Raw genomic sequence first — 57,671 nt, 5'->3', positions numbered from 1 at the left:
TGAGCAGAATTATTCCTCTACTAGATAGATACGCAGGTAGACATATTCTGGTGCATACGGGACAGAACTTTACTTCAAGTCTCAGCGGCATTTTCTTTCAGGAGCTGGGACTTCGGCAACCAGATTATATTCTTCAGGATCGGCAGACTACGCTTGGAGGACAGCTGGCTGCGATGTTCTCCCAAATGGAACAGATATTAGAGAAGGAACAGCCAGATCGTGTGCTCCTCTTGGGTGACACGAATAGTGCCTTATGTGCAATCCTGATAGAACGGATGGGAATTCCCGTTGTGCATATGGAGGCAGGTAACCGCTGTTTCGATCTGGAGGTTCCAGAAGAGAAGAATCGTAAAGTTATCGATGCAATTTCTTCTATTAATATGTCATATACGATACAGAGCAAGCATCATTTAATCGCTGAAGGAGTTCACAGTCATAGAATTGTACTGACCGGGAATCCCATTTATGAAGTGATGCAACATTATGAGCAAGAGATTTCAAACAGCGATATTCTGGAACGATTGGGGCTTCAGAAGGGAGATTATTTCTTAGTCACAGCACATCGTGCGGAAAATGTAGATCGACCAGAGCATCTTCATGAAATCATGGGTGGATTAAACAAAGTTGCAGAGACCTTCGGTCGTAGGCTTATTTGCAGCATTCATCCGCGCACGAAGTCCAAAATAGCGGATCATCTTCGTATTGAGATGCATCCTCTTGTTGAATTCTACAAACCTTTCGGGTTCTTCGATTTCGTTAAGATGGAACGTCACGCATGTTGTGCTTTAAGTGATAGTGGCACTGTTCAGGAAGAGTGCTGCATTATGCATGTACCAACGGTGACGTTGCGTCGTACGACTGAACGCCCCGAAACGGTAGATTGCGGTAGTAACATCGTATCCGGAGTGGATGCGAATAGCATAGTAGAATCGGTTGCGATTATGAGCGAAATGCGTCGTGATTGGGAGTGCCCAGAAGGATACTTGACTCAGGGTGTATCGGAGAAGGTTGTTAAATTTCTGCTTGGAGGGAACTGGAATGTTTGAGAATAAACGCATATTGGTGACCGGCGGTACCGGTTCATGGGGACACGAATTGATCGCACAGATGCTTCCCCAGCAACCTCAAGAAGTTATTATATATTCCCGTAACGAATCCTCCCAAGTAGCAATGAGTCGCCAATTTGAAGATGAACGACTCAGCTTCTGCATCGGAGATATCCGCGATAAGGAGGCGCTCACAAGAGCCTGCCGGGATGTGAATTATATATTTCATCTAGCCGCATTGAAACATGTTCCAGTCTGTGAAGATCAGCCTTATGAAGCATTAAAGACGAATGTCATTGGAACCCAAAATGTGATTGAGGCGGCTATTGAAAATGATGTGGAAAAAGTAATTTATATTTCTACAGACAAGGCAGCGAATCCGTCGAACTTCTACGGAATGACCAAAGCGATCGCTGAGAAGCTGATCGTCTATGCGAATCTGCTCCGCAGCGAGACTCGGTTTGTTACGGTCCGCGGAGGAAATGTACTTGGGACGAATGGAAGTGTAGTCCACTTATTTAAGGATCAAATTCGGCAGAAAGGCCAAGTATCGATTACGGACTTTAACATGACACGATTTTTCCTAACTCTACGTGATGCTGTTACTTTGTTGTTCAAGGCTTCGGAGGAAAGCGTGGGCGGAGAGATCTTCGTAATGACCATGCCAACCTGCCGTATCGTGGATCTGGCAGAGGTATTGATTGAAGATGCAGGTGTCCTGAATGTCAAGCTGGTGGAAAGGGGAATTCGTCCAGGGGAAAAAATTCATGAAATATTAATGAGCGACTATGAAAGTCTTACCACGGTTATATACGACGAGCAGTACCTGGTCATCCTGCCGACGCTTAATATACCTGGGCTCAAGGATCGTTATAGTACTTACCCTCCCGTTTCGTTCAGCAGCTTCAGTTCCACCGATCATCTAATGTCAAAAGAAGAGATTCGGCACATTTTGCGGCGTGGGGGGTTTATATCTTGAAACTGCTGATCCTAGGCGGGAACGGTATGGTCGGTCATATGCTAGTCGATTACTTCAAGCGAAAATCCCAGCACACTGTCTTCTATACCACTCGTGATATTCACGATCACGGTGCGCTGTTTCTTGACGCTTCGGACAGTTTGATGGTCGAGGAAGTGATTGAGACCGTTAGACCAAAGGTGATTATCAATGCTATTGGTGTACTAAATCAATTTGCAGAGGAAGATAAGAATAACGCTTATCTAATTAACGGATTTCTTCCTCATCGACTGCAGCGTGTGGCTAATTTAATAGGTGCAAGGCTTATTCATATTAGTTCGGATTGTGTCTTTGCAGGAACCCGTGGCGGATACAGAGAAGATGATGAGCCTGACGGAAGTAGTATATATTCGCTCACCAAGGCGCTCGGAGAGGTTCGGGCGCTGGGGCATGTCACGGTCCGCACCTCTATTATTGGCCCTGAGATTCGCACAAGTGGTATTGGCCTGATGCAATGGTTCTTGAGCAGTAAAGGACAGGTGAGCGGCTATCGGAATGTGTTGTGGAATGGTGTTACGACACTAGAGTTAGCCAAGGCAATCGATATTTTGTTGGATTCTCCTATTTCAGGCCTCATCCATCTCTGCCATCACATGGCGATCAGTAAGCATGACTTATTATCATTGTTTCAGAAAATATGGGGTCTATCGGAAATCACCATTGTTCCAAGTGATGAACCATTCCAGGACCGGACTCTCATTTCGTCCCGCAGCGATTGGAGATATAATGTTCCGCATTATCTTGAGATGCTGAAGGAGCTGGAGATATGGATGAAAGAAGATTCCTACAGAACCGTGTGATTCTGATTACGGGTGCCTCCGGTTTTACCGGAGGTCATGCATGCCGGTATTTCGCTACTGAAATGGGCATGCATGTGGCCGCACTCGTGCGTAAAGAGGTGAACTTGCCTGCGATAGACGGAGTTCACTATTATTCCTGCGATTTACATGATGGACAGCAGCTTCGCGCAGTAGTGAAGGAGATAGCTCCTGATTATGTACTTCATTTAGGGGGCAGAAATTCAGTCTCCGAATCATGGGAGATTCCACTAACGTATATGGAATCAAATGTAATGTCTACGTTGTACTTGCTTGACGCACTTCGGTCTTTTCCTTCCTGCCGGATCCTTATTGTTGGTTCGCGGTTATCCTTCCAACTATCCACATCTTCTTACCGTTCGCCTCATCCTTATAGCTTAAGTAAAAGTTTACAAAAGATAGTTTCCTGCTCGTGGAAGGAATTGTTTGGTCAATCTATTATTTTGGCTGAACCGTCAAATCTCATTGGTCCGGGTCCTTCAACCGGACTCTGTTCTCTTATGGGCAAGCGTATCGTTCAGGTAGAACAAGGAGGGACAAGAGAGCCATTCCTAATATCTTCTCGGAGTGATCGACGCGATTTTCTTGATGTACGTGATGCTGTCCAGGCATATGGAATACTGCTGAGCAATGGATTAAGCGGTGAAGTGTACCCGATATGTTCGGGGACGGAAAGAAGTTTGGAGGAAATGACTAAGATGATGTTGACGATCGCAGGAAGCGACCTCGCTGTCTTATGGGGTGAGGATGATCCGCACTTGTCAGAATCTAAGAGTACCCCTATTCGCGCGGAATTCATAGAACACCTGGGCTGGAAGGCGCGTATCTCGAGCCAAGTTTCATTAACCGATATCATTTACTATTTTCGTGCTATGAAAGGAGAGGTTTCATGAGGCCAATGGTTACGGTGGTCATTCCTTTTTACAATTGTCCGTATGTGGATCAGGCCGTTCGAAGCGCTCTTGAGCAGTCTTACAATCCTATTGAGATTATTGTGGTAGATGATGGTTCAACACAATTTGCCGATCGGCTTGCTCCATTTCATCCCTATATTCACTATCTAGGAAAAGCGAATGGTGGCACAGCTACTGCGCTTAATCATGGAATTAGACACGCTTCAGGGGAGTATATTGCATGGCTGAGCTCTGACGATATATTTTACCGGGATAAGATTCATAATCAAGTACATTTTATGCAGGAGCAGCAAGCCTTAATTTCTCATAGCAACTTCAATTACATTGATGCCCACAGTGAAGTAACCAAATACGCTGCAGCACCCCTATCGGTCCTTCAAAGTGTAGTTGATTTTTACCGTTGTTTTTTGAATGCAAACCCCGTCAATGGATGTACCGTTATGATCAAAAGGGATCTTTTTAATACGGTCGGTTTATTTGATGAGTCTCTGCCATACACTCATGATGTAGACTTCTGGTACAGAGTTATCCAGCGTGGGTTCAACTTTCCATTCTTAAATGAATCACTTGTCGGATATCGTTGGCATGAAGCTATGGGAACACTAATCCACAAAGAGAAAATAAATCACGAATATGCATGTACTCAGGCACGATATCGTGACCCACTTATGCAAATAATTTCACAATTGTACATTGGATAGAGACAACTCCAAGCGAATTAGAATAAACGCCAAGCCGATGAACATCGAGGGCTTAGCGTTTATTTATTTTCGTTAAGATGTCGGCGAAACGTCTTTCATAACAAAATCATATAATAAATCGTATAATTCCATAAGTCTTGGAAATAAATCTAGACTTCTGATTTCCTCCGCCTCCACTTTCGACTGCGCTGTTGGTATGCTGTTTCTATCAAGAATGTTGTCAGGTAACGGCATGAAGATATCTGCTTTTATTGAGAGCATATAACTGAGTCTTTCAAGTACAACGAGTATAAATTGATAGAACACGTCATATTTCTCAGTATAAATGGCTCTCAATCTTAAAATATCGCTCAAATACTCATTTACGAGGACTATTTCCCTTCGGTGTGGTATCATGTCGAGCACCATTAACCGAATTTCCGGACCCGGATGCAAGTGAACGAATTTCAAAAAATTTCTATGTGATTGCTTCAAGTTATCTCTCGGTCTTGGATGCTCCTGATGATAATTGACCACTTCATCATCATGGACAAAATATGCCCCTTTCTTATACAACCGAAAACCAAGTTCCCAATCCTCCCACCCATATCCCTCGAATTGCTCATTAAAATATCCGGACTTTTGTAATAATGATTTGGGTAAAGAGACATTACTTGTAATAAAATTCATCCAACTGTAGTGAAAATCGTTAAAATAAGGTCCGTGTTTAGCAAGAATTCCATCAAAATAATCGTAACCATAACTTATAGGATCGAGCTGCGTCCGGTCGCTCATTATTTCAATTGGAAGTAATTGAATTGCAGTTCGATCTACATGGATGAAATGGCTGACCATTGCTTCAGCAGACGGATGCTGTTGATATAAACTTTGCATTTGTGAAATCTGGCCTTCCGAGTAACCGGGATCTGCCACCGTATAGATCTGTCTGACTTTCATGCTTCCCGAAACAACCAAGGGTTTTCCTTCTTGATGATGGCGCATATGCTTCTCGATGAGGTCGGGGGGACAAAGCATCTCGGCATCAAGAAATAATAAAACGGATCCAGATGATAGGCTCATACCTATATTTCGGATTTTGGCCCTTCCTACCGGTTCTTCAAGTCGAACGAATTTAATTGGAAACTTGGGATTTAAATAGTTATGAAGCATATTGGGAGTTGAGTCTGTGGAACCGTCATCCAAAAAAACAACTTCCATTTGATCAGCAGGATATGTCTGCTGTTCTAAAACCCGCAAGGCGAAATGATTTAACGGAAAGCGATTATGGGAAGGCATAATCACGCTAACCTGGATATTCTTTTTCGAGGAGTTTGCTACCAACGTTCCAGAGCATGGATTCCAATGCCAATACAATCCCGGTTCATGTCCTTCAAGATCTACCGTCATGAAATCACGGATTTCAGCTGCAGTTCTAGCTGTGCCCCATAACCTTAAATGCGCTACGCTTCCTATAAAATGACCGTAGGGATGTCCTCCTACAGTTAAAGAAGGGTAAATATGGTTATATTGGCTGGGTAGACCTCTCTTTATAAAATCACCATTTATATAAAGACTTGGAGTTTTATTTTCATAAACGACTGCAACATGCTGCCAGTCTGAGAATGAATAGGGATATACCAGCTTGGAGGGCATATAGTCGACGGAATGTTCGTGGATGGAAATTCCGTTGGTTCCGACCGCGATTCCAAAACCGGCATTTCCAGGAAATCTGAAATCAGGATGAATCAAGTACCTCTTCCCTGTCACACCGTTTATCCCATTCTCTTGTTCAAAATCCAGCGTCTGTTCTGCTTCCGCTTTAACCCAAAACTCATATGTGAACGTATCGAACAATTCCCATATGGTTTTTTGAAACGTAATGGTTTCGTTTCCGCTAAAACGTAAGGCACCAAGTTCAATCATTGTGTCTCCCCCCGTGTCTGACTTCGAACCTATTATTATAAACAAAGATTGAATGGTGGATTGTTTCCTCTCTTAAATTCACGTTGTTACCAACAATGCTATTCTCAATAACGCAGTTATAGAGTTCTGAACCGTCTTGGATTGAAACATAGGGTCCAATTATCGTATTTGTCAGACGACATTTTTCTCCAATAATAACAGGGCCGATCAACGTACAGTTCTCTATCCATGTTCCATCACTCACATTGATTTTGGTTCCAAGCTCCATCTCCAGTAGTTTCAAGTTAGAAAGAAGCCATCGCTCCGGGGTACCAACATCCATAAACCACTCATCTGTAATGGTAAAAGCGACAGGGTATCCTTGGTTAATTAGCCATTGAATCGCATCCGTTATTTCATACTCTCCACGTGGTGATAATCCAATTACTTTTTGAGTTTCAAAAATAGTTGAATGAAATACATATACCCCTATAACGGCTAAATTACTTTTAGGGCTCTTAGGCTTCTCTTCCAAGCTTATGATTTGATTTTCTTTAACCTCAGCTATACCGTATTCTTGTGGATTTTTAACCTTGCTCAGATAAATGGCGCCTTGATTGCCGTGGAAGCTTTGAATCAGTGGTAACAGTGAACCGCTAAAGACGTTATCCCCAAGCAACATAACAAAATCGTCCTTACCTATAAAGGATTGGGCTTGAAACATCGCATGAAGAATGCCAAGTGCTTTTTCTTGATAAAGGATTGAAATGTTTTTTTGTGATGGGTGCTGTTGCAAATGCTCCACTATTTGATGTTGGGAAGGGTTTATAACAACGGCAATTTCATGAATTCCCACATCAAACAATTGATCTATACAACGGTCTAAAATAGTTTTATTAGCAATCGGCAAAAGTGTCTTTGGAATGGAGTCAGTAATTGGCTTAAGCCTAGTGCCTCTACCGGCACATAATATGATGCCTTTCATTCATTCACCTCCATGTTCATGTATATGCATTTTTATAGGTGATGTTTGGACTAATAACCCAAATGTGCTGATGTACGTTACCAAACCAGTTGAATAAGAATACGTTGTTTGAAAGAGTGATAAAAGAAGGTGAAGTGTTGAGAATTGTCCAAATTTCCCCCGATTATGTGACCACTCCTCCTGAAAAATATGGTGGTATCGAACGTATTGTTTATGAACTCACTGAACAGCTTATTAAAAAGGGACACGAGGTCTTCTTATATGCCCTGCCTGGAAGTAAAACAAACGGACGGCTTATCGAATATAAGCACTGGGGAGAACCATTGGAAATCGCCCGGTATGTGAAAAACACGTTACCCTCTTCCGTTGACATTATTCATGATCATACGCACGGTTCAGTCGTCGGAAGAAGCGGACTCCCCGTACCTACTGTCAGTACCATTCATGTTCCTTGGTGTTTCGAGAGTAAGGACCCCGTTTTTATGAGTAACAATATGCGAATGAAACTGAACGGTGGGCGGGGGCATGTTGTACCCAATGGCATCAACAGGGAGGAGTATGTTTTTTCGGCCCAAAAAAGTAATTATCTATTATTTCTCGGAAGGTTGATCGAAAGTAAGGGGATATTAAAAGCTATTGAGATCGCCGAGAAAAGTAATCTGCGCCTTGTGATTGCTGGCCCCGAGACGGACATTGTCGACCCGGAAACGTCTGCCTTCTACATTCAGCATGTTTTGCCAAAAATTCGAGATAACCCAAATATTATCTATGTAGGAGAGGTAGGGGGAGCTTATAAACAACAGCTGTTGAACCGGGCGAAGTGCCTCTTGTTTATGTCTGAGGAGGAGGCATTTGGTCTCGTAATGATTGAAGCGATGGCCTGTGGGACTCCCGTTCTTGCACTTCAAAAAGGTTCAGTTTCCGAAATTCTCAGCGGATTTCCTGAGCTAATCTGTAGAGACGAAAGTGATGCAGTTCTGAAGCTGAGAACCATTGATTTCCCAACTCCGCATCGGTTAAGGAAATATTTCCTCCAGAACTTCACATCTGAGATCATGGTGGATAATTATTTGAAGTTGTATAAGAAGGTGCTAAATCAAAACTAGGAGGAGATGAGCATTGACCAGAATCTCCGTGGTGATGCCTGTTTACAACGGTGCGCCGTACTTAGACGAGGCAATAAAAAGTATATTGAATCAATCATTTTCTGATTTTGAATTCATTATAATTAATGACGGTTCGACAGATAACAGCAGAGAGATTATAGAAAGACACCACGATCCGCGAATCAAGAGGATCAACAACACGGAGAATCGTGGGGTTACTGAGAGCCTGAATAAAGGGCTTCAAGTCGCTGTTGGGGAGTTTATAGTACGAATGGATTCTGATGATTTCAGTTTACCAAATCGGTTCAGTAGGCAATTATCCTATATGGACAGTCACCCGAAGATTGGAGTGTGCGGGAGTCATGTGCAAGTAATGGGCAGCCAAGAAGTTTGGTCTCAACCTGAACATCCAGAAGAGGTTAAGTGCAGGTTGTTACTTCATTGCTGTTTGGCCCATCCTTCTGTCATGTTCAGGAGAGAGATTCTTGTTAAGCATTCGCTTCAGTACCAAGCTTCCTACACCCACGCTGAAGATTATCAATTATGGACTCAACTTTCCCATGTTACGATGATTTCAAATGTACCCGAAGTTTTGCTGCATTACCGATTACATGAGAATCAGATCAGTAAAAGTTTTAATACATTGCAAGCTCAGCAGGCGGAACGAATCCAATATGAGCAGCTTATGAGACTGGGTATTAAACCAAGTGAAGAGGAGTTTTGCACACATCTAGACCTGTGTTTTCGGAATAGATTTTCGGATCCTGTTCTTAAAAAAAATTGGGTGCAAAAATTATTGAAGAAAAATTTAGAGACAAGAGTCTATAATCAAGTTGTTTTTATGAATGTACTATCGGACTATGCGAAATAAACGAAAAAATATCTAAGGAGAATCCAGGATAAAAAGGTCAACCAGATCCATCTGGTTGACCTTTTTAGACGCTTACTCCCAGCCTCGAATAGCCCTCCAATATATTTTCAGATACTCATCGGTCATTTTTTCTTTTGTATACCTGAGGGCTACATACTCGCGAAGCTTTTCAGGAGAGAAAGGTGAATCTCTTTTTATCAGACGTTTCATGTCATCCAAATCATTGCAAATAAACTGGGGAAGCCCCTGCAGCACTTCTGGAACTGCCCCTCTCCCGTAAGCGGCAACAGGTGTCCCGCAAGCTAAGGCTTCCACCAGTACCAATCCGAATTGTTCCTCGCATGCTGTTGGAAATAAGAGCCATTTTGCATGCATCAGCAAGTATTGCTTCTGCTCCCCATGGACTTCACCTACATATGATATGTTAGGCGCCTTCGCCATCCGTTGACAAATTTCGCGGTATAATTCCTTGTCCCAGACTGGCCCGGCAATGATGGTTCTCATTCCGGTCCGTTCGGCCAATCTTACAGCGTCTAACACCCCTTTTTCTCTTTCAATCCTTCCCAAAAACAATAAATAGTCATCTTTTTTCTTTTCTAAAGTATATCCGTCCAAATCAATTCCATTATGCACGTAAGATCCTGGAGAACCATTCTTAGATTGAAGTAATGACGTTTTACTTACATATACAGGACATTTAACTTTAATTTCAAAACCCCATTCCGTGTGAATTGTAGAGACAGTAGGTATATTTAATTTTTCGCGTCCGATGACCAAGCTATGCGTATGATCATGGATCACATCAACATTATCCGGCAGCGTATGAATTACAAAATCTTTTATATTATGTTTGCTAAATCCTCTATGTCCATATGGGATAATAATCGCGTTGCTCTGACTTCCTGCCAAGGCATAAACGTAAACCTCATGTCCCCTTCTAACAAGTTCATTCGATAAGAGATAAGCAATTCTCTCAATCCCACCGCTGCCGGGAATGGGTATAACATTTGGGACAACATGAACGATTCTCATCGATATTCACCTTCTTATTCAGATGATAAAGAGGTTGACTCATTAAACGGTACAATACGTTCGTATAATATATATGGCATCAACTCCTCAATAACGTACATCTGGCTTTGATAGACCGACAATAGAATTAATTTGTCTCGTAGCAAATGGAATGGCAGTACTTCGTCAGATTTTTCGAATACATACAAGTTATCTATACCTAAGCCATGTATAATTTTTGAAAGCGATTTGTGCTGACTGTGTCCATACTCCCCTTGTAGATTATGGGTGACAATACGACGAAATTGATGTTTGGCGATAACCTTCGCCAAATCCTTCCCTAATTGTTTGGAATCAAAGCTTCCTCCATATATATCGGGGTAGTCCCATATTTCACACGAAGCTCCTACCCTTCTCATTGCCTTGTGAAATTCGTCTGATCGGGTTTCATTATTAGCGTTGGTTAAGCAAATGACTGTCCAACCCTTTTCTCGTAACAAGGCCGCACCTCCGAAAAGAGACTCGTCGTCTGGATGAGCGACAATCATCAATTTATCAGACATCTTGCACCACCTTCTCTTCTCATTCCTTTTTTTTGGATTGTGTTCCTTCACCATATGCCCTCGCATCAGGCTGTGACAGGTACGGGAGCATATATTTGTACTAATTTCCTATCACTAGGACTACTAGTCTAATCCACTCCTTAAACTTCGCATATGATAAGGCATAATAAGATGATTAGGAGTGATCAAACTTGGGGAATACAACAAATCGTCCGGCAAAGATATGTTTTGCCTTGCTAGTTCATAACAAGCGAAACGTCATAATCGATCTGTTGGATAACATTAGATGCTTCTGCCCGAACAGCTCCGTCGTTTTATATAACGGAGGTAATAATTCAAGCCTATGCAGTAATCTGGGAGTTCCAATCTGTCCCACTAGCCGAAAATTGAATTATGGCGTAACAGCCATCTATATGCTAGAAACAATGAGATGGCTTGATGATATTGGTTATGATTATGACTATTTGATTAACCTCGACTCAGATGCTCTTTTTATCAGGGAAGGTTATGAGATGTTTATTACGGAGCAAATGAATAACAAAGATTACATGGGAGTAAACACCAAACGTTCGGATGAAGATTCTTATATAGGCAACCAGGTGCGCGAAGAATATGATTTATGGAAATCGTTATTCGGAGACTATTCTTTATATGAATCCTTTAATGTGGGTCAGGTATTTAGTAAAAAACTTGTAAAGCGTTTTTTGAAAAGCACACGTTATTCCGAGCTCAAGGCCAAACTTAAAAAGACGAAGGCGTTCGGAGTGGATGAAGTGGCCTACGTTACAATGACAGAGCGCTTTGGATACAAGCTAAATACTTATCCTAGATCAACTGGAGAATCAATTCGTTATAGACCATACTTCCCGTTGGACGAAACTCTAAATCTACTGCACTGGAATAAAAAGTGTTATCTTCTTCATCCCGTGCCAAGAGACATAGGAGATGAAACTCGCGTTTTTGTACAAAGCGCCCTTAAACAGCAAGTACAATATAATGCCGATTCACAAAATCGCTTTCTTGATACGTATTTGGGGGATATGCCTTTTTTCATCCGTAGGAAGGATAGCACTGGAAAGACAGTAGAATGGCTGACGGCTTCTCTGGAGAAAGGAATGTCTTACTGGAAATTCGTGAAAAGCAAAGGTAAAAGCTATATGTACGGCCCGTATACATTCGGCAATGAAAAAGTAGAAGCGTTCACTGCGATAGAGACCCAATACGGAAATATCGAAATAATATGCAGAATCAAAGATAAACTTATTCATTATTGGAGGGATGAAGAGAGTGGTGAGTGGTTCGAGTCACCTTCATTTGCAAATGGTGTAAAGGGAGTCCCTGCTTTTATTGAGAGCTCCTACGGAAACTTTGAGGTAGTGGCGCCCTTAAGGAACGGAGGTCTGGGACATTGGTGGAGAGATAATCATTCTTCTTGGGATTGGTCTGAACCTGACAAATTCGGTGATAGCACTTATAACGAGGTGATTCTTGTAGAAAACAACTCGAATCAGTTGACGGTAGTTGCCAAAACAGATGATAGATACCGATATTTTGTTAGAGATGATGGGCATAGCTGGGAGTGGCTTGGACCCTATATATAGAAAGCGGGATGATTATGGATGTTCTACATGCTTTGAGGCATGTTAAGCCGATGGGTGAAGGAGAGACACGTCCCCATCTATTCTATTGCGATGACGGTAACAAATATGTGGTCAAATTAATGAATAACAAGCAGGGAAAAGGAGTACTGATCAACGAGTATATTGCTTATAGACTGGCAAAATTAATGAATTTACCTGCAGCCGAATACAAAATTGTGCATATCTCAAGTGAACTTATAGACATGTTCCCAGCGCTCAAAAAACTCAATGTTCCAGAAGGTCCTCATATAGGTTGCCTGTTCGCCGAACAGGCAGTTACTTTAAAGAATGAAGTCAATTTATCAAGCTGTCAAAATATAGAGACAATAAGCGGAATGATCGTTTTTGATTATTGGATCATGAACTGGGACCGATATGTCACGGGGGCAAATCTTCTGTTTTTGCGGGACACGAAACGGCTACTTCTGATTGATCATGCTAACGCCTTTTGCGGACCGGAATGGGATCCCGATGAATTGGAAGAAAATAAGAATTTCGTCGAAGTGTACTGGGGACATTATTATGAGATATTCGTGCCGTATATTGATAGTTCCGACCCATTTTATTCTTACCTATCTACATTGGAGGCTCTCGAACGTTGGGAATTGAAAGAAGCGGTCAGTGGGATTCCTAAGGAATGGAAAATTTCCCGCTCCATGTTGGAATATCTTATTGAATTCTTACTTTGTAGAAAAAATCTGGTTCGCGACGCAATAATGCAGTTGCAAGATAAATTCCCAATCTGGAGTAAACATTAATCTGATCGGAGGGGGAGCATGTCTATTTTACGATTGGAAGCAGCTGAGTATAGCAAGATTGATTCACGATATATCGAATATATTGATTTGAAATTAATTAATTTAGGTATTGAAGGTTTCGATTTTCTTATACTTGCATATGCTCCTCAAGGTCCGATATTTCGGGGATTATACCATATGAGTCAAGGTTCGGTCGTATTCATTCCACAGATTATAACCTCGTACACTCCTTTTTATTTGCTTATTGTAACTAATATTGATACTTATGATTCCACAGGATTGACGATGAGAGCATGGAACTACAGAAGGAATGTGGCTGTATTCACTCAAGAGGATGCGGTAAGAAATAATTAATTGGCTAGGAGGTGAGACGATGAATGTGTTGTTCGTATTTTATGTGCCAAGCGGTGGGGTGGAAACTTTGAATCGTCAACGCTGTCAAGCCTTACGCCGATACGGAATTCAGGCGGAATGTTTATATTACGATTGGGGAGCAGGAATGCAAAACAAAATAGACTTTCCGATCTATGTAACGCGTGATGAAGCCGAAATCCGTCATATTCTAAACGCGAGGAACTATCATGCGATTATCGTCACTACCGATCATGCCAGTTTTGAATGGTTCAGGAGGCTTGGATACGATGGGAAGTTAGTGCTTGAGATTCAAGGATACGGTTCAAAGGATAATGCTCGGGAGAAGTTGACCGAAGCCTTGCCTGTAGTGAATGCTCATGTCTCTGGTTTGATAAATCCCAATACACCACATATAGCTTCATTATTTAAGGAATTATATCCTAACATTCCACAATTTCATTTCAATAACTGTTTTGATACAGAGCATTTCACTTATCAAGTGCAACCGACGCCGGAACACCCGATCATTGCCTGGATCGGAAGAATAGAGGACAATAAGAACTGGCGGGAAATTTTGTATATCACCGACTTACTGAGTTATTACATTCCGGATATTCAATTATGGATGTTTGAAGATAGCAATTTAGCCATTCCACATGAGAGAGAAGAGTTTATACAAATGTTGGACCACCTCAACTTAAGGCATCGTTTAACATTACGTTCAAATGTGCCAAATGGGGAGATGCCAGCGTACTTATCTATGGTCGGAGACTCAGGAGGGTTTCTGTGTTCCACTTCGAAAGTAGAGGGAGCTCCGCTTGTCATCCTAGAGGCGATGAGTTGCAGATGTCCGGTACTGGCAACGAATTCAGACGGAGTGACCACCTCCATCGTTCATAATGTCACAGGGAAAAGCTACGAACAGGGGAATTTAGCTCAGGCCGTCAATGAGGCTATCGAGTTAATGAGTTATCATGGGTTACGAGAAAATATTAAAAATGCAGCTCAGCTTCACCTACAAACAGCATTTAACTCTGAATTATACTGCCGTAACTTTATCGATATGCTGTATTCGATCTAAGCTTATAAATAGGATTAGAATTAAGAAGCCGACACCCCCAAGTGGAGTTGTCGGCTTCTTATGTTGGTATGCGTTATTCATTATAATACTAAGAAAATTCCCCCCACTGTAGGTAGGTTTCTTCCAACCCAAGCTCAATGGGGTATTGAGGTTGCCAATTTAACTTGTTACGGGTCTTTGCATTCGAGAGACAGCTGTGCTTGATGTCTCCGGCTTTAGTCGGACGATGGAACACTTGAAGGTCGGTACTCTTATGCTTGATATGAAGTGTACGAAGAGATTTCACTAAATTATTAATCGAGGTTTTTGTTTCGGTACTGACATGAAGAATATTTCCGGTACCTTGGGTCATGGCTGCTATAAGGGCTTGAACTACATCTTTTACATAGACGAAATCACGAGTTTGCTCCCCATCCCCGTTGATAGGTAACGATAAATTATCAGCAAGTTGTTTCATGAAAATGGCAATGACCCCACCTTCACCTTTGACGGTTTGTCCGGGACCATAGACGTTTGCAAAACGAAGAATGGTATAGGATAGCCCATAAAATCGCTCATACAGGGCAATATACTGCTCAGCAGTTATTTTAGATAACCCGTAGAACGAGATAGGCTGAACAGGATCTTGTTCAGTTAATACTTCCTTCTCTAAATTCCCATATACCCCAGACGTGGAAGCAAAAATAAACTTTTTTACATCAGCTTCCCTGGATGCCTGGAGGATATTCACAGTTCCATGCACATTGACATCCATGTCGTAATTAGGATCGGCTACGGAATGCTGAACATCGGCCTGGGCAGCTAGATGGAATAATGCATCAGGCTTTACATGGGTTATGATTTCTTTGGCCTCAGCACTTCGAATATCACTAATATGAAGGATCGCTCTTGGGTTAACACGTTCTGATCTTCCTGTACTTAGATTGTCAAGAACATGGACTTCTATGCCTAACTCAATAAGTCCATCTACAAGATGTGCTCCAATGAAGCCTGCCCCACCTGTAACAATGACACGTTTCAAATGATTAACCTCCATTCGATAACACATGATGCTTATCGTATGAGGAGGGCGTATCTTTTGCATTAGGCGTTTGATGATTTATTGATATTAAGGGATAAATAACTAGTTACTTCGGTTAAATATACCTGCATATCGCTTTGAGCTAAAGTGCAATCTAAGTCATGTTAATCATAAAAAATCGATAAGGGGATGACTACATTGCGTGGAGCTAAATTGGTTCGCTTAACGTTGTCAGCAGCATTAATCGCCGGTATGGTCAGTGTAACAGGCTGTGGAACAACAACGGATAACAATGCAATGCATACCAAGAGTTTGCGGAATCATACAACTCGAAATTATAACGTAAATTCATTGCAGCCAAGAACAAGTCTGCATAACGCTCAAAACAGAAAAATGAGTACGATGAAGCATGATGCTACATTAAGCAATAAGGTTGCTCAGCTTTCAGACGTTCAAAATGCTCATGTTATTGTAACTGATCGGGACGCCTATGTAGCGGTTACACTGCACAATCAAAAAGGCGGCAACACCAACATTTCCAAATTGGGTACACTCAGTAACGGATCGCGAAATGTAGGTACAAGCAATGTTGGTGGCCCATATGGAGCAAATTATGGAACACGGGGTGCCGGAGATGATGGTTTGGCTAGAATAACCGGAAGAGCAGGAACTAATGGAATCATGAATCCGGGCCGCAGTACAACATATGGTACTTATGGCGCAAATAATTATGGCACTGGCTATGGCACTTATGGTGCGAATAATTATGGTACAGGTGTTGGAACTTATAATAATTATGGCGCTGGTTATGGTGCTTATAACACGAATAATTATGGCACAATGTACCGTACGGATCGTAATACCAATTATGGTACTTATGGCACTTATGGTACGACCACAGGCACGGATAGAAATTTAAACAATGTAGGCCAGGTTGTAGATAATGTTCCTCAGAAAGTGAAGGATGAAATTTCTCGCATAGTTAAAAAGTCAGATCCTAAAATTCAAAACGTATACGTATCTAACCATCCTGAATTTGTAAATAACGTTGGAGGTTATGTTACGCAGTCGCGTGGCGGAACGATGCTTAATAATGCAGTAGGTGACTTCGAAAAATTAGTTGAACGAATCTTTCCATCCCGTACGGGAACAATGACTGGTCCCAATGGCTATACACCAACTCCCAATAACATGGATGGAGTTCGTGGAATAACTCGTTAATCCATCTGTAGCAATAAACAAACAAAGAACCCTCCAATGTGAAGGGTTCTTGTTTGTATTACAATGTGTATTAATTTTGGAATTGGCGTCCTTTAACCCAAACATCCTGCAAATTCAATTCTTGATCCACTAGCAATAAATCAGCTTGCTTACCTGTTTCAATTGAACCGGTAAAATGATCGATGCGGATCAGTTTGGCTGGATTGCCGCTGGCTGCTTCTGATGCTCTCTCCACAGAGAGACCGATTTCTTGGACCAGATGACGGAATCCACGAATCATAGTGAGCGTACTTCCAGCAAGCGTTGCTTCATTTTCTTTTAAAGTACACACATTATCTTTCACAACGACAGGCAGATCGCCAATCATGTAATCACCGTTACCAAGTCCTGCAGCCGACATAGCATCGGTGATTAGGACGAGATTGTGATCCGTCTTCACACTGGCAAGTAATTGGATCCCAGCCTTGTGAACGTGAATACCATCAGCGATGATCTCTGCACTCATTGCAGGGTTGCTCAGCAGCGCACCTGCCGTGCCCGGTTTACGATGATGTAGTGGCGTCATCGCGTTGAACATGTGAACGGCATGATGCAGTCCAACCTCGGCAGCGGCCATAATTTCTTCATACGTAGCATCTGTATGTCCTGCTGCGGCCACAATGCCTTTCTTGCGCAAATAGCGAATTAATTCATGAGCACCTTCGCGTTCTGGTGCGAAGGTAACTTGCTTGATGAGTCCAGGGTATTGCTCCTCCCAAGCCTCAACCCAGTCTTTATTAGGTGGAACAATATGAGTAGGATTTTGAGCTCCAGGCCATTTTGGACTAATAAACGGACCTTCAAGATGTACCCCAACCAATTGAGCATAGGGCATGTCTTTATGTGTGTAGGTATTAATTTCTTCTAAGATTTCATCAATTACTGCCTTAGGCATAGTCATGGTCGTTGCTAGCATGGAGGTCGTTCCTTGGCTGCAATGTAGCTTGGTTATTGCATCAAATCCCGCTTGGCTTGGTTTGGAGAAATCCTCCAGCATGCCTCCATGAACGTGAACATCAATAAATCCCGGAAGCACATAGCTTCCTTTAGCATCAATGATCTCAGAAGAAGCGGTAGAGACAGAAGGAACTCCATTTGTTGATCCTACATAAGTAATAACTCCTTTCTCTACTTGTACCGCCCCACCATGAATAATTCCCTTAGGGGTAACAACCTCAGCGTTAACAATAGTGAAAGTATGATTAGTACTCATCTTATAACAGCCTCCCAGCAGCTTGATCAACTAGTACAACTACATTGGCATGGGCTTGTAAGAAAGATGCAGGACATTTTGTTGTGATAGGTCCTTTAAGCGATGTAGCAAGTATTTCAGCTTTGTCAGCACCTTTGGCCATCAACAAAATTTGTTTAGCTTTGAGAATAGAGCCAATACCCATTGTAATCGCATGAGTTGGAACTTCATCAATGGAGTTGAAGAAACGAGCGTTAGCATTACGAGTTACTTCATCAAGAGTCACGATATGAGTTGGTCCTTGTAATTCTTCAGCTGGCTCATTAAATCCGATATGACCGTTATGGCCTAGACCCAGAAGCTGAAGGTCGATCGAGCCAGCATGATCCAAGAGACGGTTATAATCGTGTGCAGCTTGTTCTAAATTCTCAGCATTCCCAGAAGGAACATGCGTGTTTTGCAGCTTAATGTCGATGTGGTCGAACAATTTCTCATTCATAAAACGGCGGTAGCTCTCCGGATGATTGTCGGGTAGGCCGATATATTCATCCAAATTGTAGCTATGTGCGTCTTTGAAGCTGATCAAGCCTTCATTGTAAAGATCGATCAGTCTTTTGTAGACACCAACTGGTGTACTGCCGGTTGCCAGACCTAGATTTGCTTTCGGATTCGTTTGTAATAGACTAGCGATAATTGCTGCTCCGGTTTCATTAAATTGCTGCTCACTATTTACTTTAATAATATTTAACATGTCATGAACCTCCTAAGGTTTTTCGATAAATTTTCACGTTCTGATAAGAAGCTTCGAGCTTTGGAATGAAGTCCTCGAAATTCATACTGACCATTCCTGTAAATAAAATGTCGATGACATGAAGTTGGGCAATTCGTGATGTCATATCGCCTCGGCGCATACCTTCCTCCAAAGAAGACGAGAATAACGGTATATCAGCTAATGAAGCCAGTGTATTACTTCCGTACTTCGTCAAGGAAATTGTTATGGCTCCGCTGTCTTTAGCGCATCTCAGAGCATCAATGGTTTCCGGGGTTTCACCGGAATATGAGATGGCTAATGCAACATCACCGCCATTAAGTCCTGAGGCCGAAGTAATCTGCATATGAGAATCAGCGAAAGCAGTACAATTCTTACCAATACGGATGAGTTTTTGATAGAAATCCTGAGCAATTACGGATGAGGTGGCCACACCATATAGATCAATACGCTTGGCAAGACATAGTTTTTCCACAGCTAACTGAAGTTGGTTCATATCGAGCAGACGAGTTGTATCTGTTATAGAGGCCAAATGATTCGCTTCCATCGCTGCAACGATTTTATGAAGGTCATTGCCCGCAATAATATCTTGATATTGGTTGTTTAGCGGCTTTTGAGCAATTTCACTAGCTAACTTCATCTTGAAATCAGGGAATCCCTTAAAATGAAAACTTTTGCAAAAGCGTGTGACCGTAGATGGGCTTATACCACAAATAACAGCTAATTCCGTGATACCTTGATGAATAACAGAGGTTGGAGAATTTAATATGTGCTCTCCGAGCCTGCGTTCCTGGGGAGGTAGGGTATCCAGGGAGCTTGAGAGCGCGTGAAGTATGGGGGTAAGCATGAGATGAATCCACCCTCTTTCAGTGAAATGCCCAAGAAAATAATTTCAAATATATAACGCTTTTATGTGAAAATAATTTTTATACCCTCATGATAATTTATTCAACACATGAATGCAAGTGACAAATTTCTTGTTTTTCTGAGGGTCGCATACTAAACTGAGATTATGTATTACTACCGTAGAGGAGGAATAGTATGGATCCGAATCTCGATGAAAATGTAAACCGTCTTATATCGGCCTGGTCCAAGACATTTAAGAAGATGCATGCTGAGATTATGCAACATCCGGGACTAGGTATAACAGGTCCTCAGTACAATATGCTGTCCATAATATCTAAGGAAAAGTCATGTAATGTTACACATCTATCGGAAATGCTTGAAGTCAAACCGAGTGCGATTACGGTTATGATCGATCGGCTAGTTCAGAATGGGTATGTTGACCGTCGCCATGATGAACAGGATCGACGAGCTGTACTTCTGACTGTTACCGCAGATGGAGCGGAGAAGCTTAAAGAGGCGAGGAAGAGATCACATGAGGTTCTAAAGTATTATCTATCTCATATAGAACAACATGAACTTGAGATATTGGTCTCTACCTTAGAGAAGTTCGCCATGTTGGATAGAAATCGCGATATGATTTAAATGATCTGATTCTCTATTACTGAAATATCCCATGATTTAAAAGCAAAGGAGCTATTCCCAAGTAGATATATCTACTTGCGGAATAGCTCCTTTATTTAACCAACAGTTTTGATAATAATAATTAACTACGGGGGATTATTTTACTGTGCGGCATCGTTGTTTTTTCTTTATTTCTACCGCGATAAAGCTGAGAAAGAACAAATAGCACGATAATGAGCTGTGCAGTCATGGTTTCCCATGTTGGAAATACACCTAGCCAACTAATGGACGGGAGCCCAGAATGACTATGGGCAGGAAGTAATCCTGCAATCTGTAATGAATGTAAGCTTTCTCCCATAAATCGTATGACCAAGTAATAGATAAGCAGGGTAGCTGTTAACATAAATGGCCGAATCGGAAGTTTGACGCTAAATTTGATGATACAGAAGCCCAGAATAGTAAGTGCTACCAAGGCTCCAGAGATACCTATTATGAATTGCAGCGGCTCGATGGACGGCGCCATACCAATGTAGAATACAGTTGTCTCCGCCCCTTCACGTACAATTGCTAGCCCTGACAAAGCGAACAACGACCAGAGGCTACCACGTTGTAAGGCACCACCGATCTGGTTCTTAATGTAGTTATTCCAGGCCTGTGTACTAGATTTGCTATGAAGAAAGTGCCCAACCGTTAACATCATGAGTACCGCGAGCAGTCCGACGATTCCTTCAATCAGTTCGCGAGTGCTACCAGATATCGCTTGTGAAATGACATAGGTGAGTACGGCAGCTAATACAATGCTAATTAGCAATCCTACTCCTGCTCCAGCCCAAACATAGTTCCGAGCAGCGCGGTTGTTTGCTCGTTTTACAAATGCGAGTAATGCCGCGAGTACCAAGATAGCCTCTAGTCCTTCGCGAAGTAAAATAAACGCAGCGTCCCAAGCTGTATAAGCAGTCCGTTCAGCTAGAGGCTCTAAATTACTCAGCATCTTGCTGATTAAATCTTGTGCCTTGATCAAATCAGGTGGACTGGATAAGAGATAACTTTGCGCCGCAGTCATCTTATTCTCCGTGTCGGTATATATGGTCGATGAGGAGATGGATACTTCTCCTTCCACAGACGGCCAGAGAATAATAAACTCACTTAACTGATTACTAGCCTCGGTTGCATTCTGATCCTGGATAGCTTGATTTGCGTTTCGCAGCAGGATCAATGCATCAGTTAGTGATTTCCCATCAGACTCTGGTGAAGAAGAGGCCGCTGTATCATCAAGCTTGCCGTCGATATAATCCTGAAGTAAATTCAGCATGGTGTTCAATTCACTGATTGCTTGTTCCGCTTTGGGTGGTTGGGCCTGAAGTGCGATACGGATCAAGCTCATATGTCTCTCTACATCACTATATACAGCGAAATGCCCGCTACGCATAGGCCCCTCGATTTTCTTCCACTTCGTGAGTATTTCCTTGTAACGGTTTTGTGCCCCCTTAATATCATCTTGCTCAAGTGGAGCTAGTGTATTTTTCGCCATGCTCTGTAATAGTGCTGCAGCTTCTTTTCCTGATGGAGCTTCTGCTTTCTCTACATTGTCCTCGACATATTGATTTACCTTTTTAGCTAAGGCGGATAGTGAGGTGTTCGCCTCTTCTTGATTTTGTTGTTGCAGAGCCGTTTTAGCATTGTCTAGATTTTCTTTAATATCTTTGGCTGTATCTGCAGATACTGGGGTACTAACTCCATTCCATAATGCTTCGAATTGCAATAACTCCGTGGAGGCCTCTTCCCAATTCTGTGCTCCAGCTTCTACGAGGGCACCACCTACAAGGGGGAGCAGTTTTTTTAATGAAGTCTCGTCCTCCTGAGCAGCCGCTAGCTTAGGAAACTGGAACATCATGACAGTGAGGAAGAAGACAAGTAGGCAAATCATTATTTTAGACGAAGAATTTGTCTTTGCTCGAACAGTAGAATATGTAAACAAGATACAGCACTTCCTTCCTTAGAAAAGTGTCTCCCCGATATATCCACCCTTGTGTGTCCCTGGGAAACAAGCGAAAACGGCACTACCAACGTGAACGATATACTCGTTTAACTTGTCGCTAGCCGCTAAAATTTGCTGCATCGCAATAAATTGTTTCTCAATATTCCTCTGATAACTAATAAAGAATAGTCCAGCATCTAATTGTCCTGTTTTATTGTCAATCCCACTGCTGTAGGAATAAGCTCTACGTAGTATTTTGGTGCCACCATCCATATGGGCTAGACGTGAATGAGAGTTCATGGGAAGTGTTGGCTGGCCAGATGAATCTTTTGCCTCTAAATCCAATGGATCAAATTCATTTTTGGAGCCTAGTGGGGCTCCCGAATCCCGATGCCGGCCAAAGGTTATCTCTTGATCGCTTAGCGATGAACGATCCCATATTTCTACACGCATACGGATACGCCGGGCGACCATATAACTGCCATCTTTCATCCAATCCTTCTCGTCACCGGCGTGAGCCCAGACGATATCGTTCATTGCTGTGGCATCGTTCGTATCAGGATTTCCAGTCCCATCTTTAAATCCCATTAGATTACGAGGGGTTCCGCTAGATGGATCCGCTGTACCTGTACGTTGGAAGCCCTCTTGAGTCCATTTGAGTACGGCGATTCCGCGTGAGATGCGGGCTAGATTTCGGATCGCATGGAAAGCAACCTGTAGATCGTCGGCACATACTTGTATGCCGATGTCACCACCGCACCACTTCGATTGTAGAGCATCTCCACGAAAGCGAGGGAGATCTTTAAAGGTGGCAGGACGTTTACCCGCCAGTCCAAATCGCTCATCGAAGAAAGATGGACCTACCCCGAAAGTAATGGTCATCTTAGAAGGAGAAAGACCCGCCGCCTCTCCGGTATCGGAAGGGGGCAGGTTAAGACTGCTGTTGCTATTGCCGATGAGGTCTCCAGTGGTCATGACAGCTGCTGCTTCAGTCCAGGCTTGGAATAGTTTCCGCACTTCAGCGAGCGAGGTTGTCTTTAGATCAAATGAAGCGAAGCAGAGAAAGTTCTGGGCAGGGGTGATGATCCCTGCCTGGTGCTGACCATAGAATGGGACTATGCCCTCAGTCGAGAATTGATTCGCTGTGGTCTTACCTGTCCCCTTCGCCAACGTATCCTTGGCGGCAAGAATACCGCCAATTCCACCAGCTCCTAGTAATAAGCCAAGGCTACCAGCGCCGGCAAGCTTCAATATATCCCTACGACTTATTGTCTTGTCTAGCAAGGAGTTACGAGAAGACTTGGTTGCTCCATTATTAAGCTCAAGATTATCGTCTAATGATTCTGATGGTTTCATTTTTATACCCCTAGCAACTTGCCCATATTGGACAGTGGTTCCGCTAGTGCATCCAAGTTCTGACTAAGCGTACGCACGTCTTCTTCGGTTAGTTTGTCATAAGTGACATAACCTTCGCCTTCTTTAAAGGGAGCAAGCTCCTTATCAAGTGCGGCAAAGCGTTCACCAATTTGTTTATCTAATTCAGCATCGTTTGCTGCAAGCTGTGGCTTAAGTAATTCATATATTTTGGCTGCGCCTTCTACATTGGCAGCGAAATCGTACAAATCCGTGCGAGAATATCGTTCCTCTTCACCCGTAACCTTGGAAGTGGAAACCTCGTTAAGCAATTCTACGGCCCCAGTCACAAGCAGGGAAGCATCAATCTCAACTGTTTCAACCAACGCACGAAGCAGTTTGGCATCGCTTAGCAGGCGGTCAGCATATTCTTGTTGACCCTCTGTTGTTTTATCTTCCCATAAGGCTTTTTCAATACGATGAAATCCACGCCACTCAGATTCTTCTACATCTCCATCACGAGCATCAATGTTAGGATCAAGGTCACCGAGAGCTTCGGCGATGGGTTCGATACGTTCATAATGCATACGAGCTGGTGCGTAGAGTGCTTTGGCGGTTTCAATGTCTCCGCTATTCACAGCATCAACAAATTTACCTGTTTGAGTTACGAAAGCATCACACTCTTGAATCACATAACTACGGTATTGATCAATGGCTTCTTTGAAGTCACCTTGCTGTGTACCTGCATCAGCTGCATCCACGGTTTCTGCTACATTGGTGGCTTCTTCTTTGACGATTGTAGATGAGTTATTATTGCTACTACCCTCAAGCTTGTTATTAGAATTGCAGGCTGAGAGAAGTAGAGCGGTAACTAGAATCGCAGTTGGAACGGTGTAACGATAGTTCATTTAACACACCCCTTATAATAGTTAAAATCATATGTATACAAAGATTAAATTTCCATAAATGATAATGATTATCACTTTCGTTAACAATCATAATCGGAAGCTGAATGGACGTCAATATAAATTATGATAAAAGTCACTGCTATATAGGTTATTATAAAAAAGTGAAGAATTATAAAGGGGAATTATCCTATATATTGAAATTAAGATAAAGATGATCGGAGGGGTATCCATGGAAAAATACATACTTGCACTGGACCAAGGAACGACGAGTTCTCGTGCTATTTTGTTTAATAAACAAGGCGGTATTGTACATGTAGCACAACGTGAGTTCCCGCAGTATTTTCCAAAATCGGGCTGGGTAGAGCAGAATCCCAATGAAATTTGGGGCTCCATTCTAGCTGTCATCGCTTCATGCCTATCGGAATCAGGAATTAAGCCAAAGCAGGTTGCTGGTATCGGGATTACGAATCAACGGGAGACTACCGTTGTTTGGGACAAGGAAACAGGGTATCCCGTTTATAATGCAATCGTCTGGCAATCACGGCAAACAGCAGAACTGTGTGAGGAGCTAAAGTCTGCTGGCTTAAATGATGTATTTCGTAAAAAGACAGGGCTATTAATCGATCCCTATTTCTCCGGAACAAAGGTTAAATGGATATTGGATCATGTTGAAGGTGCTAGAGAACGAGCGGTGAAGGGAGAATTGCTCTTCGGTACGATCGACTCTTGGTTAATATGGAAGCTATCGGGAGGAAATCTGCATGTCACTGATTACTCCAACGCTTCGCGAACGCTTATGTATAACATTCATGAACTTTGCTGGGATGACGAATTATTGGAATTGTTATCGATTCCCCATGCGATGCTTCCTGAGGTTCACTCCTCTTCCAAAGTATACGGAAATACGGATCCGCATCATTTCTTTGGGGAGGAAGTACCGATTGCTGGGGCTGCGGGGGATCAACAGGCGGCACTATTTGGTCAGACTTGCTTCGAACAAGGGATGGTCAAGACAACTTACGGCACAGGCTGCTTTATGTTGATGAATACAGGTAATAAGCCTGTTTCATCGGAGCATGGATTGATTACTTCAATTGCGTGGGGGATAAATGGTAGCGTTGAATACGTGCTGGAAGGAAGTGTTTTCGTCTCGGGTTCGGCTATTCAATGGTTGCGGGATGGTCTTCGAATGTTTCGTGATGCGAAGGATAGCGAGGCCTATGCTTTAAGAGTCGATTCTACGGAGGGTGTGTATGTTGTGCCTGCTTTTGTTGGGCTTGGAAGCCCTTATTGGGACAGTGATGTCCGGGGGGCTGTATTCGGTTTAACTAGAGGTACAACTAAAGAACATTTCATCCGTGCGACCTTGGAATCCATGGCCTACCAGACAATGGACATACTCACTGCAATGGAGAAGGATTCCGGATTTAAAGTGAGTACGATGCGTGTGGACGGAGGCGCAGTATCTAATTCGTTCTTGATGAAATTCCAGAGCGACATCCTTGATATTCCGGTGGAACGCCCTGTTATTCGTGAGACCACATCGCTTGGAGCAGCATATTTGGCAGGGCTAGCGGTCGGCTATTGGAATGATCGTGCTGAAATTTGCCAAACATGGAGTTTGGATCAGCGTTTCGAGCCCTCGATGACGACGGACACTAGAGCCAAGCTGTATGGTGGCTGGACCAAGGCGGTCCAAGCAGCGATGGCTTTTAAATAAGTTGGAATAACCCCAAGCCTATTTTGATCGCATAGCGCACCATTACTGATCTTTTTTCATAATATGTGTTGACTGTATCCCACCCTTGTTAAACCACAAAACCCGATCAAGGAGGGGTGACGCATTTTGAAAAGCAGCGATCGTAACAGCAAATTTCTGTTAACTCATCGTGAACGGGAAGTCTTCGAGCTACTCGTGCAGGATAAAACGACGCGCGACATTGCGGGCCAATTATTCATCAGCGAAAAAACCGTACGCAACCACATCTCCAATGTAATGCAGAAACTAAATGTCAAAGGTCGGGCGCAGGCGGTTGTCGAGCTGATCAAGCTTGGGGAACTAATAATCTGACGGTTTCTTCGGAACGCAGAAAACCGTAAGCCTTCTTTTCATCTCTATTCATTAGAGGGGGGAGAAGGTTTTTTGTTTGCACCAGGGTTGATGCATTTACCTCAAATTAAAAATATACAAAATGTGAGTAGTGGTGTAAAATTGCGTTAGACTTCATGGGGAGAGATAAGTAGCATTCATATCGTTGTATGTGAATTAATGCGCAAAGGTTCAGATTGCAGCTCACAGTCGTACAAGCCTGACTTTGTCTATGATGCCATGAGGTTATGAAAGATTATAAATATACAAAGAATTCAACAGGAGATGGAGGCAATTTAGATTCATGGAGACGAGAAAGAAAACAAAAACAATATTTTCACTGATGTTGGTAATGGCTTTGATTAGTATTAGTTTGGTTGCTTGTGGTTCAAATAAGAGTAGCAACACCGATAAGGCGTCGAGTGGTTCAACAGAGAATGCAACAACAGAAGATATAGCTCAGCTTAATCTGGGGCTGCTGCCGTCTATTGATGCGATTCCATTTATCATTGCGCATGAGCAAGGTTTTGATCAGCAACACGGAGTTAACTTAAATATCGAAACATTTAAAAGTGCCAAAGACCGCGATGTAGCTTTTCAAGCTGGTAAGCTAGATGGAATCAGTGCTGACTTGGTAGCATTAGCGATATATAATCAAGCGGGGTTAGATGTAAAGGCAACGAGTACAACCTTTGGTGAATTTGATTTGTTAACCGGCAATGATGAGATTAAAGAAGTGAAAGATTTAAAAGGAAAATCCGTTATTCTATCCAAGAATACTTCTACGGAATATACAGTAGCTACGATGCTGAAGCAGGCTGGTTTAAGTGAAGATGATATTAATATAACCGAAGTTCCACAGATTCCAACTAGATTAGAACTACTCAAGAATAAAAAATCAGATGCGGCAATCTTGCCAGAGCCTTTTGTGACCATGGGCAAATCATCAGGACTTCGTGTATTAAGCTCGACCATTCAAGCGGAAATCAATCCATTCATTCTAGCATTCACGCAAGAAGTCATTAGTGCAAAATCCAAAGAGATTACAGCGATGTATGCGGCATATGATGATGCGGTAGCCTATATGAAATCTCATGATCAAGCAGAATATATCGACCTGATCATTAAAGAGGTTGGTTATCCTGAGACACTTAAGGATGAGATTACAGTGCCTGAATATGTACCAGCTTATCAAGTAGATGAGAAGCAAGTAGAGGCAGCTTTCGCTTGGGCAAAAGAGAAAGGATTATTAAGCAAAGACATTTCACCAGAAGAAGTGATCTCGGATGTCGTATTCAAAAAATAAGGGGTTAGAAATAAAAGGTGTAACTGTGGAGTATCCAGGAGGGCAATGTGCGCTTGGACATATTGATTTATGTCTACCAGAGCATAGTATCTATACGGTAATCGGCCCTTCCGGCTGTGGTAAATCCACCTTATTACGCTCTATTGCCGGTCTAATATGTTCATACACAGGAGATATATTGTTCAATGGTTTATCTCTGCGTGAGCAAGGCACGGCTCTTATAGGACTTGTACCACAAAATTACGGACTTCTTCCCTGGAAGACGGTCCAATCCAATATTCGAATGGCGATGAAGATTAGCGATTCAGGCCGTCAAACCAAGCAGCAGCAAGAGCAACAAATCATCAATTGGCTCGCGGCCATGGGGATTGCAGAATTGGCTCAGCGCTATCCCCTGTCTCTAAGTGGTGGGCAGCAGCAACGGGTAGCTCTTGCTAGAGCATTTGCTATTTTACCTGAGATCATGCTGTTGGATGAACCCTTCTCGGCACTTGACGCCATAACTCGTGAAGAGATTCAGACCCTATTCCTGGAGAATTGGATTTCTCATCCGACGACGGCATTATTTGTGACCCATGATGTAGAAGAAGCGATTCTGCTTGGCGAGAAAATTGTGATTATGTCCTCCAATAAGGAGGAATCTCCTGTCATTATGGATAATCCCGTGTTTCATATCACGCATGAAGATAAGCGAGACAGTGATGAGTTCTTTCAACAGAGTAAGAGAATCAGAAAGGTAATGCAGGAGAAATGGTGAAAAATAGACGGATTCTTCATCTAATAAGACTATTGTGTGTTTTTTTAGGAATGAATGTGATTTGGTATCTTCTCTATGTCATTATTAATAAGACGATTCTTCCTAATCCACTAGACGTTTACGCATCTATGTTGCATTTGGATGGCAAGGAAATCGCAATTCATATAGGTTATAGTTTGTTTCGGGTATTTGTGGGGGTTGTATTAGCATTAATCCTTGGGCTATCTGTAGGTATTCTGATGGGACGTTCTCCGCGTTGGAATAAGATATTGGACCCTGTCGTTTATTTAACCTATCCGATTCCCAAAATCGCCTTATTACCTGTTGTTATGTTGTTTTTTGGACTGGGTGAGACTTCGAAAATCTTGATGATTATGTTGATTTTACTCTTTCAAATCATTATATCTGTTCGTGATGGCGTTAAAGCGATACCGAATGATACGTACGATGTCCTCAGTAGCATTGGAGCGGGGAAGGTACAGAAATTTTGGCATGTTACCTTGCCAGGTGCATTATCCGTAATTCTGAGTACGATTCGTATTTCACTCGGAACGGCGATATCGGTATTATTTTTTACTGAGATTTACGGTACCGAATATGGCATGGGGTATTTTATTATGGATGCTTGGCTCCGGATGAACTATTCAGAAATGTATGCGGGTATTATGTTATTTAGCTTGGTAGGATTCTTATTATTTCTATGTGTGGATGTTCTCGAACATAGATTTATGAAGTGGCGACAATAAAGATAGATTAGCCTTCTTGAACTTCTCATGATATGGGGAGGGAGAGAAGGCTTTTTTTGATTTAGAATGTTGAGTCTTTTGGAAAAAAAGTCGGACGAATGAAGGTTATCTATATTATTATTTAGTCATCTCGAGATGATTATAAGGAGTGCCTCCAATTGAACTACTACGAGCGCATACAAAGATCTATAGACTACATCGAAAATAATTTGGAGAATAAAATCGATATTCAAAACGCTGCACAAGAATCATATATGTCACTGTCTAATTATTATAGGATGTTCTTTGCGCTCGTAGGGTACACGGTAAAGGAATACATTAGATGCCGCAGAATCAGTCTGGCTGCCCATTTTATAGCGAACAGTAATACTCCCATAATCGATATAGCTGTTATGTACGATTTTGAGAGTGGGGATTCTTTTTCCAGGGCTTTCAAACGAATTACAGGTTACATACCAAGCGAGTTCAGAAGGCTGAACAAACAGTATCATTTTGAAAGGGTGAATATATTGGACAAATATTTTGATATTCAGGATAAAGAGCTACTGGATAAATACCCTGATATTAAGGTTCTCAAAGAACTGGAACCGATGAAAGTTGCTTATTATTGTTATTTTGGAAAAGAACCTGAGCATGGGGCTTTTACCGTCATGATCGATTGGTTGAATAACAGTGGACTAGACATAAACAAACAGAAATTGCGTATTTTCGGTTATAATAATCCGAGTCCAACCTCACCTGATCAAAAGGAATATGGATATGAGGTTTGTGTAACCATTGATGATTCTGTGGTTGTCAACGATGATAAGGTTCAGACCAAGATGTTAAGTGGCGGTCTTTATGCGGTCGTAAGTGTAGGTCAGGAGAACAACGGCGATTTAGGAGAGGAAATTGCTAAAGCCTGGGGGCGCTTTAATAACTGGATGAAAGACAGTAAATATGTGTATGGCGGATTTCAATGGTTAGAAGAACATCTAGGATTTGATGATCATGGTAATCATACCGGTGGAATAGAATTATATATGCCTGTCAAACAAAAATAACACCACGAATAAAGCAGCCCTATTATGGGGCTGCTTTATTCGTGCGTTCTATATACTTAGAGTGATTTCAAATACTCGACAATGGTCAGCATCCCTTTATCGAAATTCTCCAAGTTAAAATGTTCATTTGGAGCATGCAGATTTTCATCTGGGAGTCCAAATCCCATCATAACAGCTGGAGCTGATAATACCCGGGATAAGGTCTCAACGATTGGAATAGAGCCGCCATCTTTTGTGAATAGGGCACGTGTTCCATAGACGCGCGCATAGGCATCTGCTGCTTTTTGTAACATGGGATCTGAAGGGTCAATATTAAATGCATTGGCTCTTTCTCCTTGCACTACGGTGACCTTAGCTCCAGTTTGAATATTTGCTTGTAAGTGACGTTCGATCTTATCCAGCATGCCCTGAGGATCTTGTTGTCCTACTAACCGACAAGTAATCTTAGCATGTGCTTCTTTAGGAATAACCGTCTTTGAACCTTCACCTTGGAAACCGCCATATACTCCGTTCAATTCGAGAGTTGGACGAGCTCCCGTTCTTTCTACGAAGGAGTAACCTTCTTCCCCGTACAATGATTCAAGTCCGAGGCTCGCTTTTAATTTATCATCACTAAAGTTTTGTTTAGCAAATTCCGCTCTCATTTCTTCCGTGAGAACCGGTACGCCTTCGTAAAATCCCTCTACTGCGACGCGGCCTTGTTCATCATGAAGTGAAGTTAACAGTGAAACGAGCGCATGAAGTGCGTTGGGAACACCGCCACCGAATGTACCGGAATGAAGATCTGTATTCGCAGTATGTACGGTAACCTCTAGTGAGCACAACCCACGAAGTCCCGTGCAAATGGCTGGTTTACCCGGTTCAAGTAAGGAAGTGTCTGAGATCAGAATAACGTCTGCAGCCAGCATCTCAGAATGAGATTCCAAGAAGGCAGGCAGACTAGGACTGGATATTTCCTCCTCACCCTCGATACAAAATTTGATGTTGATTGGCAATTTGTTCTCTTCTTTAAGAATCGCTTCTACCGCCTTGATATGAAGGAAAAGTTGACCTTTATCATCCGTTGCACCACGTGCGTACAATTTTCCATCGCGGATCGTAGGCTCGAATGGTGGTGTTTCCCATAGGTGAAGTGGATCGACAGGTTGAACGTCATAATGACCGTATACCAATACGGTAGGGCAACCAGGAGCCTGTAAATGTTCTGCGTAAATTACGGGATTTCCTGTCGTAGGATGGATCTCAACTTTGTCCATACCTGCCTTGCGAAGTTGATCAGCTATCCAGTTCGCTGCTTGAGTAATATCTGATTTGTGCTCGGATAGTGCAGAAATACTAGGAATTCTAAGCAGTTCTTTAAGCTCGTCTAAGTGTTGTTCTCTGTGTTGTTGAAAATAAGTTTCATAATTCATGGTTGTCATATCCTCCCGAACTTGATTTACCACATTATTTTACTACTTTTCAGCACATAAAAGAAATCGCTTGATGTGAAGTAGATATGTTTCTTAAAAGAAAATTAAAAAACATATCATCCTTTTTAATTTTTATTTAATGTTTAGTTTGAGTTATTCTGTTAAAGTCTTTAATGAGAACTTTGATTTTAGTTTCATAATATGAAGGGAGTCACATTACAAATGGAAGATAAAGATAAAAAAGATTTAGAAGCACAACAGGGGGGAGATAATACAGATAACGAGACTGTGGAACATGATCAAGAGACTGTAGAACAAGAAGCTGCAGATCATGAACTTGTAGAGCAAGAAGTTGTAGAGCAAGAGGCTGTAGAAGAAGTCGTAGATCAAGAAGGACAAGCTCTACCTGAAGCGGAACTATCTGCAGATGCACCGCAAGATGGTGTCGAAGGTGAATCGCAAAGAACCTTAGATCCTTCAGTGTTTGCCATCCCTACAAGTTCTGAAAACCAAAAGCCTGCTGTTCCTGGTAAGGCTTGGGCGATCGCTTCTCTTGTACTTGCTGTACTGCTCGTTATTGTATTAATCAAACCACCGTTTGGAAATAGTAAGTCGAAAGTAGTTGCTACCGTAAACGGATCAAAGATTACCCAAGATGATCTTTATGAAAAGCTAGTCGATGCAAATGGAGCAGCGACGCTTGAAGATCTCATTACAAAAGAACTTTTAGACCAAGAAGTAGCAAAAGCGAAGATAACAATTACAGATGCTGATATTGAGAAAGAATTCCAAGGATATATTGATAACTTTGGTTCAATGGAGGCTCTCGAACAAGCGATGGCTCAAGCTGGATTAACTGAAGACATTTTGAGAGAGAATATTGAAATAAACTTGAAAATGACTAAGTTGCTTGAACCACAAATTACAGTTACCGATGATGAAATTAATCAAACGTTTGAAACCTACAAAGATTCTTTTAATACACCTGAACAGGTTCGTGCATCGGTAATTTTGGTTAAGACTGAAGCAGAGGCGAACGACATTATTAAAGAACTCAAGGGCGGCGCGGACTTTGCCGAGTTAGCAAAGACTAAGTCACTTGACGAAGCGACGAAAGCCAATGGTGGAGATACTGGTTTCTTTGCAAAAGAAGAGCAAGAAGAAGCTTTATCAGAGGCTGCATTTAAGCTCGAAAAAGATGAGATTAGTGGCGCTGTGAAGACAAGCGAAGGATACCACGTTATTAAGCTGACGGATCGGAAAGAAGCACATACGGCTACACTCGAAGAAAAGAAAGAAGAAATTCGTAAGAGTCTTGTAGGACAACAAGTATCTTCAATGTCTGGTACATGGCTTCAAGATATCCGGAGTAAAGCTAAGATTACGAATACGTTAACTGATGCAGAGGATACTAATGAAGAAGTAAGTTCAGAGGTGCCAGCGGAATAAGTTAATTAATTGTAGACCCATATGGATTAGCAGTGAAAGGCTTTATCAGCTTTCGCTGCTTTTTTCTATGTTTTATATCTATAATAGAGGGTTTGAGTTTACTAATTGAAGATGTACAATAAAAGACATAGGAAATGAAGAATAAGGTGAAAGAGTATAGTAACACGTAAACCAAGGGGGAGATAGATACATAACGGGATGGCCCGCCATTCCATGGCAGTTGTGGAGACAGGGTAAGATATAATTGGCGTCGAGAAAGATGAAGAAAATCACAACGTACTTAAGGAGATTGCTAGAATGCTAAAGCCGGGTGGACAATTTATTATCGATTTTCTTAATCCTTCCTACATAGAAGTTCATTTAGTTCCTCATTCGACTCGCATGATCATAGTGGGGATTCTTTCATGAAGATGACTCCAGATATTCAGGCGTGGGAAGAAGAGGATATTACGAGGATCCGTATTTCCATGGCTCCTCCATTACGGTGGGTGAATAGTTACGTTCTTCGTGGACCCGAGGGGATAACGATTGTTGATCCTGGTCCACATACGGAGACAACGGAAGCGGAATGGACAGCTGCATGGCGTGAGCTGGGAATTGTTCCTCAAGATATTGTTGCGGTTGTCCTGACCCATCATCATCCCGATCACTATGGTCTAGCAGGGTATATTCAGTCTCTAACTGGAGCTCCAGTCTACATGTCTCACCGTGCTCACGAAGAGACGCTAAGAATGTGGGGTAAGGATAGTGTTATGGGCGAAGAGCTCCCACGGTTATACCGACTTCATGGTATGCCGTCGTTATGGAGTGATCAGCTTGAGGAGCATTTGGATGGTTTTATCCCCCAAGTAACGCCGTCGCCACAAATAACCTATGTAACTGAAGGCAGTTATGTCTTGATGGGTGGACGGAAATGGCGGGCCATTGAGAGTGCTGGTCACGCACCAGGTCATTTATCCTTCTATGACATCGAACGAGGATTGATGTTGTGTGGTGATGCCGTACTACCGCAAATTTCTCCTAATGTGAGTCTTTTACCGGGAAGTGATCCACAGCCTCTGCGCTCTTTCCTAGACTCGTTGGTCAAGCTGGGGGCTTATGATGTGAGATTAGCCTTCCCAGGGCATCGCAATCCATTTTCTCATTTTGCGGAGCGTACCAAGGCGCTCATTTCACATCATGAAGAAAGATTATCCCACATTGAATCATTACTCCAAATATCTCCGCAAAGCGGTTTCGAGGTTTGTACTGCCCTATTTGGTAATGAGCTTGGTATTCATCAAATGCGTTTTGCAATGTCAGAAGCTTTGGCTCATCTCGTTCATCTTGTTGACCAAGGGCGCATAGCAGCGGAAGCACCGATTGCTGAGGATGGTGTAGTTTTGTTCACTCCATTAAAATAAACATAGGTATTTGAAGAGCGACGGGGGTTTATGGTCGCTCTTCTTTGTGTTGTTCATGAAGTAAAATAAATTTAAACCGGATTTTTTAATATTAACGTTTACAAAGTAATAATTTCCAACTATAATAAAGAAAAAAACCATTTATTTTTTATAAAAAGGAGATAAAATCCTCCTAAGTGTATAAAAGTGCAGCTGTCGGCATATTTTTTTTGATTCACACAGGAGAAAATATTCACTTATTATTTTATCAATCGGAGAATTATTCCGCAATATGGAGGACTGTCTTATGTTACATCCAATCATTCAATCATTTAAAGGTGGACTCATTGTTTCCTGTCAGGCCCTTGAGGGTGAGCCCTTTTTTGGCAGTGACTACATGGCCCGGTTTGCCCTGTCGGCTGAAATGGGAAAAGCAGTTGGAATTCGGGCGAATACGCCTCAGGATATTGCGGCGATAAAGGTAGTAACGAAGCTGCCCCTAATAGGATTGTGGAAGAAGGATTATGTTGGTTCCGATGTTTACATAACTCCAACTTTGAAAGAAGTTGAAGGTGTAATTGCTGCTGGAGCAGATATTGTGGCAATGGATGCTACTCGTTGTGATCGGCCGGGTGGGATTAAGTTATCAGATCTCGTCAAGGAAATAAGAGAGAAATATCAGGTTCTGCTGATGGCCGATGTATCTACGGTAGAAGAGGGAGTGGAAGCTGAAAAGCTTGGATTCGATCTTATTTCAACTACATTGTCTGGTTACACTGCTCATAGCCCTCAAAGCGAGGAGCCTGATATCCAATTAATCGCTGACTTGAGCCAAAGAGTTAAGATCCCAGTACTAGCTGAGGGAAGAATTCATAGTCCTGAACAGGCTTTGCAAAGTCTCCGAGCAGGAGCATATGCAGTAGTTATTGGTGGTGCAATTACTCGGCCTCATTCGATCACAAAAAAATATACAGATGCAATACTTCAATATGAAAGTGTTACTAAAAGTTGAATGTATATGACATGAGAGGGGTGATGGCTGTTTTCAAATTTAGAATTGAAAGCGTTAATAATCTATTTTGATACTAAAAGGGAGGTTTTACTATGAAGCACAGTAGAAGATTAACAGGTATTTTATCAACATTATTACTATCCACCGCCGTATTATCTGGTTGTTCTGGAGGAGAGAAGGATAAGCCCGCTGCGGACGGGCCTAAGGGAGATGGGGAAAAGGTAACGATTACGGTATGGGATAACTATGGAGCGACAACACCGATTAAACCCTTGATTCCTAAATTTGAAGCGGAGTATCCAAATATTAAAGTAGATTTTCAAGAGCAGCCCTGGGATAATTTCTGGGACAAAATGGCTGCGGCAGCGTCTGGAGGAGATACACCTGATATCGCGACAACTGGGCTCATGTGGAATCCAAAATATACAGTATTCGGATTATTCGCAGATTTGAAACCGCTATCAGGTGGGAAAGTAAACGGGAGCGATATTAATACGGTATACAGTGAAGGGATGATCCAAGCAGCAACAACAGAACAAGGTCTTTTCGGTATTCCATATGATTTTGATTCATATTCCCTCTATTACCGTAGCGATTTGCTCCAAGAGGAAGGAATTACTGCACCTCCAGCAACATGGGATGAAATGGTCGAAGTTGGTAAGAAGTTGACTAAGGACTTGGATGGTGACGGTAAAACGGATCAGTACGCCTTTCTTGTGATGCCGGACTGGTATCATTACGAGCCGTTCTTATATGCAAATGGAGGAAAGGTGCTCAGCGAGGATAACAAAAAGGCAGTTTTCAACAGCCCGGAAGGTGTAGAAGCGTTGCAATTCTATGCGGACTTGGTGAATAAACATAAAATTGCTGTGAACTGGACTGCTGATCGTGGTAGTTACGTAGCTGGTCTCAAGGATGGTACTATTGCCATGTTCCAAGATGGCCCATATGTAATGGGATTGATCAAGAACAGCAACCCTGAGCAAGAAGGTAAATGGAAAGTTTCAGATGCAATCAGCAATAAACAATATGGTACGCACATCGGCGGAACTTACCTCAGTATCTTCGAAAAATCACAGCACAAAGAAGAAGCTTGGAAGTTCATCGAGTTCTTAAGCCGTGAGGAAAATGCAATTCAAATTTATAAGACATCAGGAGCGGCCCCAGGTTACTTACCAGCATTAGAATCCGAGGAAGTGAATTCTCCAGATCCATTCTTTGGAGGTGAAGTGCCTATGAATGTGTTCAAGAAGGCCGTTGAGAAAGGAACACCGAATCCTATCGTTAGCTCATGGCAAGAGATCAGCCAAGTCATTTCCGATGCAATAGCCAAAGCAGTTATGAACGAAGCTACTCCGCAAGAAGCACTTGATGAAGCTGCTGAACAAGTAAATTCAATCCTGGCACAAGAGTAAAAGGAAGAATGCAAGTGTAGTCTGTTGAATGTTGGGGGCGAGATTGTAAAAATCCGCCCTTTAACTGAAAGGATGAAAAATATGAGTGGAAACTCGATGGTCGGTTCAGAGAACAAGTTCCTCCCTAAATTTCGTAGTTTAGCCAAGGAGGTAAGAAAAAGCAAAGAAGCTTATTTGTTCATACTAATCCCGGTCGCGTTGTTAATTGTTTTTAGCCTGATTCCGATGATTTATGGTTTTTTGATGAGTTTTACAAATTGGAACGGATTGCAGCCAGCTAAATTTATTGGAATCGAGAACTATACGAAAATCCTACAGAACAAGGATTTTCACAAAGCCTTACTCAATACGGTTAAATTTGCCATAGTCAGTCTTATTGGCGGGATGGGCTTGGCTCTCATTCTGGCTTTGGCTATTGATAAGTTAACTCGTTTCCAGAGTTTCTTCAAAGTCACATACTTTATTCCTGTCATTACGCCTATGGTTGTTGTTTCATTGGTTTGGACATTGATTTATAACGAAAAGGGTCTGTTAAATTATTTTCTAGGTAGCTTTGGTTTGGATTCCGTTGGATGGTTGACGGATAAAAGGATTGCCATGTATTCCATTATCGCAACCAGTGTTTGGCAGGGCTTAGGGTTTTCGATGATTGTGTTTCTAGCAGCACTACAGAAAATACCAGAGCATTTGTATGAAGCGGCAAAAATTGATGGGGCTAACGCCTTTCAATCCTTTCGCAATGTAACTATACCAGGATTGAAGGATACACTTGCTTTTCTACTCATCTATGGTGTTATCGGGGCATTTAACGTGTTTGATCAAATTTATGTCATGACAAATGGTGGGCCAGTTAAAGCAACTGAAACGATTGTTTTCCAAATTTTCTCTAATTTCAGATATTTAAAGCTAGGTTACACCTCGGCCTTATCGTATGTCTTTTTATTCATGCTATTAATCATTTCTCTTATCCAATTTAAAGTGATTTATAAGAAGGAAGAATGAGGTAAACGATATGGGAGAATTCCGGAAAAAGAAAATCAGTTTATTTTTCATATACTTGTTCCTGAGCGCAGGTTTGATTCTAAACTTAGCTCCGCTTGCATGGATGCTATCGACTTCATTTAAACCAGGGAGTGAAGTATTCCGGTTTCCACCGAAGTGGATTCCAGATTCTCTGGATTGGACGAATTATAAAAAAGTATTCTCAATGATTCCGTTTGAAAGATATTACATCAACAGCATCGTCGTGGCCATCTTGCTCACAGGTGTCACTGTATTGCTCTGTACGATGGCGGGATATGCTTTTGCCAAAATGAAATTCCCTGGTAAGAACGGTTTGTTTATGTTATTTCTGATTACATTGATGATCCCGTTCCAAGCGACGATGATTCCATTATTTCGTATGGTTTCTAGCTTTGGCTGGATTGATACGTATCAAGGCTTGATTCTTCCCCAAATATCAACAGCCTTTGGTATTTTTCTAATTCGGCAGTTTATGTTGTCCATGCCGGATGCGATTCTTGAGGCTGCTACAATTGATGGCAGTACACAGCTTCGCACCTTTTGGAAAATTGTTGTACCGATGAACAGAGGAGCAATGGCAACCTTGGCCATATTCACATTTAATACAGCCTGGAATAACTTACTCTGGCCGCTGCTTGTGACCAACAGAGAGCAGATGCGTACGCTTCCTGTAGGAATGGCTTTATTCCGTTCATCAAGAGATATCGATTGGACTGCCATTATGGCGGGCTCGGTTATGTCATTGATTCCGATGATTATCTTGTTCTTGCTCATGCAGAAGCAATTTATTCGTGGAATTACAGCTGGTGCTGTGAAGGAATAACTGGTGTAGATGTTTGAACATTACTATTGAGGTTGGTGCTTGAAATGACAACAAAAGTAATATATTTGCCTTTAGATGAAAGACCATGTAACTGGCTCTATCCTCAGCAGCTAGCTGCGTTGACTGATTTGCAAATGATCGTTCCTCCTCTTGAGAAGCTTGGAAATAAGAAGCAGCGGGCTGAACTTCAGGAGATTAGCTCCTGGCTGGAGGAACAGTCTAGCAACGCCGATGTGGTAATCATCTCTTTGGATATGCTTGTACACGGCGGGATTGTTCCATCGCGATTGCACCACGAGTCCTTGGAGGCTTGTCGTGAACGATTGATGGTCCTGCACAAGTTAAAACAAGACAATCCAAGTTTACGGATTTATGCCTTTAATCTTATTACCAGAGTTCCCGCATACTCTAGCAGTGAAGAAGAACCGGACTATTATGATCAGGTCGGTAGAGAGATTTATGAACTTGGTTGGTTGAGTGATAAGAGTGAAAGTGTGGGCTTGAACGATGAAGAGCAGACTCGTTTGAACGAAGTATTGGCTGCCATTCCTGAAGATGTACTTCAGGATTACCGTACAAGACGGGGAGTTAATGCAAAGATCAATGAACTTGCTTTGGAGCTGACGGAGAAGGGAATAATTGATTATTTAATCATCCCACTAGATGACAACTCTCAATACGGTTTTAGTGCTATGGAGCAGCGTGCCCTGACGATCCGAACAGAGCTTGCGGGTCTGTCCCATCGCGTGGCGATTTATCCGGGTGCTGATGAGATTGGATGTACCTTATTTGCTAGAGTATTTTGTGAGGTCAAGAACTATACTCCATCACTATTTGTGAGATATTCATCTTCAAAGGGGCCTTTGTGTATTCCTAAATATGAGGATCGTAGTCTAAACGAGAGTATAAAAGCACATCTTACTTCAGCTGGAGCTGTTATGGCTGACGCTTCAAATGAGGCGGACTGCATCCTCATGGTCCATTCTCCGGCTATTGGGCAGAGTGAAATGGCGGAGACGGGTACGCCGATAGAGGATCGACATCGATCCTATTTCTCGGAGATTAATACCCGGGAGTTTGTACAGGCTATGAAGTATTATCTGGATGCTGGACGTTTGGTTATGCTTGCCGATGTGGCCCTATGTAATGGTGGGGATCATTTACTTATGAATCTTCTACACCATTCGAAGATGCTTGGCCGAATAGGAGGTTATGCTGCATGGAACACCTCCGGTAATTCTCTTGGGACTGTGATCTCGCATGGAGTTATTCAATCTTATTATCAATCCCGTGAACTAAAGGCTGACTCTTCTCATCAACGGAGTAAGCTGTTCTATGTTTCTAGATTAATCGAAGACTGGGGATATCAAGCGTTGGTTCGACAAGCGGTATGTGATAACCATCTCCCTGAATTGGGCGCCTCTTATTTTGAATTATCCCATGTTCTTGATGAGGTCTGCGATATCATCGAGCAGAAGTTGAATGACTTTGTGAAGATGTATTTACAAGACGATGTTGTTAAGAATGTTGTTGTGCGCAATGTATCCCTCCCTTGGACACGGATGTTTGAATTAGGCTTCTCGCTGGAAATAGGAGGTGCGTAGCGGAGATGAGTCATGTTGGTGAAGTAGCCATTGGGTTGGATATTGGAGGAACCAACATTAAGTCGGGCATTGTAAACGAAAATGGTGTGGTCGTTCACCGCTTAAGTCTGCCTACGAAAGCACATGAAGGTGGTGAAGCACTGCTAATCCGTATTTCAGAAATGGTGAAGGAACTGAAGAAATATGCAATCGACCATGGATGGACTGTAAAGGGTGTTGGTGTTGGTACTGCGGGTCAAGTCGACAGTCATCTAGGAGTGGTAATGGGAGCTACTGCAAATTTGCCAGGCTGGGCTGGAATGGAACTGGTCAACCGACTACAAGCGCTAACCGGTCTGTCTGTAACGATAGATAACGATGCGAATGCTATGGCATATGGGGAAGCATGGGTAGGTTCTGGTCGCCATTGGCATGATTTCATTTGTGTTACCCTCGGAACAGGAGTAGGCGGCTGTGTGATTATAGATCGACAGCCGTATCATGGACGAGATGGTTTTGCCGGAGAAATGGGTCATCATGTGATTGACCTTGGTGGTCAACCGTGTAACTGCGGTAGAACAGGGTGCTGGGAACAGTATGCTTCGGTAACGGGGCTTATGAGATTGGTAAAGGAAGAGGGCCTAGGATTACGAGAACTTAATTCTCCGGAAGCTCTTTTCGACCATGCAAAGGAAGGTAATGAACAAGCTCTTCATGTGTTACGGAGATACTCCCAGTATATTGCTGTGGGACTGGCAAATTTGATCCATATCTTTAATCCAGAGGGTATTGTAATTGGTGGAGCTATTAGTAAACAAGGGGACTTTTTATTAGGTCAGGTACGCTATGAGCTATCTCGTTATTTATTGCCCGTGTATGGAGTTAAATCAAGAGGAATTGATCTTGTTTCGGCCACATTAGGAAATGACGGCGGGGTTGTTGGAGCTGTGGCAGGGTATTTCATATAACGTGATATGAACTGCATTGGCGGCTGGTTGTGGTATTCCAGATTGCCTTTTACAGGAATTTATGTATAACTTATTATAGGGAAATTGCACAGTTTAGGTGCTGCGGGCTACGGTATAAGAAAGAATCGTACCTGAAAGGGGAATTTATTTGTCTAACGAACAAGGAATGGGAAAGACGTTATTATCAATTAGAAGTCATTTGAACGGATTAACTAAAACAGAACAAAAAGTGGCCAATTTTATATTGGAAAACGCTCAGGATATAATCTATCATTCAGTAACTGAACTTGCGGAGAGAGCTGACGTGGGAGAGACGACAGTCCTTCGCTTCTGCAGGAAGTTGAAATTTCATGGATTTCAGGACTTCAAACTATCCCTAGCTCAGGATTTGGTCAAGCCTTCCGACCGATTATATAATGAAGTTACTGAAGAAGATGATGCAGCGACATTGAATCGTAAGGTTATTTCTATGCATATTGAGACGCTTGAGCAGACGTCAGAACTAATCAGTGCGGATCAATTGGAGAAGACAATTACCTTGTTGACTACTGCGAACTATATTCACTTTTTTGGGGTGGGATCTTCTGGATTGACGGCATTACAAGCCGCGCACAGTTTCTCAAGAATTGGTAAACATAGTTTTGCCAAGACCGATACGCATTTCCAAGCTATGACTGCTTCGCTAATGCGCCAAGGAGATGTTGCTGTTGGGATATCTATTTCGGGAAGCACCAAAGATACATTGGAGAACTTAAACTTGGCCAAGAAGGCAGGGGCAAAAATCATTGTCATTACCAGCAATGCACGTTCCCCTATTACCAAACTGGCAGATATTGTGCTGTTAATGGTTGCTCGAGAAAATCCATTGCAAGGCAGTTCGTTATCCGCTAAAATCTCCCAATTGGCTATTATTGATATTTTGAATGTAGGCGTATCTCTTAAAATTAAAGAAGAAGCTTTAAAGTATCGTGAGATCACAGCCAAGGCTATTTCAGAAAAACTGTACTAAAAATGAATTAGATCGCACGGGGGAAGGTAATAAAAAACCGACAGCAATTGGCTATCGGTTTTTTTGTGATCTCTACTTTTATAGAATCAAGACTTTATTTATCCCCATCTGCCACATCTTCCCCGATTTCGACTTCGCGTTCAGCCTGCTTGCGATGGGCAATCCGACTGCTGGCAGAGGCGGCAACCGCCCCTACAATATCATCGAGGAAAGTATTACAAGGACCTAAGCTCTTATCATTTAGTCTGTCGAGTACACCAGGCTTAAGCTTGTCCACATATCCGTAATTCGTAAATCCAATACTGCCATACACATTAACGATAGAGAAAGCGAGTATTTCGTCTACGCCATATAACCCTTCGTCATTGGAAATCATATCTTGAAGTTCAGGAATCAATAGCTCCTGCTCAGCGAGAATATCCAATTGAATACCAGTTAGAACTGCGTTTTGTACTTCTCTCTTGCTAAGTACCTGCTCTACGTTATGTACGCATTCTTCCATAGTTAAATTTGGATAATATTTCCGCTGCAACATCATGACGAGTTCTGCGATTTCGTCTATCGTAACGCCACGTTTCTGAAGCCAATGTTTCGTCGCGTCAGCGACTTTTTTACTGTTAAGGCTGTATGGTACTTTTTCTTTGGGTTGATCCATCTCAAACACCTCTACTTCTTGATCGAATTATTTGACTGAACATGATGGAGTGTACCCACTTCTCTAAAAAATATAGTTATTTTTCGAAAAGAGGCTCGTATATATAGTAATACAAACCATTGAAAAATGTTAGGGAGGAACCCAGATCATGAAATTGATTTCTAAATTTCGCAATACTGTCGCCGTTGGTGTGTTAACACTCCCGCTTATACTATCAGGCTGCAGTACTTTTGGAGTGAGCTCATCAGCCCAGATCGATCCACCGCCACCGGATGTGGAAGCTCAAATGTTAGATACGGCCCTTGCACCTACGGACCAGACAAGCCTCAAAGTGGGGGACAAACTCTCCACAGTGTATTTGCAAAATGAAAAAGGACTACTTGCCCCGGTTACACTTCATTTACCTGCGAGTTCGAATGAAGAAGATTTGAACACGACACTGGACATGCTGGTTGACGGTGGTCCATACAGTTCGTTAATTCCAGCCGGTTTCAAAGGCGTGCTTCCAAAAGGCACCGAGGTTGATGCAGTAACGATTAAAAAGGATGAGAAGCTTGCCGTCGTAGAGTTCAATACGATGTTTAGTAAGTATCCGGTCGCAGATGAACGTAAAATTCTTGAAGCGATTACTTGGACACTAACAGGGAATCCAGAAATACAGAATGTGCAACTATGGGTTAACGGTGAGAAGTTAAATGAAATGCCCGTGGATGGAACACCTTTGGATCGACCATTAAATCGTTCCTTGGGTATCAATTTAGATCATGATAGTAACTCGAGTTTATCGGGAACTAGTGCAGTTACTGTATACTTCTCGGCAGAAACAGAGGGCGGAGTTCAATATTATGTACCCGTCACCCGATTTGTTCCAAGCGGAGGGGACTTGGTGAAGTCTGCACTTGCTGAACTGATCAAGGGACCTTCACAGGGAATGGGTCTAGAGCGAGTGCTTACCGATAATAGTGCGGTTAACGGTGTAACCGTATCTAATGATGGTATTGTGACGGTATCGATTAATGATGACATGTTTGATGTTGGTGAGAAGCCACCGGCTCAAATGATGCAATCGGTGGTGTTAACCGTCACGGAGAATGCCAAGGGAGACAAAGTGAGAATTTGGTTGAATGGACAGAAGGATGTCGTTGGGTTGGATAATCAGAACTATAGTGAGCCAGTATCGCAGCCAGAGTTAATCAATCAAATTCCTCTATAGAGTCAAACAGGAAAAGGGAGACGTTGGTCTCCTTTTTTTATTGTTTATTACGTCGTATTTGCATTCGTAGCCTTTGAACATTGGATCAGAGCAGAGAGGTTTCAAATGGTGCTTTTATGCTTACACTTTGATAGAATAGGGGAAGCATAAAGACAGCATGAAACGTAGGAGGCAATTAATGATGAGAATAAACGGACGTGAGGCAACTGAGCGGCGACCGATGAATTTGACGGTAAATGTAAATAAATATGCAGAAGGTTCGGTATACATTGAAGTCGGAGATACCAAGGTGATCTGTACGGCGACGGTGGAAGAGAAAGTTCCTATGTTTATGAAGGGACAGGGGAAAGGCTGGGTAACTGCAGAGTACTCTATGCTCCCTCGGGCAACTCATTCTCGGAATCAACGGGAGGCAGCTCGTGGTAAGTTAAGCGGTCGGACAATGGAAATTCAGAGGCTGATTGGTCGTTCCCTTCGTTCGGTTGTTGATTTGCATGCACTTGGCGAACGATCCATTACGATCGACTGTGATGTACTGCAGGCTGATGGTGGCACGCGTACAACATCAATTACGGGTGCTTTTGTTGCTATGGCCATTGCGATTAATAAGCTTACTCAAAAACATGCACTGCCGGTATTTCCAATAACGGATTATTTGGCATCGCTTAGTGTAGGTATCGTTGGGGAGGAACTACTTCTAGACCTTAACTATGATGAGGATTCCAAAGCCAAAGTGGATATGAACGTCGTAATGACTGGACAAGGCCAATTTGTTGAGGTACAGGGCACGGGGGAAGAGAAACCATTCTCAAGAGAAGAACTGGATCGTATGCTGGGGCTTGCTGAACAAGGTATTCACGAGATGATAGGGCAGCAAAAGGATGTGCTTGGGCCGATTGCTCTTAAGATCGGAAGTGGGCAATCCGGGAGTCAAGTATGATCGATAAAGAAGCAACAGCTATTATAGTAGCTACGAGAAATCAAGGAAAAGTAAAAGAATTTGCACATGCACTTGAATTTATGGGCAAGCCAGTACGCAGTATGTATGATTACCCTGAGGTGCCGGAGGTTGTGGAAGATGGCGAGACCTTTGCGGATAATGCCCGGAAGAAAGCGAAAACCGTTGGTGATCTGCTGGGCCAACCTGTACTTGCTGATGATTCCGGCCTTTGTGTAGATAAATTAGACGGTGCTCCCGGCGTATATTCAGCAAGGTATGCTGGTGAAGGGGCTACGGATGAAGAGAACAATGTAAAGCTACTACAAGAACTTGAAGAACTGCAGCAAGGAGAAGATACGGAGCAACCGTTACTCAGTACCGGGAGGTTCGTATGTCATTTGGCATTGTATAATCCAGCTGATGGGCAGTTTATTGAGGCCTCCGGATCAGTGGAAGGCTGGATCACTTCGCAGCCATCTGGAGGTGGCGGATTTGGTTATGATCCGTTATTCTATTTGCCAACCTATGAGAAGACCATGGCTGAGCTTACCATGGAGGAGAAACAGGCGATTAGCCATCGTGGTGCAGCGCTCCGGGAGCTAGCGGAGAAACTAAACAAACGCTAAGTTTAAATAAAAACTGTCCTTGAAGTAACACTACTTCAAGGACAGTTTTTTTGTGTGCAATATATTAACGAATAGCGACCTTATAGGTGCTTAACCAGTAATTCACCTGAGTCAAATAGGCGAATAACTGTGGTCCTGACATTAATTGGCCAAACCAAGGAAGGTGGGAAGAAGATTCTGGCGAAGCTGCAATAGCTCGTATTTTGTCTGAATCAATCAACGGTAAAATTGGGGAAGCTGGGTTATCTAGGATCTGTAGCATTTGTTCTCTAACTGTATTTAAATAGCCGGGATTATGAGTTTTTGGATAAGGACTCTTTTTGCGATAAAGCACGTCTTCGGGAAGGATGCCTTCTAACGCTTTACGGAGAATGCCTTTCTCCCGGTCCCCAGTCGATTTAATTTCCCATGGTACATTCCATACATATTGGATTAATCTGTGATCACAAAAAGGAACACGAACCTCAAGCCCAGCAGCCATGCTCATTCGATCTTTACGATCAAGTAGTGTTGGCATGAAGCGAGTGATATTTAGGTAGGACATGACTCGCATCCGTGCAGCTTCAGAGCTCTCTCCCTCCAATTTTGGAACCTCATCTATGGCTTCGCTGTAACGTCTTGCAACATATCTCTCGGGAGAGATCCAATCACGAATCTCCGGAGACAGTAGGCTAGCGCGGAGGTCTGTAGCAATCGACCAGGGAAAGGTTCCAGCTCCAAGTAACTCCTCGCGATGAAACCACGGATAACCACCAAACACTTCGTCTGCTGCTTCACCAGAAATAGCAACGGTGGCTCCCTTCTTAATCTCCCGGCAGAATAATAGTAATGAGGAATCGACATCGACCATGCCTGGTAGGTCACGGGCCAAAGTTGAATCCGGGAGAGAGCTTACCAATTCAGGAGTATCAATTGTAATCCAATGATGTTCTGTTCCTAGCTCTTCGACCATACGCTTGATCCAAGGGGCATCGGCTCCAGGTTGATAACTGTGAGCTTGAAAGTGTTTGTCATTATCAACGTAATCAACAGAATACGTATGCATCTGACCTTGGCCCGTTCGTTTGTAATAATCGACTGCGAGCGCCGTTAATGCGCTGGAATCAAGTCCCCCCGAGAGTAGCGTACATATCGGTACATCGGAGATTAATTGTCTATCCATCGTATCTTGCAGTAGCTTCCGAATGTTGGCGGCAGTTTCATCGACATTGTCGCAGTGAGGCTCTGCCTCGAGTTTCCAGTAGGCATACTTACGAAGACCTGAGCGGCTCCAGATCATGGCATGACCAGGGCGAAGCTCATTCATATTCTGATACACGCCATGCCCAGGTGTGCGAGCTGGACCGATAACAAATATTTCAGCTAATCCTTCAGGGCCAATGACAGGCTCGAACTTAGGATGTTTAAGAATGGATTTAGGCTCCGATCCAAAAATGAATGTGCCTGTAACTTCAGTATAGAATAATGGTTTGACTCCAAGGCGATCACGGGCAAAAAATATATGATCTCTTACGCTGTCCCAGACCGCAAATGCAAAAATCCCGTTTAGACGATATACACAGTCTGGTCCCCATTCGATATAAGCTTGCAGTAATACTTCTGTATCACATTGAGTTCGAAAGTGTCGTCCTCTTTGCCGTAGTTCGTCTCTTAACTCAGGGGCGTTATAAATTTCTCCATTATATACAATGGAGAAAACGGCGTCTTCCTCATAAATGACCATAGGTTGTGCTCCATTCTCGGGGTCCATAACGCTGAGACGCCGATGGCCAAATGCACAAGGGCCAGAAATCCATGTTCCTTGCGCATCGGGTCCTCTATTCTCTAGACATGAAGTCATGGATAGCACCAAGTCCAAGTCTTTAGTCAGATCTCGATTCCATTCGATAAAGCCTGTTATTCCACACATGTTGGTTTCTCCTCTCTAGTTTGTAAATACTACAACCGTTCCCGTTCCCATCCCCGTTCTCATCTGGGCGAAAAGTAATAACAGATTATGCCGAACAAGAGCATAAAATGTCTGTCCACTAAGGAAAACTATGACTTGAAGGCATGAAAAGGAGGGTTGACGGTGGAGAAGAAGGTTTTTTATGTATCTGTTCATGGGCGGTCCGTACTTGACGATCAAGGAGCTAGCTCTTACGAGTGGGAGGTGAATGCAACGCCTGAAGAGGCGAATAATTTACTACACATGTTAAGGCGAATCGGTGAAAAAGAAGAGAGTTCATTCCTCGCATTTACCTATCCTTGGCCAGATACACCTGAAGGAGAAGTCAATGCAGGTTATCAGTCTCATTTAGACGCACTGTATAGTGAGATCTATCGACTGGGTACGGAAGAGACACGTGAAGGGATAAGGCGCTATTTAGAGTTTTTATAAGTGCGGGGTCAACTGCGTTCATGAAAGGGCTACCTATAATTTGTATCCATGAGATAAAGGAGTAACGTCGGTGTACTATATCAAGGAAGCGAAGTTTAGACGAATGGCGGAGTATAATGGAGTACCTTGTGCGGAGATTCAAGTTAGTCCAGGGCGGGTAGATGATCCAGATTTGTTCGTTTACATTGCTCGTGATCATAGTGGTAAGGGATACGAAATCGTGCGGATGATTCGTAGTGACGCAGATTTGGAGATTGATTGGTTTAATAACGACATGCATGATGCATTCGCCGAGGTAAGTGAAGAGAATTTTGGAGATTGCGGTTGGCCAGAACCTGCAGAGCAACGGAAACAGTTCATGGAAAATTTGCTTGCGGGTAAGGATATCATAACGAAGCTGGAGCAATACTTATTGCACTAAGCATTTGATCTATAAATTAATCTTTGAAAATAGTCAGAGATGCGTTATAATAAATAACGCATCCTTTTTTACATGCCTGTGTCTCAGTAGCTCAGCTGGATAGAGCAACGGCCTTCTAAGCCGTCGGTCGGGGGTTCGAATCCCTTCTGGGACGTAATTAAGAAAGAGTCCACATTGTGGACTCTTTTTTACGTTTCTGGGAATGAATATGAAATTAGACATCAAAAAACCCTTTGTCACCAAAGGGTTTAAATAACTGAGTTATGGAGCGGGTGAAGGGAATCGAACCCTCGCCTCAAGCTTGGGAAGCTGGCGTTCTGCCACTGAACTACACCCGCATGATGTAACCTTGTATATTATAGCACATTGGTTTGTAAGTTCAATAGCGATTTTATATGTAGAAGGTGCTACACAATCAGCAGACTAAGCGGAGCACCCTCCTGCATAGAACGGTTCAGACAGTTATTTCGTAGACATTCCATTCATAATTAGACGTATCGTATCGCGTATCTCCTGTTCTTCATCCCATGGTTGGTCAGGCATCAGTATAAAGTGAGTTGCCAGCAGACCGATCATTGAAGAAGCCATGAACCGTAGTAACTCTTGAGAGGGTCTTTCGATGATCTCACCTTTACTCTTGAAATGCTCAACAATTGTACTTAGTCGCTGAAATACTTGTGTTCCAATCTGTTGTTTAAATTCCGCTTGAAGATGGGGCTGAAAAGGGATTTCTTGCAGCATGATTTTAATGATTTTATGGTGCTTGCGAACAAAATTTAATCGGTTCATCATAATTGCGTATAGGAAATCCTCAAATGATGGGTAGTTAGACTCCAATACTTCTTTAAAATTGTTCAATACAAAGGGGGCAATCAATTTACTCATCATTGGTGATACGATGGATAGAAGCAAATCTTTTTTCGTTTTGTAGTGGCGAAATATCGTACCCTCCGCTACACCAGCCCTCTGAGCAATCTCACTTGTGGATGAACCAGCATATCCCTTCTCTGAAAATACCTCGACGGCAGCTTCAATAATTTTGAACTGCTTTTCTGTCATTTTACCATCATCTAATTGAGCTAGTTCGTGAATCCATTGTTCTACCGAATCTTGTTGTGACATGCGGGGGGATCCTCCTCGTTTTACATTAATTTAACAAACTAATGCTTTGTCTATATTTTTCGATGTTTACGTAAGGCGAGAATGTTCAGCACGATGAACAACAGTGAGAAACCAATCAGTGCATAGACATCAATACCTATAGCGTCCCAGCCTTTACCACGGATCATAACATTAGTTAGTGCATGTGCCCCATAGGTGAGTGGCATGATGACCGAGAATTGCCTGAGCCAATCTGGAAGCGTGTCTAGCGGGAATATACCTGACAAGAATAATTGTGGAACAATAATGAGTGGTATGAACTGAATCATTTGCAATTCATTATTGGCATATGCAGAGATTAATGTTCCAAGGGTTAGTGCTGTCATCGATATTAATAATGTTATTAACAGCACAAACAGGAATGATCCTGCCATAAGGATACCAAGAACTTTGATGCTGAACCAGGAAATGAGCACCGCTTGAATTATTGTAAATAGTCCAAAGCCACCCGTATATCCCAATACGATTTCCCATCTTTTCAGTGGGGTTGATAACAGGCGTTCTAATGTTCCGGTTGTTCGTTCACGCAGGAAGGATACACCTGCAATTAAAAAGACGAAGAAGAAGATGAAGAAGCCAATGAGTATCGGGCCTAATTGATCGATGCTAGTCATATTCTCGGAACCATGTAAAAAGGTTATGTCGACTTGGGATGATGTTGTATCAGACTTATCAGACTTGAGCCCCTCTCCCATCTTCTGTATGAGTTGTATTACTGCCTTATTAACAGAAGGTTCACTCCCCTCAAGTTTCACTTGAAGTGTGGCATCAATAGGCTCCACGATGGCATCGATCTCACGCTTATCCAGCGCGTTCTCGGCGGCATCTCGGGTTTCATATGTTAATACGGTTGCCCCAAGCTCCTTAAATCGTTCATTCATCATTTGGGGTGTATTGATAGAACCCAATCTTGGCTCATATTCGGAACCGTTGAACACGATGTTCATTAACGTAAGCACGAATAGTGGGGCGATGAGCATGAGCGCTAAGGTTCGCTTATCGCGTCGAAATTGCCTTAAGATCCGCAGTATAATAGCCCAGATTCTCATGATTGCCCACCTCCGTAGTAGATGAAAGCTTCCTCTAAAGAATTTTTGCTTGCAGATTGAATTAAGGCTTCAGGTGTATCCACTGCCAGCAGTCGACCATCACGAATCATTCCAAGTCGATTGCATTTTTCTGCTTCATCCATCACATGAGTCGTCATCACAATAGTCGTTCCTCTGGAGTTAAGTGACTTTAACTCGGTCCAAATGGATTGCCGTAGGAGGGGATCGATCCCTACTGTAGGTTCATCGAGAATCAGTAACGGAGGTTCATGCAACAGTGAAATAGCTAGAGACAGGCGGCGTTTCATTCCACCGGAGTATTGAGCCACACGTTTATGGAGATGTTCGCTGAGACCAACGATATCCATGACCTCGGTTATGCGTTGTCGTCTTTTGGTCCCCTTAAGTCCATAGATGGCTGCAAAGAACTGAAGATTTTCTAGAGCGCTCAGTTCTGTATATAGAGCATCAGATTGAGCCATGTAGCCGATTTGCTTCATCAAGGATAGTTGGGGCATTAACTTGCCGAAGACATGAACTTGGCCAGATGTGGCTTGATCAATACCACTTAGCAGTTTTACAAGTGTTGTTTTTCCTGATCCTGAAGGACCCAATAGACCAAAGGTTTCACCAGGCTGTACTTCTAGTGTGATATCTTCCAACACGGTTTTTGATCCAAATTTCTTTCCTACCTTTGCAACTGTTAATACAGAATCCGCATTAGGCATGTGATCTCTCCCTTTTATACTCCATAAAATGAGTGAGTACTCACATCAGAGTATATATCACAGGAATTATAAAGTAAATGAATAAATAATGTTCACAAAATGACGATTTCGTAATTTATTTATATGATTTTACAAACTATTACAAATCACAAGAATTGATTTAACAATTGTATACGAGAATCAAGGTATAGCTATTTAAGCGAATTGAAAAGGGTGAATATGATGAAGAAAAGTAAAGTAGTCGGAATGCTTCTTGCTTCCGCGTTGGTAACTTCAGCAGTGGCTGGAACAGCAGGCGCAGCAGCAGCGAATCAAACAAAAGATGTAAAAGCGGTCGCAGCTAATGAAAGTGCTGCTAAGTTGAATGTATCAAGTAAAACCTTGGTGATTGACGGCAACGCGGTGACACTCAGATCAGTTCAAGTTAACAAAGCTACTTTATATTCATTGAGAGATTTATCTGCGAGTCTTGGTGCTAGTCTTAAGAGAAATGGTTCCAGTTTGGTTTTAGAAAATTCAGCGACAGAGCATGTTGTTACTCTGAAAAGTGGCGACAAGAACTATCAAGTTGATGGTAATGCAGCCCAATTTACAGTTGCTCCACAAAATGTTGCGGGTAATAATTTTGTTGAGCTTAACTCGATTGTAACGGCACTTGGTGGCGAGGTTAATTCTGGTGAAGTGAGAAGTATCGCTCGCTTGGAAGGAGAATTTTCAACACCAATCTTTAATGCTAGTGAGAAAGTTATTGTCACTAAAGAAGATGGAGAAGCACTTCAATTAATTAAATTGGATGCTGGTGGACAATATGAAGTGTTCTCATCTAACGAAAGTACGGTTGGAGCAGCTATTTCACCTGATCATGAATATGGTGCATTTGCGAACGATAATGGCGTCTTGAACCTTATTGACCTGAGTACGGGCCTAGTGAAAAAAGTGGGTACGGATAACACGGTTAAGACCGATCTAGTATGGTCGGCTGATAGCAAGAAAATTTACTTTGTTCAAGGCGACAAACAAGAGAAGATTTCATACATAACCCTTGCAACAGGCAAAGTTACAGAAGTGCTCGCAGATAAAGTAGAGAATAAAGCTGGTGTTCAAGTATCTGCAGACGAAAAGAAGATTGTGTATTTCGTCAATGTTACAGGTACGGCTTCTACTGATAAAGCGGGAACGGAAGAATCGCTTGAAATTGATTATTCCAATGCAGGAACACAAGTATATTCATTAGATCTTTCAACTAAGGGAGCCAAACCGGTTCAATTGACGAAAGACCTTGATAATAAAATGTACCTTAGCTTGTTAGCTGATGGTAGAGCTGTATACGTTAGTGCTGATCCAGAAGGTGTGATTGCTAACAATATTCTAAAAGTAATCTCTGCAGATGGAGCTAACGTAACAAACCTACTTGCTGATGTTGATGTTATTTCTAGTGAATTAATGAATGGTAAGTTAATCGTTCTAGCTTCAGTTGCGGACGGTAGTAATAAAGTGTTCCAAGTTGATTCCACAGGTGCAAAAACAGAATTGTACAGCACAACAGAAAATGTTACTGAACTGAGTGTTTCTCCAACTGGAGTTGTAGCATTGATTGCAGACGGTAAAGTTGTATTGGTTCAAGGTAGTAAGACTACGGAACTAACAAAATAATAAAAGGACCCGAAGGGAGTAATAATCAAATGAAATTTTTCAAAAAGTTTTCTCTTGTCACGGTAGCTTCGGCTGTCCTGTTGACTTCTGCTCTTGCAGGCGCTGCTTCAGCAAAAGATGATCTCAAAGGTAAAATTACGATTAACGGTTCTACGGCTTTGCTGCCGATGACACTTCAAGCTGCTAAGGAATTTCAAAAGTTGCACCCGAAAGTGAAAATCGCTGCTTCAGGTAAAGGTTCCGTAACAGGACCACAAGCAGTTAAAAAAGGTATTGCAGAAATTGGTGCATGTGACTGGGATGCAAGTAAAGATGTACCAGGGTTCAAAGCTTTTGACGGTCAAGTAGCGAATAAAGTAGCGGTAATCCCATTCGCTACTATCGTAAATAAGAGTGTGAAAGTAGATAACCTGACAACTGAACAATTGAAGGGCATTTACTCCGGTAAGATTACGAACTGGAAAGACGTTGGAGGAAGTGACGAGGATATCGTTGTCATTACTCGTTCGTTTGGTTCTGGTACACGCGTTAACTACCAAATCAAAGCACTTGATGGTGGGGATATCGTTAAGAAAGAGAAGAACTACAAAGAAGTTGGATCCAGTGGTGATATGAAGACTGCTGTTGCAACAACTCCAAACTCCATTGGTTATATCGACTTGACATACATCACAGGAAGTGACATCAAAGCCGTTAAACATAATGGTGTAGAAGCTACTACGGCTAATGTTATCAATGGTAAATATAAGATTTGGTCTTATGGATATTACATGACTAAAGGGCAACCAACAGGCGCAACTAAGGAATTTATTGAATACGTACAAAGTAAAAAATTCCAAGAAAGCTCCCTGAAAAAATTGAAATTCATCCCGATCGCAGCTATGAAATAATGATAGATTTGTAATCTCATCGTATTCAAGCGACCAGCCCCAAATGACGGGGCTGGTTGCTGTATAGGAGGAACTAGGGTGAACACACCTGTCCAAGAAAGTGCTGCTCCAATGGAGAAATCGTATAGTAAAATGACGTATACCCACTTATCTAAACGGCAATCCCGGGCTAGCTTCATTAATAAGTTGTTTAAAAATTATTTTTTGTTTAGTATTTTGACGCTTTGTTTCGTACTCGGATTAGTTATCTTTTTTATTGGGAAAACAGCGTTCCTCACTTTCAAGGATGTTACGCCTGCCGAGTTCTTCCTATCCTTTGATTGGACTCCAGAAGACGGAAAGTTTGGCGCTGCTTTATTTATTCTTAACACATTGTCGCTAACCGCATTGACTTTAGTCATCGCGGTACCGATCTCTGTCGGTATGGCAGTTCTGATTGCGGAGATCGCTCCAAAATGGATGAAGAACTTGATTCGGCCTATTCTCGATCTGCTGGTTGGAATTCCTTCGATCGTTTACGGATATTTAGGGTTGACCATACTACTTCCACTACTTCGGGAATTAAGTGGTGAGAGCTTGGGAGATGGTCTACTTGCTGCCTCTTTGGTGCTTACAATTATGATCCTGCCAACGATCTGCCGAATTAGTGATGATGCGATTGGGGCGGTTCCCAAAAAGTATAAAGAAGCAGCTTACGCGCTTGGCTCTACCCGTTTGCAAACGATCTTCAGAGTCATTTTACCCTCTGCTGGTCGTGGTATTATTGCGGCTATTATTATGGGAATGACCCGAGCAATAGGTGAGACGATGGCTGTCGTTATGGTCATCGGTAATACACCGCAATTGGCGAAATCCTTATTTACTTCAACCTCTGTACTTACAAGTAATATCGTTATGCAAATCTCAAATGTTGAGTTTGACTCGACTTGGAACTATGCGCTACACATGATGGCTTTCCTCCTCCTAGTTATTTCATTTATTCTCATCTTGTTTATTCGCTTCCTAGGGAGAAAAGGAGGGGCTGAGTCATGAATAGCTTTAGTCCATCGCGTAAAAATAAAAGATCTTTGTTATGGGATCGCCTGGCGACGGTAGGCTTCTATGGTTTGGGAGCTGTCATTATGCTCTTTATCTTCTGGCTTTTGTTCACGATTCTGAGCAGGGGTTTACCGGGAATTTCATTGCAGTTTTTGGTGAAGCTACCTGAAGAGATCGATGCAGGTGGCGGAATTGGCCCCATGTTATTTAATTCGTTCTATGTCTTGATCTTATCGCTTGTGATCTCAATTCCAATCGGGGTTGGTGCCGGGATCTATATGGCGGAATACGCACCGAAGAATAAATTTACAGAGGTACTACGGATTTGCGTAGAATCTCTAGCTTCTGTCCCTTCTATTGTGTTCGGTCTATTAGGACTTGCGATTTTTGCCGAGTATTTTGGCATCGGCCTAACAATCTTGGGCGGAGCAGTAAGTCTTGCGTTCCTGAACTTACCGATGCTAGCACGTGTCACAGAAGAGGCAGTTCGGGCAGTTCCAAATGATTTACGAAATGCGGCATTTGCGCTAGGAACGACGAAATTTCAGAGTATCCGTACCGTAGTAATTCCTGTCGCAATGAATGCCATCGTAACGGGTATTTGTCTGGTAGCAGGACGTGCTTTTGGTGAGTCGGCTGTTATCCTCTTAACGGCTGGTCTTAGTACTTCTGGCCAAATGTGGGACTTCAACCTATTCTCGCCGGGCGAGACGTTAGCTGTTCATTTGTGGTATGTCCAATCAGAGGCGATTGTTGAGGATGCACGCCAAATTGCCGATATGTCAGCAGCGGTGCTTGTATTTATCGTACTCATGATCAACCTGGTATTCCGCGTACCCGTTTGGTTTAATAACCGAAAGTTTAAACGATAAGTAGTTAGAGGATTTCGGGCCTTCCTTGTTCGTCGTTAAGATGAACGGGAAGGTCTATTTTTTGTGGAACTAAAATCTTATGCGTGAATTTTGTATAATGTACATGGTAACTCTAATGAGATTAAATAGGGTATGTGGTAAAATATTACCAATAAATACCTATTTTTCGGTCCGAACTTTCAAAATACGAAAGGAAGTTTTTAACATGCGAGTAGGCATTCCTAAAGAGATCAAAAATAATGAGAATCGTGTAGCGATAACACCAGCTGGAGTTGAAACATTGATCAAGGGTGGAAATCAAGTATTGATTGAGCAAGGGGCAGGATTAGGGAGTGGCTTTTCAGATAATGAATATTTGAACAAAGGAGCAGAACTAGTAACAACTGCCGATGAAGTATGGTCTTCCGCCGAAATGATCATGAAAGTAAAAGAACCTCAGCCAGAGGAATATGGATTTCTTCGTAAAGGATTAATTCTGTTTACTTATCTTCATTTAGCTCCTGAAGCAGAATTAACAGCTGCTTTAGTTAAGAATGAAGTGAGTGCCGTAGCTTACGAAACAGTGCAGTTGGATGATGGATCGCTACCACTACTGACACCGATGAGTGAAATAGCAGGAAGAATGGCAGTTCAAGTGGGGGCACAGTTTCTAGAGAAACCATATGGTGGAAAAGGGATTTTACTTGGTGGGGTTCCGGGTGTTGCACCTGCAGAGGTGGTTATTGTTGGCGGAGGTGTTGTCGGCACGAATGCGGCAAAAATTGCCTTAGGTATGGGTGCGCGTGTGACCTTATTAGATTTGAATGCCGCGCGGCTTCGGTATCTTGATGAAATTTTCGGTGGTCGAGTACGGACGATTATGTCGGACTCCTATCATTTGGAGCAGGAAATTATCAAGGCGGATTTATTAGTTGGGGCAGTGCTCATTCCTGGTGCACGTGCGCCGAAATTAGTTAAGGAATATATGGTTCAGCAGATGTCAGAAGGTTCGGTTATTGTGGACGTAGCGATTGATCAAGGAGGATCTATTGAAACGATTGATCATGTAACAACCCATAGCAATCCGACGTATGTTAAGCACGGGGTTATTCATTATGCCGTAGCCAATATGCCAGGGGCAGTCGCTCGTACTTCAACACTTGCATTGACTAACGTTACGATTCCGTATGCGCTGCAAATAGCGAACAAAGGACTGCAAACAAGTGCAACCGCAAATGCGGCACTCGCCCGTGGAATCAATGTAATGAACGGATTGGTGACAAATGAGGCGGTTGCCCAAAGCTTAGGCTATACACATACTCCAGTTGAACACGCACTACGTGGCTAGGTGTTG

General features: G+C 42.5%; 55 protein-coding genes, 2 tRNA genes and 1 pseudogene (1 of these 58 only partly in view). 40 read left to right on the top strand and 18 right to left on the bottom strand.

The window, feature by feature from the left end:
* The 5 genes in view from wecB to IEW05_RS19755 are tightly spaced (each overlapping or abutting the next) and all read left to right on the top strand, a layout consistent with a single transcriptional unit that may run on beyond the window.
* Positions 1 to 1,046: the 3' portion of a non-hydrolyzing UDP-N-acetylglucosamine 2-epimerase gene (wecB, locus tag IEW05_RS19775; protein WP_188541603.1), read on the top strand. It extends 46 nt beyond the left edge of the window; 1,046 of the gene's 1,092 nt are visible here — the last part of the coding sequence; its start codon lies beyond the left edge, outside the window; the stop codon is at positions 1,044 to 1,046.
* Complete coding sequence (locus IEW05_RS19770; protein WP_188541602.1) at positions 1,039 to 2,025, top strand: polysaccharide biosynthesis protein; 987 nt, start codon at positions 1,039 to 1,041, stop codon at positions 2,023 to 2,025. Before wecB ends, IEW05_RS19770 begins: the two co-directional genes overlap by 8 nt.
* Positions 2,022 to 2,864: an SDR family oxidoreductase gene (locus tag IEW05_RS19765; RefSeq protein ID WP_188541601.1), complete on the top strand. Its 843-nt coding sequence runs from the start codon at positions 2,022 to 2,024 to the stop codon at positions 2,862 to 2,864. Before IEW05_RS19770 ends, IEW05_RS19765 begins: the two co-directional genes overlap by 4 nt.
* On the top strand, positions 2,831 to 3,775 hold the full coding sequence (locus IEW05_RS19760) for an NAD-dependent epimerase/dehydratase family protein (protein ID WP_188541600.1): 945 nt from the start codon (positions 2,831 to 2,833) through the stop codon (positions 3,773 to 3,775). The genes IEW05_RS19765 and IEW05_RS19760 overlap by 34 nt, the downstream gene beginning before the upstream one ends.
* Positions 3,772 to 4,497, top strand: a complete 726-nt coding sequence (locus tag IEW05_RS19755; protein ID WP_188541599.1) for a glycosyltransferase family 2 protein — start codon at positions 3,772 to 3,774, stop codon at positions 4,495 to 4,497. Before IEW05_RS19760 ends, IEW05_RS19755 begins: the two co-directional genes overlap by 4 nt.
* A 72-nt stretch (positions 4,498 to 4,569) precedes the next feature.
* Here the strand turns inward: IEW05_RS19755 and IEW05_RS19750 are convergent, their stop codons facing one another.
* Both IEW05_RS19750 and IEW05_RS19745 read right to left on the bottom strand, forming a co-directional pair.
* Entirely contained in the window at positions 4,570 to 6,399 is a 1,830-nt protein-coding gene (locus tag IEW05_RS19750; protein ID WP_188541598.1) for a glycosyltransferase, read from the bottom strand.
* Positions 6,392 to 7,363 (bottom strand): sugar phosphate nucleotidyltransferase, encoded by a 972-nt coding sequence (locus IEW05_RS19745; RefSeq protein ID WP_188541597.1) that lies wholly within the window; start codon positions 7,361 to 7,363, stop codon positions 6,392 to 6,394. Before IEW05_RS19745 ends, IEW05_RS19750 begins: the two co-directional genes overlap by 8 nt.
* A gap of 137 nt (positions 7,364 to 7,500) precedes the next feature.
* On the opposite strand from IEW05_RS19745, the gene IEW05_RS19740 reads away from it, so the two are divergent.
* Positions 7,501 to 8,469: a glycosyltransferase gene (locus tag IEW05_RS19740; RefSeq protein WP_188541596.1), complete on the top strand. Its 969-nt coding sequence runs from the start codon at positions 7,501 to 7,503 to the stop codon at positions 8,467 to 8,469.
* A 13-nt stretch (positions 8,470 to 8,482) separates the two neighbouring features.
* Positions 8,483 to 9,340, top strand: coding sequence for a glycosyltransferase family 2 protein (locus IEW05_RS19735; protein ID WP_188541595.1), 858 nt, complete (start codon positions 8,483 to 8,485; stop codon positions 9,338 to 9,340).
* 72 nt (positions 9,341 to 9,412) lie between these two features.
* On the opposite strand, the gene IEW05_RS19730 is transcribed toward IEW05_RS19735, so the two are convergent.
* Positions 9,413 to 10,372: a glycosyltransferase gene (locus IEW05_RS19730; protein WP_188541594.1), complete on the bottom strand. Its 960-nt coding sequence runs from the start codon at positions 10,370 to 10,372 to the stop codon at positions 9,413 to 9,415.
* 14 nt (positions 10,373 to 10,386) lie between these two features.
* Positions 10,387 to 10,914, bottom strand: a complete 528-nt coding sequence (locus IEW05_RS19725) for a PIG-L family deacetylase (RefSeq protein ID WP_188541593.1) — start codon at positions 10,912 to 10,914, stop codon at positions 10,387 to 10,389.
* Positions 10,915 to 11,105: 191 nt separating this feature from the next.
* Here IEW05_RS19725 and IEW05_RS19720 point away from each other — a divergent pair, with 191 nt between their 5' ends.
* The 4 genes from IEW05_RS19720 to IEW05_RS19705 are packed head-to-tail and all read left to right on the top strand — an operon-like array spanning position 11,106 to position 14,747.
* Complete coding sequence (locus IEW05_RS19720) at positions 11,106 to 12,515, top strand: hypothetical protein (protein ID WP_188541592.1); 1,410 nt, start codon at positions 11,106 to 11,108, stop codon at positions 12,513 to 12,515.
* Between the two features lie 8 nt (positions 12,516 to 12,523).
* A complete protein-coding gene (locus tag IEW05_RS19715) occupies positions 12,524 to 13,312 on the top strand; it encodes a HipA family kinase (protein WP_194434144.1) in 789 nt (262 codons plus the stop codon).
* A gap of 18 nt (positions 13,313 to 13,330) precedes the next feature.
* On the top strand, positions 13,331 to 13,666 hold the full coding sequence (locus IEW05_RS19710) for a hypothetical protein (RefSeq protein ID WP_188541590.1): 336 nt from the start codon (positions 13,331 to 13,333) through the stop codon (positions 13,664 to 13,666).
* 19 nt (positions 13,667 to 13,685) lie between these two features.
* A complete protein-coding gene (locus tag IEW05_RS19705) occupies positions 13,686 to 14,747 on the top strand; it encodes a glycosyltransferase family 4 protein (RefSeq protein ID WP_188541589.1) in 1,062 nt (353 codons plus the stop codon).
* A gap of 88 nt (positions 14,748 to 14,835) precedes the next feature.
* On the opposite strand, the gene IEW05_RS19700 is transcribed toward IEW05_RS19705, so the two are convergent.
* Complete coding sequence (locus tag IEW05_RS19700; protein WP_229753560.1) at positions 14,836 to 15,768, bottom strand: NAD-dependent epimerase/dehydratase family protein; 933 nt, start codon at positions 15,766 to 15,768, stop codon at positions 14,836 to 14,838.
* Between the two features lie 198 nt (positions 15,769 to 15,966).
* Between IEW05_RS19700 and IEW05_RS19695 the strand changes: the two genes are divergently transcribed.
* Positions 15,967 to 16,989, top strand: coding sequence for a YhcN/YlaJ family sporulation lipoprotein (locus tag IEW05_RS19695; protein ID WP_188541587.1), 1,023 nt, complete (start codon positions 15,967 to 15,969; stop codon positions 16,987 to 16,989).
* Between the two features lie 70 nt (positions 16,990 to 17,059).
* On the opposite strand, the gene nagA is transcribed toward IEW05_RS19695, so the two are convergent.
* The 3 genes from nagA to IEW05_RS19680 are packed head-to-tail and all read right to left on the bottom strand — an operon-like array spanning position 17,060 to position 19,836.
* Positions 17,060 to 18,241 carry an N-acetylglucosamine-6-phosphate deacetylase gene (nagA, locus tag IEW05_RS19690; RefSeq protein WP_188541586.1) on the bottom strand — a complete coding sequence of 394 codons (1,182 nt, stop codon included), beginning with the start codon at positions 18,239 to 18,241 and terminating at the stop codon, positions 17,060 to 17,062.
* A gap of 1 nt (position 18,242) precedes the next feature.
* Positions 18,243 to 18,971 (bottom strand): glucosamine-6-phosphate deaminase, encoded by a 729-nt coding sequence (gene nagB / locus IEW05_RS19685; RefSeq protein WP_188541585.1) that lies wholly within the window; start codon positions 18,969 to 18,971, stop codon positions 18,243 to 18,245.
* Position 18,972: 1 nt separating this feature from the next.
* Complete coding sequence (locus IEW05_RS19680; protein ID WP_188541584.1) at positions 18,973 to 19,836, bottom strand: MurR/RpiR family transcriptional regulator; 864 nt, start codon at positions 19,834 to 19,836, stop codon at positions 18,973 to 18,975.
* A 194-nt stretch (positions 19,837 to 20,030) separates the two neighbouring features.
* On the opposite strand from IEW05_RS19680, the gene IEW05_RS19675 reads away from it, so the two are divergent.
* Positions 20,031 to 20,477: a MarR family winged helix-turn-helix transcriptional regulator gene (locus tag IEW05_RS19675; RefSeq protein ID WP_188541583.1), complete on the top strand. Its 447-nt coding sequence runs from the start codon at positions 20,031 to 20,033 to the stop codon at positions 20,475 to 20,477.
* 121 nt (positions 20,478 to 20,598) lie between these two features.
* Here IEW05_RS19675 and IEW05_RS19670 read toward each other — a convergent pair whose 3' ends face one another.
* The 3 genes from IEW05_RS19670 to efeO are packed head-to-tail and all read right to left on the bottom strand — an operon-like array spanning position 20,599 to position 24,695.
* Complete coding sequence (locus tag IEW05_RS19670; protein ID WP_229753558.1) at positions 20,599 to 22,434, bottom strand: FTR1 family iron permease; 1,836 nt, start codon at positions 22,432 to 22,434, stop codon at positions 20,599 to 20,601.
* Between the two features lie 18 nt (positions 22,435 to 22,452).
* Positions 22,453 to 23,790 (bottom strand): iron uptake transporter deferrochelatase/peroxidase subunit, encoded by a 1,338-nt coding sequence (gene efeB / locus IEW05_RS19665; protein WP_188541582.1) that lies wholly within the window; start codon positions 23,788 to 23,790, stop codon positions 22,453 to 22,455.
* Between the two features lie 2 nt (positions 23,791 to 23,792).
* The gene (efeO, locus tag IEW05_RS19660) at positions 23,793 to 24,695 is read right to left on the bottom strand and encodes an iron uptake system protein EfeO (protein WP_188541581.1); all 903 of its coding nucleotides are present in this window, start codon (positions 24,693 to 24,695) and stop codon (positions 23,793 to 23,795) included.
* A gap of 229 nt (positions 24,696 to 24,924) precedes the next feature.
* Here efeO and glpK point away from each other — a divergent pair, with 229 nt between their 5' ends.
* The 6 genes from glpK (at position 24,925) to IEW05_RS19630 (ending at position 30,636) form a co-directional block, all read left to right on the top strand.
* On the top strand, positions 24,925 to 26,415 hold the full coding sequence (gene glpK, locus IEW05_RS19655; protein WP_188541580.1) for a glycerol kinase GlpK: 1,491 nt from the start codon (positions 24,925 to 24,927) through the stop codon (positions 26,413 to 26,415).
* Positions 26,416 to 26,541: 126 nt separating this feature from the next.
* A complete protein-coding gene (locus IEW05_RS19650; protein ID WP_188541579.1) occupies positions 26,542 to 26,766 on the top strand; it encodes a helix-turn-helix domain-containing protein in 225 nt (74 codons plus the stop codon).
* 322 nt (positions 26,767 to 27,088) lie between these two features.
* Positions 27,089 to 28,090, top strand: coding sequence for an ABC transporter substrate-binding protein (locus IEW05_RS19645; protein ID WP_188541578.1), 1,002 nt, complete (start codon positions 27,089 to 27,091; stop codon positions 28,088 to 28,090).
* A complete protein-coding gene (locus tag IEW05_RS19640) occupies positions 28,071 to 28,847 on the top strand; it encodes an ABC transporter ATP-binding protein (protein WP_188541577.1) in 777 nt (258 codons plus the stop codon). The genes IEW05_RS19645 and IEW05_RS19640 overlap by 20 nt, the downstream gene beginning before the upstream one ends.
* A 50-nt stretch (positions 28,848 to 28,897) precedes the next feature.
* Complete coding sequence (locus IEW05_RS19635) at positions 28,898 to 29,593, top strand: ABC transporter permease (protein ID WP_229753557.1); 696 nt, start codon at positions 28,898 to 28,900, stop codon at positions 29,591 to 29,593.
* Between the two features lie 158 nt (positions 29,594 to 29,751).
* Positions 29,752 to 30,636, top strand: coding sequence for an AraC family transcriptional regulator (locus IEW05_RS19630; RefSeq protein WP_188541575.1), 885 nt, complete (start codon positions 29,752 to 29,754; stop codon positions 30,634 to 30,636).
* Positions 30,637 to 30,692: 56 nt separating this feature from the next.
* Here IEW05_RS19630 and IEW05_RS19625 read toward each other — a convergent pair whose 3' ends face one another.
* Complete coding sequence (locus IEW05_RS19625) at positions 30,693 to 32,048, bottom strand: dipeptidase (protein WP_188541574.1); 1,356 nt, start codon at positions 32,046 to 32,048, stop codon at positions 30,693 to 30,695.
* Between the two features lie 222 nt (positions 32,049 to 32,270).
* Here IEW05_RS19625 and IEW05_RS19620 point away from each other — a divergent pair, with 222 nt between their 5' ends.
* From IEW05_RS19620 to IEW05_RS19580, 10 genes and pseudogenes are all read left to right on the top strand, one after another.
* Positions 32,271 to 33,497, top strand: coding sequence for a peptidylprolyl isomerase (locus IEW05_RS19620; protein ID WP_188541573.1), 1,227 nt, complete (start codon positions 32,271 to 32,273; stop codon positions 33,495 to 33,497).
* A gap of 252 nt (positions 33,498 to 33,749) precedes the next feature.
* Positions 33,750 to 33,878: pseudogene (locus IEW05_RS25835) on the top strand (class I SAM-dependent methyltransferase); the annotation flags it as partial.
* A 23-nt stretch (positions 33,879 to 33,901) separates the two neighbouring features.
* On the top strand, positions 33,902 to 34,900 hold the full coding sequence (locus IEW05_RS19615; protein WP_188541572.1) for an MBL fold metallo-hydrolase: 999 nt from the start codon (positions 33,902 to 33,904) through the stop codon (positions 34,898 to 34,900).
* A 286-nt stretch (positions 34,901 to 35,186) separates the two neighbouring features.
* Positions 35,187 to 35,891: an N-acetylmannosamine-6-phosphate 2-epimerase gene (locus IEW05_RS19610; protein WP_188541571.1), complete on the top strand. Its 705-nt coding sequence runs from the start codon at positions 35,187 to 35,189 to the stop codon at positions 35,889 to 35,891.
* Positions 35,892 to 35,983: 92 nt separating this feature from the next.
* Complete coding sequence (locus tag IEW05_RS19605; RefSeq protein WP_188541570.1) at positions 35,984 to 37,306, top strand: ABC transporter substrate-binding protein; 1,323 nt, start codon at positions 35,984 to 35,986, stop codon at positions 37,304 to 37,306.
* 81 nt (positions 37,307 to 37,387) lie between these two features.
* Positions 37,388 to 38,308, top strand: a complete 921-nt coding sequence (locus tag IEW05_RS19600) for a carbohydrate ABC transporter permease (protein WP_188541569.1) — start codon at positions 37,388 to 37,390, stop codon at positions 38,306 to 38,308.
* Positions 38,309 to 38,318: 10 nt separating this feature from the next.
* Entirely contained in the window at positions 38,319 to 39,152 is an 834-nt protein-coding gene (locus IEW05_RS19595; RefSeq protein WP_188541568.1) for a carbohydrate ABC transporter permease, read from the top strand.
* 44 nt (positions 39,153 to 39,196) lie between these two features.
* Positions 39,197 to 40,756, top strand: coding sequence for a DUF4127 family protein (locus IEW05_RS19590; protein WP_188541567.1), 1,560 nt, complete (start codon positions 39,197 to 39,199; stop codon positions 40,754 to 40,756).
* A gap of 5 nt (positions 40,757 to 40,761) precedes the next feature.
* Positions 40,762 to 41,703: an ROK family protein gene (locus tag IEW05_RS19585; protein WP_188541566.1), complete on the top strand. Its 942-nt coding sequence runs from the start codon at positions 40,762 to 40,764 to the stop codon at positions 41,701 to 41,703.
* A 148-nt stretch (positions 41,704 to 41,851) separates the two neighbouring features.
* Positions 41,852 to 42,712, top strand: a complete 861-nt coding sequence (locus IEW05_RS19580) for a MurR/RpiR family transcriptional regulator (protein WP_308420450.1) — start codon at positions 41,852 to 41,854, stop codon at positions 42,710 to 42,712.
* 94 nt (positions 42,713 to 42,806) lie between these two features.
* Here IEW05_RS19580 and IEW05_RS19575 read toward each other — a convergent pair whose 3' ends face one another.
* Entirely contained in the window at positions 42,807 to 43,367 is a 561-nt protein-coding gene (locus IEW05_RS19575) for a phosphatidylglycerophosphatase A family protein (protein WP_188541565.1), read from the bottom strand.
* Between the two features lie 148 nt (positions 43,368 to 43,515).
* Here IEW05_RS19575 and IEW05_RS19570 point away from each other — a divergent pair, with 148 nt between their 5' ends.
* From IEW05_RS19570 to IEW05_RS19560, 3 genes are all read left to right on the top strand, one after another.
* Positions 43,516 to 44,580, top strand: coding sequence for a GerMN domain-containing protein (locus IEW05_RS19570; protein ID WP_188541564.1), 1,065 nt, complete (start codon positions 43,516 to 43,518; stop codon positions 44,578 to 44,580).
* Between the two features lie 178 nt (positions 44,581 to 44,758).
* Complete coding sequence (gene rph, locus IEW05_RS19565; RefSeq protein ID WP_308420449.1) at positions 44,759 to 45,520, top strand: ribonuclease PH; 762 nt, start codon at positions 44,759 to 44,761, stop codon at positions 45,518 to 45,520.
* The gene (locus tag IEW05_RS19560; protein ID WP_188541563.1) at positions 45,517 to 46,146 is read left to right on the top strand and encodes an XTP/dITP diphosphatase; all 630 of its coding nucleotides are present in this window, start codon (positions 45,517 to 45,519) and stop codon (positions 46,144 to 46,146) included. The genes rph and IEW05_RS19560 overlap by 4 nt, the downstream gene beginning before the upstream one ends.
* Positions 46,147 to 46,210: 64 nt before the next feature.
* Here the strand turns inward: IEW05_RS19560 and asnB are convergent, their stop codons facing one another.
* Positions 46,211 to 48,055, bottom strand: coding sequence for an asparagine synthase (glutamine-hydrolyzing) (gene asnB, locus IEW05_RS19555; protein ID WP_188541562.1), 1,845 nt, complete (start codon positions 48,053 to 48,055; stop codon positions 46,211 to 46,213).
* Positions 48,056 to 48,217: 162 nt separating this feature from the next.
* Here asnB and IEW05_RS19550 point away from each other — a divergent pair, with 162 nt between their 5' ends.
* The 3 genes from IEW05_RS19550 (at position 48,218) to IEW05_RS19540 (ending at position 49,101) form a co-directional block, all read left to right on the top strand.
* Entirely contained in the window at positions 48,218 to 48,526 is a 309-nt protein-coding gene (locus tag IEW05_RS19550; RefSeq protein ID WP_188541561.1) for a hypothetical protein, read from the top strand.
* A gap of 70 nt (positions 48,527 to 48,596) precedes the next feature.
* On the top strand, positions 48,597 to 48,947 hold the full coding sequence (locus tag IEW05_RS19545) for a hypothetical protein (protein WP_188541560.1): 351 nt from the start codon (positions 48,597 to 48,599) through the stop codon (positions 48,945 to 48,947).
* An 80-nt stretch (positions 48,948 to 49,027) separates the two neighbouring features.
* Positions 49,028 to 49,101: transfer RNA gene (locus IEW05_RS19540), tRNA-Arg, on the top strand.
* A 110-nt stretch (positions 49,102 to 49,211) separates the two neighbouring features.
* Here IEW05_RS19540 and IEW05_RS19535 read toward each other — a convergent pair.
* The 4 genes from IEW05_RS19535 to IEW05_RS19520 all read right to left on the bottom strand — a co-directional run bounded on the left by IEW05_RS19535 (position 49,212) and on the right by IEW05_RS19520 (position 51,885).
* Positions 49,212 to 49,285, bottom strand: a tRNA-Gly gene (locus IEW05_RS19535).
* 124 nt (positions 49,286 to 49,409) lie between these two features.
* Complete coding sequence (locus IEW05_RS19530; protein ID WP_188541559.1) at positions 49,410 to 50,069, bottom strand: TetR/AcrR family transcriptional regulator; 660 nt, start codon at positions 50,067 to 50,069, stop codon at positions 49,410 to 49,412.
* Positions 50,070 to 50,119: 50 nt separating this feature from the next.
* On the bottom strand, positions 50,120 to 51,157 hold the full coding sequence (locus IEW05_RS19525; protein ID WP_188541558.1) for an ABC transporter permease: 1,038 nt from the start codon (positions 51,155 to 51,157) through the stop codon (positions 50,120 to 50,122).
* Complete coding sequence (locus tag IEW05_RS19520) at positions 51,154 to 51,885, bottom strand: ABC transporter ATP-binding protein (RefSeq protein ID WP_188541557.1); 732 nt, start codon at positions 51,883 to 51,885, stop codon at positions 51,154 to 51,156. The genes IEW05_RS19525 and IEW05_RS19520 overlap by 4 nt, the downstream gene beginning before the upstream one ends.
* 219 nt (positions 51,886 to 52,104) lie before the next feature.
* Between IEW05_RS19520 and IEW05_RS19515 the strand changes: the two genes are divergently transcribed.
* From IEW05_RS19515 to ald, 5 genes are all read left to right on the top strand, one after another.
* On the top strand, positions 52,105 to 53,538 hold the full coding sequence (locus tag IEW05_RS19515; protein WP_194434143.1) for a stalk domain-containing protein: 1,434 nt from the start codon (positions 52,105 to 52,107) through the stop codon (positions 53,536 to 53,538).
* Positions 53,539 to 53,567: 29 nt separating this feature from the next.
* Entirely contained in the window at positions 53,568 to 54,428 is an 861-nt protein-coding gene (locus tag IEW05_RS19510; protein WP_188541555.1) for a phosphate ABC transporter substrate-binding protein, read from the top strand.
* A gap of 78 nt (positions 54,429 to 54,506) precedes the next feature.
* Positions 54,507 to 55,460 (top strand): phosphate ABC transporter permease subunit PstC, encoded by a 954-nt coding sequence (gene pstC / locus IEW05_RS19505; protein WP_373285851.1) that lies wholly within the window; start codon positions 54,507 to 54,509, stop codon positions 55,458 to 55,460.
* On the top strand, positions 55,457 to 56,338 hold the full coding sequence (gene pstA, locus IEW05_RS19500) for a phosphate ABC transporter permease PstA (RefSeq protein WP_188541554.1): 882 nt from the start codon (positions 55,457 to 55,459) through the stop codon (positions 56,336 to 56,338). The genes pstC and pstA overlap by 4 nt, the downstream gene beginning before the upstream one ends.
* Before the next feature lie 205 nt (positions 56,339 to 56,543).
* Positions 56,544 to 57,665, top strand: coding sequence for an alanine dehydrogenase (gene ald / locus IEW05_RS19495; RefSeq protein ID WP_188541553.1), 1,122 nt, complete (start codon positions 56,544 to 56,546; stop codon positions 57,663 to 57,665).
* Positions 57,666 to 57,671 lie beyond the last annotated feature (6 nt).

Origin of the sequence: Paenibacillus segetis (assembly GCF_014639155.1) — a bacterium.
Lineage (GTDB): Bacteria > Bacillota > Bacilli > Paenibacillales > Paenibacillaceae > Fontibacillus > Fontibacillus segetis.
The sequence above is the reverse complement of the archived record's forward strand: the minus strand, read 5'-3'. Positions and strand labels throughout refer to the sequence as shown.

Excerpts from the sequence above, each read along its gene's own strand:
- IEW05_RS19525 (WP_188541558.1), bottom strand. The coding sequence starts at position 51,157 with ATGAGAATCTGGGCTATTATACTGCGGATCTTAAGGCAATTTCGACGC.
- IEW05_RS19760 (WP_188541600.1), top strand. The coding sequence starts at position 2,831 with ATGGATGAAAGAAGATTCCTACAGAACCGTGTGATTCTGATTACGGGT.
- IEW05_RS19725 (WP_188541593.1), bottom strand. The coding sequence starts at position 10,914 with ATGTCTGATAAATTGATGATTGTCGCTCATCCAGACGACGAGTCTCTT.
- IEW05_RS19645 (WP_188541578.1), top strand. The coding sequence starts at position 27,089 with ATGGAGACGAGAAAGAAAACAAAAACAATATTTTCACTGATGTTGGTA.
- rph (WP_308420449.1), top strand. The coding sequence starts at position 44,759 with ATGATGAGAATAAACGGACGTGAGGCAACTGAGCGGCGACCGATGAAT.
- nagA (WP_188541586.1), bottom strand. The coding sequence starts at position 18,241 with ATGAGTACTAATCATACTTTCACTATTGTTAACGCTGAGGTTGTTACC.
- IEW05_RS19750 (WP_188541598.1), bottom strand. The coding sequence starts at position 6,399 with ATGATTGAACTTGGTGCCTTACGTTTTAGCGGAAACGAAACCATTACG.
- IEW05_RS19520 (WP_188541557.1), bottom strand. The coding sequence starts at position 51,885 with ATGCCTAATGCGGATTCTGTATTAACAGTTGCAAAGGTAGGAAAGAAA.
- ald (WP_188541553.1), top strand. The coding sequence starts at position 56,544 with ATGCGAGTAGGCATTCCTAAAGAGATCAAAAATAATGAGAATCGTGTA.
- IEW05_RS19705 (WP_188541589.1), top strand. The coding sequence starts at position 13,686 with ATGAATGTGTTGTTCGTATTTTATGTGCCAAGCGGTGGGGTGGAAACT.
- IEW05_RS19590 (WP_188541567.1), top strand. The coding sequence starts at position 39,197 with ATGACAACAAAAGTAATATATTTGCCTTTAGATGAAAGACCATGTAAC.
- IEW05_RS19715 (WP_194434144.1), top strand. The coding sequence starts at position 12,524 with ATGATTATGGATGTTCTACATGCTTTGAGGCATGTTAAGCCGATGGGT.
- IEW05_RS19575 (WP_188541565.1), bottom strand. The coding sequence starts at position 43,367 with ATGGATCAACCCAAAGAAAAAGTACCATACAGCCTTAACAGTAAAAAA.
- IEW05_RS19605 (WP_188541570.1), top strand. The coding sequence starts at position 35,984 with ATGAAGCACAGTAGAAGATTAACAGGTATTTTATCAACATTATTACTA.
- IEW05_RS19770 (WP_188541602.1), top strand. The coding sequence starts at position 1,039 with ATGTTTGAGAATAAACGCATATTGGTGACCGGCGGTACCGGTTCATGG.
- IEW05_RS19510 (WP_188541555.1), top strand. The coding sequence starts at position 53,568 with ATGAAATTTTTCAAAAAGTTTTCTCTTGTCACGGTAGCTTCGGCTGTC.
- nagB (WP_188541585.1), bottom strand. The coding sequence starts at position 18,971 with ATGTTAAATATTATTAAAGTAAATAGTGAGCAGCAATTTAATGAAACC.
- IEW05_RS19615 (WP_188541572.1), top strand. The coding sequence starts at position 33,902 with ATGAAGATGACTCCAGATATTCAGGCGTGGGAAGAAGAGGATATTACG.
- pstA (WP_188541554.1), top strand. The coding sequence starts at position 55,457 with ATGAATAGCTTTAGTCCATCGCGTAAAAATAAAAGATCTTTGTTATGG.
- asnB (WP_188541562.1), bottom strand. The coding sequence starts at position 48,055 with ATGTGTGGAATAACAGGCTTTATCGAATGGAATCGAGATCTGACTAAA.
- IEW05_RS19680 (WP_188541584.1), bottom strand. The coding sequence starts at position 19,836 with ATGCTTACCCCCATACTTCACGCGCTCTCAAGCTCCCTGGATACCCTA.
- IEW05_RS19570 (WP_188541564.1), top strand. The coding sequence starts at position 43,516 with ATGAAATTGATTTCTAAATTTCGCAATACTGTCGCCGTTGGTGTGTTA.
- IEW05_RS19745 (WP_188541597.1), bottom strand. The coding sequence starts at position 7,363 with ATGAAAGGCATCATATTATGTGCCGGTAGAGGCACTAGGCTTAAGCCA.
- efeO (WP_188541581.1), bottom strand. The coding sequence starts at position 24,695 with ATGAACTATCGTTACACCGTTCCAACTGCGATTCTAGTTACCGCTCTA.
- IEW05_RS19595 (WP_188541568.1), top strand. The coding sequence starts at position 38,319 with ATGGGAGAATTCCGGAAAAAGAAAATCAGTTTATTTTTCATATACTTG.
- IEW05_RS19600 (WP_188541569.1), top strand. The coding sequence starts at position 37,388 with ATGAGTGGAAACTCGATGGTCGGTTCAGAGAACAAGTTCCTCCCTAAA.
- IEW05_RS19675 (WP_188541583.1), top strand. The coding sequence starts at position 20,031 with ATGGATCCGAATCTCGATGAAAATGTAAACCGTCTTATATCGGCCTGG.
- glpK (WP_188541580.1), top strand. The coding sequence starts at position 24,925 with ATGGAAAAATACATACTTGCACTGGACCAAGGAACGACGAGTTCTCGT.
- IEW05_RS19585 (WP_188541566.1), top strand. The coding sequence starts at position 40,762 with ATGAGTCATGTTGGTGAAGTAGCCATTGGGTTGGATATTGGAGGAACC.
- IEW05_RS19620 (WP_188541573.1), top strand. The coding sequence starts at position 32,271 with ATGGAAGATAAAGATAAAAAAGATTTAGAAGCACAACAGGGGGGAGAT.
- IEW05_RS19635 (WP_229753557.1), top strand. The coding sequence starts at position 28,898 with ATGAATGTGATTTGGTATCTTCTCTATGTCATTATTAATAAGACGATT.
- IEW05_RS19610 (WP_188541571.1), top strand. The coding sequence starts at position 35,187 with ATGTTACATCCAATCATTCAATCATTTAAAGGTGGACTCATTGTTTCC.
- IEW05_RS19730 (WP_188541594.1), bottom strand. The coding sequence starts at position 10,372 with ATGAGAATCGTTCATGTTGTCCCAAATGTTATACCCATTCCCGGCAGC.
- IEW05_RS19640 (WP_188541577.1), top strand. The coding sequence starts at position 28,071 with ATGTCGTATTCAAAAAATAAGGGGTTAGAAATAAAAGGTGTAACTGTG.
- IEW05_RS19560 (WP_188541563.1), top strand. The coding sequence starts at position 45,517 with ATGATCGATAAAGAAGCAACAGCTATTATAGTAGCTACGAGAAATCAA.
- IEW05_RS19625 (WP_188541574.1), bottom strand. The coding sequence starts at position 32,048 with ATGAATTATGAAACTTATTTTCAACAACACAGAGAACAACACTTAGAC.
- efeB (WP_188541582.1), bottom strand. The coding sequence starts at position 23,790 with ATGAAACCATCAGAATCATTAGACGATAATCTTGAGCTTAATAATGGA.
- IEW05_RS19530 (WP_188541559.1), bottom strand. The coding sequence starts at position 50,069 with ATGTCACAACAAGATTCGGTAGAACAATGGATTCACGAACTAGCTCAA.
- IEW05_RS19755 (WP_188541599.1), top strand. The coding sequence starts at position 3,772 with ATGAGGCCAATGGTTACGGTGGTCATTCCTTTTTACAATTGTCCGTAT.
- IEW05_RS19515 (WP_194434143.1), top strand. The coding sequence starts at position 52,105 with ATGATGAAGAAAAGTAAAGTAGTCGGAATGCTTCTTGCTTCCGCGTTG.
- IEW05_RS19710 (WP_188541590.1), top strand. The coding sequence starts at position 13,331 with ATGTCTATTTTACGATTGGAAGCAGCTGAGTATAGCAAGATTGATTCA.